The organism is Microcoleus sp. D3_18_C2, from assembly GCF_036702395.1.
GTDB lineage: Bacteria > Cyanobacteriota > Cyanobacteriia > Cyanobacteriales > Microcoleaceae > Microcoleus.
In genome coordinates this window covers 112,953-170,623 of record NZ_JAUBTG010000005.1, presented here as the reverse complement: position 1 = coordinate 170,623, position 57,671 = coordinate 112,953, and the positions used below count along the sequence as shown (strand labels likewise).

Here is a 57,671-nt window from a genome sequence, read left to right as displayed (position 1 = left end):
GACGATCGAAAAAAACTTTTGACAAAGGGGTTGACAGACAGGGGAAAACTTGATAAGGTAATTAAGTCGAGCGAAAGAGATGCAGCGCATCAAGCTTAGCATTAAGCTAAACGCAGACACAGGATTAAAAGTTTTCAAAGCTTTCCTGGTGCTTATGATGTAATGGAACCACTCCGATCCATCCCGAACTCGGTTGTTAAACGTTGCTATGGCGAAGATACTCGGCGGGTCACTGCCCGGTAAAATAGCTCAGTGCCAGGTTAATAATAAATTAAAGCTCTTTTCCCGCAACAACGGAAAAGGGCTTTAGTTTTTTGGTGAGTTATTAGGCATCTACACAAAAGCTGGTCTTGGGCCCTTTGTAGAAATCTCAATATTCTGGGTCAGCAGCAGATTTGTGGTCGATCGAGCTTGATGCGAGTTTTGAAAACTTTTTTACGAATAGGGTGGTGGCGTCTTTGCGGCTTTTGAGGCAAATTGCGACAGAAGCCGAGAGGGGCGATCGAACAATTAACAGTTAAGCAGGTTGTGGCGTGGTTTGAGAAGGACGGCAAGATTCCCAGAGAACAGGGAACCGAGGCGGCTTTTTTGGATTTGTGATCTGCCTGACGCGCGGAGACCACAGAAACCGGGTTTTTTACCGAATCTGTGGGATCTAAAGCGTCTTCTCGTGAAAAACCCGGTTTCTAGACTCCCATGCGTCCAGGGCGATCGAAAAAAAGTTTTGACTTTGGGGTTGACAGACCGGGGAAAACTTGATACAGTAATTAAGTCGAGCGAAAGAGATGCAGCGCATCAAGCTTAATGCAGACACAGGATTAAAAGTTTTCAAAGCTTTCCTGGTGCTTATGATGTAATGGAACCACTCCGATCCATCCCGAACTCGGTTGTTAAACGTTGCTATGGCGAAGATACTCGGCGGGTCACTGCCCGGTAAAATAGCTCAGTGCCAGGTTAATAATAAATTAAAGCTCTTTTCCCGCAACAACGGAAAAGGGCTTTAGTTTTTTGGTGAGTTATTAGTCATTCTCTTTATGGCTTGGCGGTTGAAACCGCTACTAAACAAACGAAGTCGGCCGACGCGGACTGAATAATAAGAGGTAAAAATTTATGAAGATTAGTTATGATTCCGAAATTGATGCTCTCTATATTAGACTTGTAGAAGGTAAGCATCAGTGTCGCACTTTAGAGTTAACTGACGAAATTGCTTTAAATATTGGGGAAAATGAGTTATTGGTAGGGATAGAAGTTTTAGATGCTACACAGGTTTTAGGTAGTGGAAATGTACCTAATGTAGTGCTAGAAAATATAGCTTTTACTGTAGCTTAAATAGGGAAATCAATCGCTACCTGTGTAAATATAAGTAAGGATGAGTGGAAAAATGATCCGTACTTTGGATGCAAAATCTTATACAGATTTACTTGTTCGCTATCAACCAAAACCGATCGCAAATGAGGCAGAAAACGAGGCCGCGATCGCTCTCGCTTGCGAACTGGAACACCGCCCTATGCGATCGCTGGAGTCAGAGCTATTTCTGGAGCTTTTGATAACGCTGATTGAAAAATTTGAATCTGAAAATTATCCGATTCCTGCAGGAAATGCTGCTTCAATGTTGCAACATTTAATGGATGCGAGAAATTTGGACAAATCAGATTTGATTCCTGTTTTGGGAACGGAAACAGAGGTTGAGCAAGTTTTTGTTAGTGGAAGGGCGATCGAAATAGATGAAGCCACGAAGTTAGCCGATTTTTTCCAAGTGGATATTAGTTTGTTTCTTTAAGGGCGATCGGCTACTTATTGAGTAGGAGTTGCTGATATTCACTCTCAGGCTCATTAGTCATTAGTTTTAAGCGATCGCCCTTAATTTTAGCAGTCAATAGTGGGCGATCGCCTTCCGCCTTCCTCATAGCCCGAATCGCGGGCAAAAGTTGCTGCCTAAACTGTGCTATATTTTTGACCAATTTCTCGAAGCAATTTAGTGAAATTGTCCTTGTCAGATTCATTTAGAAACCTATCTACTACCTCTTTTAACCTAGACAAGTCGTTGGTATAGTTCTTCTCAGATAGCTGTGACACTAATTGCGACGAGAAAAATTTTACTAAATCAGGTTCATTAGATAAGACATCTACAACATCTTTCAACTTAGACAAGTTCTGACTGTACTTCTCCTCTGATAAAATAGCTACTGCATATTTTAATTGTGGTAACTTGTTTTTATACTTCTCATTAGAAACCAGATCCGATAAGTTTTTGTCACTCCCCACTAGAGTTACTAACTCTTGCAACTTAGATAAATTGGTAGAGTATTTCTCGTCTGACAAAATATCTACTACCTTTTTCAACTTAGACAACTCCTGTTTCTGCTTCGCGTCAGATAGCAGTGAAGTTAATTTGCTTTCCGTCTTGACAAATTTTGCTAAATTTTCATAGTTAATGGCATGAGCTTCTGAAAGAATTATTTTCCAAGCGATTTTTGCATTTGTAAATACAACCCCCTCTTTTGCATCCTTAAAAAAACTGTTGTCTATCAAAGCGATTACTTTTTCTCCAGAGTCAAGAGATAGCCATGAAGATAGCGCGCTTGACAGTTTTTCTACTGGAATATTAGGAGCAAAAAATCCATCTTTAATGCCATTTGTTAGACTTACATTCTTTTGTAAAAATTCTCCCCAATAACCGGGAATTATATCTTCAGTATAGGTGTAAGTCCGAGTTTCTAATTGATGCAGATGCAGCTCCGATAAATCGCGAGTCTTTCCAGATTGGAGCACTGACCAAATCATAAATGCTGTACCCGATGCAACAAAAGCAGAACCGCCCGTGATTAAACCGAGTCCCCCAAGAGCCGAAATAGTGGCAGTAATAGCAGCAGCACCAGACAATGTACCGGCTACTCCCAAAGCACTCGCAGCAGTCCAAGCAGCTAAAACAGTTGCAGCACCGGCGATTGTTCCTGTACCAATTGCAATTCCCAGATTTTTTTGGTCTTCGCTATCGATTTCTGAACCTAACGCAATAGACAGTATTCCTGCGGCTCCTATTAGCGCGGCTCCTCCTGTTACTACTGCTAAACCACCCAGCATTCCTAAACCACCAGATGCGACGGAACCAAAACCTAAAACAGCTAAAGTCGCGTTGGTTGCAGCCCCTCCTGATAAACTACTAATAGTGACACCTGTTGCTGTTTCTACTCCAAGTAGACTTAGTATTTTCGTAGCTAGTGGAACAATTGCTGCTCCTGCTTTTTTAGCAGCATTTTTAGGATCTTTAGCATCATCGATCAGTTCTTTGAATTCTACAAAAGCTTGGACAAAATCATCAATTATTTTACCAGAATCAACTTGATTATCTAAATTCTGTGTCCTTGCTATTGAGTAAACAACTTTAGCATTTTCGGGAATTTCAGCATTACTGATGAATGAGTCTAGGGATTTTAAAGCTGCGGCATCTTCTACTCTTTTTCCAGCACGTACCTGCTGATAAGTTGACAGGTAATTTTTCGGTTGAGCGGGAGTTAATTTTTCGTTTTCCTCGATCAGTTTGACAAGAATGAAGTCCACTGTTAAGGCTGTTGAATTGGTACTGGCTAAAAAGTGTTTCTGCTTGATTTCTAAAGGCAGTGCCGACGCGGCAACAATTAAGTCAATATCTGTGAGCGCCTTAAAGTCAGGAACCGGTTCGCTGGCACGGACGGAGGCAAAAGTCCCTCTAATTAGTTTCTTTTCTGCCTCAGTTAGTTTAGATTGACTTAATGCCATTTCAATGGCTTGTTCAGTTCCGAGTAAGCGCGAATTGTTACTGGCGATTTGGTAACGCTCTTTAATTTTGTTGTCTAGCTTTGAGGAGGATATCACATAATCAAGAAAATCCAAGGCAATCACATCGTCAATATACTCACCATCCTCGATTTGCTCATAAACAAATTTGCATTTAGCTTTGCTTGCTTCTTCGATAAATTGGGTATTTTTGTCAATTTCTTGATAAACTTGATCGGCTATTCTAAGTTGTCTATCGTATAAGGTATGCAAAACTACAGTAATATCTTTACCGTCTTGACCGCGCCCTTTGATGGTAATCTGTTGGCTATCTTGGGTTTTCGAGGGAATTGCTACCTGACAAGGTTCTCCAGATCGCAAAGTAAATGTTTCTTTTCCTCCGTTGCGTGCTGTTGTATAAGGAACAAAAATATGATAGTTCTCCAAGGTAGAGAAATTTTTGCCTAATCCCTCGCTATCAGCCATAGCGCTAGCTGGATCAAGCAAGTCTTTTGTCAATAAACCCAAAGTACCTAAAGCAACATAACTAAGAAAAGAGCGACGGTTGAGAGGAGAAATATTTAGGTGAGTCATAACTGAGTATTTGTAGCTTGAATGTAGTTTTTAGGCGAAATAATCAAATCCGAACTCTAATTTATCAAGTTCGTTACTTCCAAATTTACTAGCAAACTTACCCTTAGCCCTAGTGGCCCACCCCAAAGCCTCTGCTTGCTCATAAATCAGATGAGCTTGTTTCTTTGGCGCTAATTTTCCTTGCGACAAAGCAAACTCACTCTATTAAATCACCGACACCCAACTTTGTCAACAGGTGATTGACTACAAAACTGCGCCTGTTTAGCAAACTGTAATTAAGCCAACAAGGACATCCGCGTGGCCAGATTATTTTGCAACTTGCCTAAAATTACCCGATCGACTATTCTTCCTAGTAGATATCATCTTGATATAACAACCGACAAAAACATGACAGCAATATTGCCACCTTGGATAGTTTTAGACTCCCTATTGCATAACTGGCTACTAGAAGATATCGGTAGGGGCGATCGCACAACATCGGCCTTATTTCCCGCAAACAGCATCCAGGGTACTGCTAAATGGATTGTCAAAGAAGCTGGAGTCATTGCGGGATTGCCGATCGCACATCGCACATTTAAACTTTTAGACAGCAGCCTCAGTTTCATCCCCCAAGTACCAGAAGGGAAACTGTGCGAAAAAGGAGAAGTAATTGCCGAGATTTCCGGCAATTTCGATGCGCTGCTAACCGGAGAAAGAGTAGCATTAAACTTGGCAATGCGTTTAAGTGGCATCGCTACTTTAACTCAGAAATATGTTGACAAAATTGCCGATTTGTCCGTGCAATTAGTGGATACCCGCAAGACGACGCCGGGATTGAGATTGTTGGAAAAATACGCGACTCAAGTCGGTGGTGCTAGCAATCACCGGATGGGCTTAGATGACGCGGTGATGATTAAAGACAATCACATTGCGGCGGCTGGGGGAATTGCAGAGGCGATCGCCCTAATTCGCAATTCTATCCCCTATCCGCTGACGATCGAAGTCGAAACCGAAACTCTCGCCGAAGTAGAGACAGCTTTGCAGCACAAAGCTGATATTATCATGTTAGATAATATGTCCTTTGATTTGATGCGGCAGGCTGTGGCCATTATTCGCGAAAAGAGCGATCGGGTAAAAATTGAAGCTTCCGGCAATGTTACCTTAGAAACAATTAGAAGTGTAGCGGAAACCGGAGTTGACTATATTTCTACCAGTGCTCCGATTACGCGATCGACTTGGCTGGATTTGAGCATGAAAATTAATAGTAATACCCGCAGTCCGGCAGAGGTTTAAACCCCTGCCTCAAAGCTGAAGTCCTCTAAAAGAGGACTAAGAGACATCTCCAAAAAAGAACTTGAAACCCAAGTCAAGCCTAAGCTAAAATCTAATTTCGGGAGAAGTCTAATGAATTATTCAGTCCTCTTTTAGAGGACTTTCGCTATGAGCCAGGGGTTTAAACCCCTGGCGGTATTTGGGGCCCGATCGATATTTCGGCTGAAGTTGATACGAATGGGCAAGGCCGTGTCCGACATTGCTGAGAGTCAACTGTTAACTATTGGTTAGTTATTACCAATAACCAATAACCAATAACCACTAAGGATCGCGAATTAAATAACTTACAATTTTAATTGTTATTGTGGGATGGGCGTCCCGCCCATCCCACAAACTTGTGGAAGTTATTTAATTCTCATTCCTAACTACTAACAAATTACTACTTCGAGATAAAATGAACCCAAAAATGCCCGTCAGGTATACAGAGGCTGCGGATTAAGCGGTAAGTATAGTGCAAGTAAGCACCGCTGACACTTGTATCGTAGCCAGTTCGGAACCACTCGCCATAGGGATCGTGAACGAAGAATCCCTCGCTGTCGTAGCCTGCGACAACTATAATGTGACCGAAAGACGTGAAGTATCCGTGGATGACAGCGGGATTTCCGCTGGCTAGCCAATCTTGAACGTCATCAATAGTTGCATTCTCGGTAAAGAAATCTTGAGCGCCGTAATCTCTAACAATTTTTGCTAAATCGTAGGGATCCCAACGACTGTAACCTTTGGCGATCGCATATTCGTAAAGTTCGTCTTCATATTGCCCGGTTTGTTTGCGCCGTGGCACCTTCAAAAAGTCCAGACACATCGCTAATGAAGTTACATTGCAAGAACCTGTAGGATTATTCAAGTTATCCATTTGCGATAGATAAGGAATGCCAAGCCTGACAGTTGGGGGATTAGGTTTCGGAAAAAGTAGAATGCTGTCTTGAGTAATTTGAGCGTGCCCTCCGAAAACATACCAAACCCCTGAACCTTTGAAAGACTCGTTGCGGAGAGCAACTCTGATGTGACAGCGAGCCGGAGCAAAAGCCAGGATCTCCAACTCTTTTCCGGCTGGTATTACTTGTTTTTCTGAGTCCTGAAGTTGAGAAGACGCGACCGGTTTTGATTTAAAAATGGTGTCTCTGAGCGTTTTCAGGATCAGGGGCTGTGTGGGAATGTCCTCTGGTTTGGTTTCGATCAGCTTTTTGGCTGTGACTGCTCCCAAAAAACCCGCTTCGCCGCACTTCATCAGAGTTTGAAATCGGTGGAGGGTGGCGGTAGAGAGAGGGCCAAAAATTCCGTCTACGGGAGGTTTCAGTAAACCTAGGTCAATGAGGCGACTTTGAATTTGGCCACTGAGTTCGTCGTCTGCAGCGATTGCTTTGGCATCGTACCTAATGTTTGAGTTGAGAAAGTTTTGTAATTTCATGCTTGCGTGCCCTGTCAGTCGATTTTAGATTTTAGATTTTAGATTTTAGATTTGACAATTACGACCGCAGATAAATCAGGTGGCCCCAGACTAAATTGCTTGATTGTCAATAATTCCCTGTTTATCGTCTCATAAAATTACGGTGATTTTACCGATCGATCGATTTTAGATTTTAGATTTTAGAATTACGATCGCCGATAAATCCGGTTTCCCTAGACTAAATTGCTTGATTGTCAATAATTCCCTGTTTATCGTCTCATAAAATTACGGTAATTTTGTCGCTCAATCGATTTTAAATTTTAGATTTTAAATTTTAGATTTTAGAATTACGATCGCCAATAAACCCGGTTTTCCTAGACTAAATTGCTGGCTCGTCAATAATTCCCAGTTTATCGTCTCATAAAATTACGGTAATTTTGCCGATCGCCCGTACCTTAAAGGCTTCATACTAATTATTGGATACAAAACCTTCAAGGCGAGAGCCGATCGAATTTCACGCACTATTGACTAAAAATCCCTCGTGCGCGTTGACATTGTTTCTGCCGAATTCCGAATGCTGTTGGATGACTCAAAAGCAGAAGGATAGCAGAATTGCCCTGTTGAGGCGAAGTCCGATTTATGCTTCGTCCGGGCGAATTACCACAACACCCATTGCGTCGGGAGACAGATATTTGACAGCGGCTTCTCGGAGATCCTCGGCAGTCTGAGCTTGGATGCAGGCGGCATAGTTGAGGGCGGGAGCGATATCTCCTACCATCGACTGATAGTAACCGTACAAACTTGCTCGATCGCTCGGAGTTTCGTTACCAAAGATAAACCGATTGGCTACTTGGGTGCGAATGCGGGAAATTTCGGCATCTGTCACCAGTTCGGTTTGGAGAGTGCGGATGTGTTGGACGATCGCAGCTTCCACTGCTGCCAAGTTTTCTGTCGGTAGTTGAGCGGAAATTGAGAATACACCGCCGAGTCGCTGAGTCATGTTGCTGACCGAAATTGACGAAACTAGCCCTTTTTCTTCGCGCAAATCCTGAACCAAGCGAGTTGTGCGGCCGTGTCCCAAAATTGTCGCCAAAACGTCGAGGGCATAAGTTTCGGACATTTCCATGAAACCTGGCACTCGCCACATCACGATCAGTCGGGCTTGCTGAAGGGAAGAGTCTACAAATTCGCGGCGGACTGTTTCTGTAAATGGCGATTCTTGACCGTAGTTCAGGATTTGGGCTTCGGGGTGAAAGTTGCCCACAGCAGGCACATTTATTTTGTTGTGTTGTGCTGTACTTTTTGCTGCAAAACTGTCTGCGACAATTTCTATTAGTTGCTCGACTGGCAAATTGCCGACAGCTACGGCTGTCATGGCCCCTGGGTGATATCTGCTGCTGTGGAAATCCCGCATTTGTTGCGCTGTCAACTGTTCGATTACCGCAGTCGGGCCGAGTACCGGTCGCTTGTAGGGCAGGACTTCAAACGCTAATTCCATTGATCGCTGATAGGTGCGGCGGCGGGGATTGTCTTCCGATCGTCTAATTTCTTCTAAGACTACCAGCCGTTCGCGATCGAAGGCGTCGTCGGGAATGCTGGCGTTGAGCAACACATCGACTTGCAGAGGAGCTAGTTCGGCAAAATCTTTAGGAGCTGTGGTGATGTAATAGTTAGTGTAATCTTGGCTGGTGGCAGCATTGGTGACAGCGCCGCGTTGCTCGATCGCGCGCTCAAATTCGCCACTGGGAATGCTGGGAGTTCCCTTAAAAATCATGTGTTCTAAAAAGTGAGCCATGCCGTTAATGTCGTCTGGTTCGACGGCTGAGCCTAAATTGAGCCACACGCTGAGGTTAACAGCATCGACCGGCAAGTGTTCGGCTATAACGGTGAGGCCGTTGGGGAAATGGCGGATTGTTGGGGCGTTGAGGGGCGATCGAGCGGAGGTTTTGAGTAGGGTGGATGTCATTGTGCTTTTAAATTTATCTTGTTCTTTATATCTTAAAGGGTCATCCGATTTTAGATTTTAGATTTTAGATTTTAGATTGATCCCACGGCTGATGGTTGCTGGGGATGTTGTCGGGGGCGATTCCCTACCCTTCGGGAACGCTTCGCGAACGGGATAGCTTCGCTTCACGCGAAATGCGAGAGCGCTGAGGGCGTGAGGGTTATGAGAAATCTGTGCGATCGACAAAACAAAAGTTGATTTGTTAAAAGTTGCAAGTTATAGTCTAGTTTGAATTTAGCCTTTAATCCCTTCTTTTCGCATTCAATTTTCGGAGTTGCAAATGCAATTTGAGTTTCTGATTCCAAAACGCCCTGTATCTTTGCAAACGAGGCAGAGAAGCAAGCTACAGGATTGGCAAGCATTTGTGCGTACAGAAGCGTCAAAAACTTGGGTAGTAACTCCTTATTCAGGAAATGTTCATTTAGCTTTAGTGTACCTTTATGATGCTGACCCAGTTGACACTGACAATATCATAAAGCCCATACAGGATGCACTAATTGGGTTAGTTTATGAGGATGATTCACTTGTCACAGATGTGGAGTCCCATCGTCGCTCGCTTAGTGACACGTTTGACGTTGCTTTATGTCCGTCATTGTTGGTCCGTGGCATAATATCTGGCAGCGACTGCGTTTACGTTAGAATAAATTCAGCAAAAGCATTAGAGAGTTATCTATGACCGCTACTAAATTGATACACGACAAATCAGTGTCTAAAATTGCCGAAAAATACCGACAAGAAGGCTATACAGTATTGGTTGACCCTGAACCCGAAGAGATCCCTTTCGATTTAGGGACATATCGTCCAAATTTGATTGTAAAAAAGAACGAAACCGAAGGTTACATAATCGAATTCAAACGTTCTGCCAGACAAACATCCATAGACAGGTTGAAAGAAATTGCTGAAATAGTTTCTGAAAATACAGGCTGGCGTTTCTTATTAATTACTGAAGATGCTTTACTGAAAGACGCAGACAATGAAGTAAATCTATTATCTTGGGAACAGATTTTTAGTAGAATAACACAAAGTGAACGTCTGATCTCATTAGAAGAAAATGAAGGCGCGTTTTTATCACTTTGGGGAATACTTGAAGCACTTTTGCGTAGACGAGCTGAGGAGGTTACTATTCCAATTGAAAGATTTCCCACTGTATCTCTCATCAAACATATGTATTCGCAAGGAGAACTTTCAATAGAAGAGTACGATCGATCAATGCTACTTTTAAGCGTAAGAAACCGATTTATTCATGGATTTGAAGCACCAGAAGTCAATGAGTCTGTATCTGAATTGCTCGCCCTCGTCAATGAATTAATAAGTTTATGGGCACCACAGGCATCTCAGTCCTGAAAGGTTTGGCAATAAGTCCTGAGTTTTTTTTGTGACAGCATTCGATGGAAAATCTAAAATTGCATAAAAACTTAATATTTCCACAGCCGGCTTTTCAACGATTTTGGCGATCGACTTCGGGGAAAATCGGCTTAATTTTGACTGTAGCGCTGACGATCGCGGCACTGTTGGCCCCCCTACTTTCCCCTTACGATCCGGCGGTCGATCGAGATTATTTGTCGCGCTTAGTGGCTCCTAGCGCTAAACATTGGTTTGGCACCGACAGTTTGGGGCGAGATTTGTTGGTGCGGGTGTGGCACGGATTGGGGATATCTTTACTCGTCAGCCTGGTTTCTGTGGGTGCGGGTTTAATTGTGGGAGCGCTTTTGGGGCTGGTGGCCGGGTATTTTCGGGGGTTGCTGGAAATGGCGATCGGCACTTTGGCGGATATTTTGTTAGCTTTTCCTTCGATTTTACTGGCGATCGGCGTTGTTACCGTCACCGGGCCGAGCCTGCAAAGCGTAATTATCGCCGTCAGCCTCGTGCAAATTCCAATTTACATCCGCTTAACTCGCAGTATGGTGCTGTCTCTGCGGGAACAAGAATTTGTTTTGGCTGTCAAAGCCTTGGGCGCCAGCGACTTGCGGATTATTTTTCGCCACATTTTGCCGGGAAGTCTCGCGCCTCTAGTTGTACAAGCAACTCTTTCGACTGGTACGGCGACACTAGAATCTGCCGGTTTAGGTTTTTTGGGTTTGGGCGCACAGCCGCCGGTTCCTGAGTTGGGGACAATGCTTTCTGATGCTTTTAAGGGCGGATACGCTCTTTCTTCTCCTTGGACGATCGTGTTTCCAGGTTTGCTGATTACCTTGACTGTTCTTGGTTTCAACCTTTTGGGAGATGGCCTGCGAGACGTTTTAGACCCCAGAGGGAATTAGAGGGGAAGTGGGGAATTTATACTTCTGCCTTTTACCTTCTGCCTTCTGCCCTCTGCGCCCTCTGCGCCCTCTGCGGTTCATCCCCTCTTCCTTCCTCCTCCCTCTAAAATCTAAAATCTCAAATCTAAAATCGACCGACTTGACTGCTGTCACGATCTACGCGAAACTTTACATACAACTGATGTATTGCTTCTACATATTAATAACTTCTGTTAAGTTGTGACTCAAAACCTATCAATTAGTCAAAATTGATATAGCGCTTTGTCAGTCAGCCAACTCTCAAGAAGCTACTTCAGGAGGCATCGTCCCTGGCTTGCTGGTGTCGGTGTCTGTTCTCAATATTCCTATTCAGTCAGCCCGCATTATGGAAACACTAGAGTTTGTGATCTATCCAGATGGCCGCGTACAGGAAACAGTCACCGGCATTGTCGGTGCTTCCTGTGCTGAGGTAACGGCTGCAATTGAAGCTCAGCTCGGCGTGGTGCTTCACCAAGAGTCAACATCTGAATATTTCACGCAAGCGCTGCATCAGTCAGCCGAAGCGACGGCCCAAGTGGCTTTTAGCGATTGGTAATTTTTTTTGTTGAGTTCACTTAAATTTTTTTGGAATCACCATGTCACACTTTAGCCAAATTAAGACCCAGATCCGCAATTTGAATTCTTTGGAAGCTGCTTTAACTGACTTGGGTATTGACTGGAAGTCTGGCCCGACTGAGGTGCGTGGCTATCGCGGCCTAACCAGCACCGCTGAGGTCGTGATTGAGCAAACAAACGGCTACGACGTAGGTTTTAGCTGGAACGGGACTGAGTATGAATTGGTGGCTGACTTGCAGTTTTGGCAGCAAGCTTGGTCTGTAGACCGTTTTCTCAATAAGGTGACTCAGCGCTACGCTTACCATACTGTGGTGAATGAAAGCGCTAAGCAGGGTTTCCAAATTTCTGAGCAAAAGCAAAATCAAGACGGTTCGCTCCGCTTGGTGGTGCAACGCTGGTGCGCTTAATAATTTTTCGAGATTTTTGCAATCTTGTTTCATCAAAGTCCGCCTGCGCGGACTTATTTACTATTGTGGGGGTCTAAATGTCTGAGCTTTCTGGACTCGGAATAGATACAGCAATCGATCGCTCTGGTTTAGAGCCGGAGTTGGGGGGTTTTTTGCGGGATGCGCCCGATCGCTCTGGTTTGGAACCGGAGTTGGGCGGGGTGTTGCGCCAAAAAGGTGTCTATGTTGATGAGATTACCTGCATTGGCTGCAAGCACTGCGCTCATGTTGCTCGCAATACTTTTTATATTGAACCGGATTACGGTCGATCGCGCGTAGTTCGACAAGACGGGGATTCTGAAGAGTTGATTGCTGAGGCGATGGACACTTGTCCGGTGAATTGCATTCACTGGGTTGATTACACCGAACTCAAGAATCTGGAAGAAGAACGCAAGGATCAGGTGATTCCTGTCGTTGGCTTTCCGGTGGATATGGCGACAGTTAAGGCTGGTATTCGCCAGCGACAAAAGAATAAGTTGGGCGATCGTAAGTTCAAAGGTAGCCATTGAAATCCCCAATTCACATCCGCAGCTTGAAACCTGTGGCTCAAACAACAAAAACAGCCCGCGCGGGCTGTTTTTTGTATACATTGTATAGTCAAATTTATTTGAGAGGATGGTGCTCAGCGAGAATTTTCTCAACTCTAGCTTCGTCGATTCTGGCAGTTAATGTTGATGCCTCGTTGTTATCCCGAATGGTTTTTGCTAAAGTAAAAGACGAGCCGATTGAAAAAGTTAAACCCATACCCATAAAAGCTTTCTGCCAGGGGTCTACCTGTAAATAAATGATACCTACAGTAGTTGCGGAAATGGCAACAATAAAAGAAACCCAGCACTGAAGTATCCAAGCATTAGTATCTTTTTGGCGTAGGATTTGTTTCTGCATAGTGCCTCTAGGTCAAATATATCTTTTGGTTGATTAACTTAAAGCATAGAAAGCGTGAGTGAAGCGGTCAGGAGAGCAGGGGACAGTTTCGATAAGTGAACAGTGCGATCGGGCTTTTTACTAAAAATTAAAACGCTGTAGATAGGGTTTGAGCCTCAAGGAAGACTCGCAGCGAGTGGACAGTTTTAAAACAGGACTAAGGAAAGCTTGTTTTTTCTCAAAATAGCGTAATGCACCCAGTACGCACAGGAGACGACCTGTGTAGTAAGCTTCTCCTAGTCTCGTGTTGCGCGGACGAAAGTTTGTCTAGGATCGGTTTCAACCGCCGACTTATCTTAAGCTGTTGTGCATTTAATTTGAAATGTTTATTGAAACTATTGTGGGGTGGGCTTCTAGCCCGCCCGGAATATTCCATTTAAACGCACAACAGCTTTTCTACTTATCTTACTTATCTACTTATTTTTCTGCTGAGTCTTCGCTTGTTCGATCGCAATTTCCCTGACTGCTTGGAAAGAACTCAAATTCGATGCACCTTCAATTGCCTTCACCGCCAAATCTTGAACCTGTTTCAAAGCAGAATCCAGTTGTTTCGACAAGCTAGCAAGGCGCGCATCTTGATTTTGAATTGTCTGCAACATCCCTTGAATTTGCAGTTCATAATTTTGCTTTTGCCCTTCGATATCTTTAGCAGACAAATCCGCCTTAACTTTAGCTTGGTAATTACCAATATTGCGGCCGTTATCTTTCCCGTTCTTGATATTAGCTTCCAATTCTTTCGGGAAAGCTTCTACCTTAGCTTTCACCTCAGCATAAAGTTTTTCCCGTTCCGAAATAGATTTTTCGCGTTCCGCCCACTGTTTCTCCTGTTCTTGCTGAAACTCTTCGATTTCTTGATACAGCCTTTTCTGGCGCTGTTCGTATTCTTCGATGTCCAGATTTCGCTGAAGATTCAAATCATAATCATACAACTCTTCATCCCGATCGCGAGCTTTTTGATGATTCTCATTGCGTTCTTTAACGGCCAACTTTTGCAGTTCCTGCTCTTTTTCCCAAGCTTGCCGGCGTTCCAACAATTCCTGTTCAACAGTTTCGCGCTGTTCACTGAGTTCGCCAGCAAAAGTTTTCGCGCTTTCTTCGTACTGTTGAATTAAATTGTCCAGCGTATCTTCTGCAACATCTTCTAAACTGTGCAACTCTTGCAGTTGTTGAATTTCCTCGCCCACAGTGCGCCGCAATTCCCCCAGTTTAGACGCTTCTGTTGTCAGTTTTTCCGACAGTTCGCTGACAGCGGCACCGAAGCCAAATTGCAGTAAGATTAAATTGTCGATCGTCCCCTGCATTTTTTGTTTGCTTTCAGTGAAACCCATTGCTTTTCTTGCTGCCGCTATTGCTAGTTCTTTGACTGCGATTTCTGATTGAGAAATATTGGCAGATTTATCGTTATTAAGCTGCTTCAGTTGCGAATCAAGTGCATTTTTTTCCTGTTCCAACTGTTTATAAGCTTCTAATATTTCAGCCTTCGTATTTTTGTCATTCATTCTCGCCATCGCTTTCATCTCCTAACTTTGTTAGTCCGCATCGGCGGACTTTGTTTGACTCTTGAGCGGTTTCAACCGCCGATTATTATCAAAAATTGAGCTACAAACCTTAAGCTTTGGTAGCAAAAGCTTTCATTGCCAAATCTTGCGCTTGCTTCATCGTGGCTTGCAGTTGGGCGGAAATTTCGGCAATTTGTTCGGTTTGTCGCCCAATTGTCTGCTGTAGAGATTGGACTTTCAATTCATATCCTTGCTTAGTGCTTTCCCATTCTTTATCCACTAAATCTGCCTTGACTTTAGCTTCGCGGGAAACTTCTTGAATTGCTTCTTCTTTGGCTTTGACATAAGCCTGTTTGAGTTCTTCCTCAAATCCGGCGGCTTTTCTTTGATTCTCTTCAAACTCCGCTTGATTGTCGCTGAGGACTTTTTCCCGTTCCACCCAATTTTTCTCTTTTTCGCGAGTAGATTCTTGCAAGTCCCGTTCTAGTTTGCGCTTCGTTTCTTCGTATTCGTCGGTTTCTATTTTGCGAGTGCGCTGTAATTCGTATTGATAATCGGCTGTTTCTTCTTGGCGCTTTTTAGTTAGGAGTGCAGTTTCTTCTTGAACTGCTGCATCAAATTCTTGCTGTTCTTTTTCCCAAACTTTGCGTTTTTGGGTCGTGTCTTTTTCGATAATTTCGCGTTGGTTAGCAGCGTTTTGTTCGAGCAGGGTCAATTTTTCTCGGTGCTCTTGAGTTAAAATGTGGAGGGCGTCTGCTACAACTCGGATTTGCTGCAACTCTTGCAATTGTTGGGCTTCGATTTCGATCGCGCGTTTTAATTCGTCTAATTTGGAAGATTCCGCCTTTAGTTTTTCGGAAAGTCCGCTGATGATGCTGCCGAAATCTAATTGCAAGTCGGCCAAGCCTTTGACGATGCTGTCAATTGTGTAGGTGGAAGCGACTTCGAGGAGTTGTTTGTTTTTGGCTTTTTCGGCTGACTGTTCTTTGGTTTCGACTTTGGATTCGATCTTTTTTTTGTCTGCTAAAATCTGCTGAAAGTTTTGCAAAATTTGGGCTTTGCTATCCTTGGCAGTTGCTATTGTCATAATGTTTGCTTCTCCTGATTCTAATTTTTCGAGATTTTTTAGTGAAACGTTTTCAGTTATTCAAAGTTGCGGAGTTGGCTGAGAATAGCTTGGTATTTTCTGGCTGCGTCGGGTTTTTCTTCGGGATTGGCGCTGGCTAGAGTTCTGAGAATTTTCCAGCAGCGATCGCACCGATTTCCTTCCCAGCAGGCGCACTCATCAATTATACTCAAAAGTGCGCCTTTTAGCAATTGATTTTCCGCTAACAAAGCTCGGTAATTCCGCTGGACTGATTCGGCTACTAAAGTCATGTGCTGGAAGTCTTGGGTGAGACTTTCAATGTCGTTAACTGCGTCTGTCCGAATTTGGTCTAGCAGCTCAAGATTCTCTCTCAAACGGCTTTCTTGCAGGTTTGGTTTGGTTTTTAGCTTGGTTAATTTCTTCATTTCAGTCTGTTGTAACAGTTATGGTAAAGGCGCGATTTAATCGCGCCTTTACAACAAAATTAGAACAAGTCAGCCGTTAATTGCTCTTCGGCTGGCGGTAGCGAAATACCGCCGTTGGAATTCAAAGCCATAGCATCGCTTTCACCGCCAGCGTGAGCGGCCATCAAGCAGGCAACTTGCTGCGCCGGCAGGTTATCTAAACACACCATAGCCCTTGTTCCTTCTAAGTCAATCATCCGCGATTGATTGCTAGAATCGGACAAAACTGCTGCGGCTTGGTCGATAACGGCCCAATCTTTCCGCTCGTTCCAAGACCATTTCAAGCTGTAGTAGTTTATCGGTTTTACTACTCCGCTGTCGTCTGGTTTCTGACCGGAGTGCTTGACAAATTCGGGAACAAAAATCCCGGTTGCTGGTTCTACGCCGCGAGATTGAACTGATGCTACTAAGCGGTTAAAATCGTTCAAGCTGCGGTTTTTGATGTATGTCACCATGACTACTCCTTGCGGCAATTCGCCACTTTCTGCGACAAACCACAGTTGACCCCACAATGTGTGCGAAGTTTGACCTAAACTGCCGAAGAATTTGGAGAATTTGAGGATTGTCATGGAACACTTGGAACCGTAGTCTGTATCGCCGATCGCCCACTGGCCACTTTGGCAATTGTTACGTACTGCGATCGGGATTTCTGGTACTAGCAAAGCATTGCTCGGTTTGGCACCAAATACTGAAAATGTAGGTCTTTCTTGTGTTTTAGTAGTCATTGTTCGTTTTTCCTTAGTTCTTTATTGCTTTACCGGGAATTGGTAATTGGTAATCAGTTAAATCTCGTACATTGCTGGTGGCCGAACTTCGATTACCTAATCAGATGTGTTGTCGCTTTTGGTTCTGGATAGGTATACTCAAGCATCGCCTCTTGTTGAGCTTTAATAATCCGCAGCGCGGCGAGCAAATGCTCTAACGTTTCTAAGTGCGCTGGGGTGAAGTGGATGCTGAAGCCTTCGCCATCCCGCGCGTAGCCGGGACAAACCAGTGAGGCTGAGCTTTGTTCTTCGTGGGTGGCGATGTATAGCCAGTCATCGTCTTCGAGCTTGTAATGCGTGTCTGTCCAGGTTCTCAGCATTTGCGATCTGCTCCTCCTTATTTGCTGCGTACAAGCGTTTTGACGCCCAGCGCTTCTCACTCCTCTGAAGTTGACGACGCTATATGTAGCGTGTGAGCTAGGCTAATTTGCACCCTTAACCCTACCAGTCCGGGTTAATTGGTTGATTAAACCGTCAACTAACCTCATGGTAGCGCGGGTTGATTTTCCCGTCAAGTATTTTGTTGAACTTTTCATCAAAACAGGCTAGAATGCTTGTCAGGAGGCAAAAAACCGTGGAACAAACATTTGGAAGACTGATCCGTCAAGCTCGCAAGGACAAAGCTTACTCACAACGTGAGCTAGCAGCTATGCTAAGTGTGGACTTTACTTATTTGTCGAAGTTGGAGAACGATCGAGCGGATTATGCGCCAAAAGAGGAGGTAATCCGAGCATTAGCGCGGAATCTAGACATAAACGAAGAGGAATTGATTTTCTTGGCGGGGAGGCTGCCGCAGCAGTACGAAGCGCTGCTGAAGCAGAATCCGAAGGAAATGCAGGCTCTTTTCCGCCGGATGCAAGAAAATCCCGATTGGCTCAAACAGTCTTTTGAAGCGTAAGAGAGGCCCCTCATAGTGAGTATTTTTAAGCCGTATTGCTTCTATCCCAAAGAAACGATCGAGCGTTTGGCAAATGACATCTTAATGCAGATGCAGAAAACGCAAAATTTTGCTCCGAGATGGCCTTTTGATGCGACAACGGTTGCTGATTTTCTGGATTTGGGCGTAGTTTGGGAGTGCATTGAGCCGGATGAAGAAGGTGCGATCGCGGCGAGGATTTTGCCGCAGCAGCGGTTAATCGAAATCAACGAACAGATTCTCGAAAAACCGCCGGGCTTCATCGAATCGACGATCGCCCACGAAATCGGCCACTGGGTGCTACACGTCAATCAAGACGAAGCAGACGGCACTGTGGAACAGTTGGAATTAAACTTAGGCAATGAAGGAAAAACGGCGTCTGATTTCGAGGAACCGTTTGTTTGTCGGGGTGCGAGTGCTGATAATAAGGTTTTGTCGATCGAATGGCAAGCGCAATATTTTGCAAGCTGTTTGTTGATGCCTCGGTGTATTTTGGAGGAAAAAAGACAGGGACGCGATTTAACAAAGTGGTCGCATTTATACAAAATGAGAGATGAATTGGGAGTGAGCATTTCCAATTTGACAAACCGCTTGCAAGAATTCGATTGGATTTACATTCCCAAGGGAACTCGCGAGATTTATGCCGGGAAAGATGCGGCAAACGGACAGCAGCGGTTGTTTGGATAGAAGTGCGATATAATTTGAGGTTTGAGATTTGGAAGCGATTCTCAAATCTCAAATCTTTAGAATTAATTTCTAATTAAGTTACATTTTATGCTAACCAATATTGAAATCCTGCTGGCAGCTTGTGAGGAATTAAATATCCCTTACGAAATCCTGCATCCTTCCCAAAACTTAATTAGACTCAAACAGGGCAGCGAAGAATATTATTTTGTCAATTACATGACGCCATTTAACAGCGCGTCAGTAGCAGAGATTTTTAAAGATAAAGAATATACTTATCAACTATTAAACGGCAAAATAAATACTCCCAGAACTCTCGGTTTTGTCTCGCCTCACTGCGAGGAGAAGTATAAAAAGTATTTGAGCTTCCCAGATATTGAATCAATTGTTTTAGAAGTAAACAAAAAAATCGCTTTCCCGGTGATTCTCAAAAGAAATCGCGGTGCTGGTGGCAACAATGTTTTTTTGTGTGAAACTACAGAGCAAATTAAAGCAGCCCTAGAGATTATATTTAATGTCAACAGCAAAGATTATGACCACGTGGCCATAGCTCAAGAATATATCGAAATTGCCCACGAATATCGGGCTGTATTCTGCAAAGAAAAGCTAGTTTTGCTGTACGAGAAAGACAAATCTCAGGCTAAATTTGCGGGCAATTTAAGCCCGCTGCACTGGGAAGGTGCAAAAGCTAAACATATAATTAACCCCAATCTCATTTCTGAGATTGAAGATTTTGTTAAACCTGTTTTTGCAGAAATTGCGATTAATTATGCTGGGTTTGACATCGCGCTAGATACAAAAGGAGCATATTGGTTGATTGAAATTAACTCAAGGCCCAATTACGATATATTTGTGAGAGATAACGATCGCCAAATTGCTGTAAAGATGTTTAAAGATATCTTAGAAAATTGGAAAAGCCGAGAAACTGGGTTGTTCACCGATATTCACGGCTCAAATCCCATATTTTCCTAAAAAACCCGGTTTCTGCGATCGGGGGTGTGCAAGTCCCGATTAAGAAACATCGGCTTCGGCTGCAATTTTAACCCCTCCCTTCAGCGCAAACACGGCGGTGATGATGCCAACAACCGCAAGAATTGCCGTAATGTAAAAAGCGTTGGTATAGCTGCCAAAAGTATCGCGAATTTTCCCCGCAGCAATTGTACCGAAAAACGCTCCAACTCCGTAGGCTGTATACACAATGCCGTAGTTTTTCGCGTAGTCTGTGGGGTCGAATAAAGTTAAAGTTGCCGTGGGCGCGATCGCCAGCCATCCTCCTAACGACAGCCAGAACAAACAAAACGCAATGATATAAGTTGCGACTTGTCCAACGCCTGCCTGAGTCATCATAATCGATGCGATTAAGATGAGAATGTAGTTGGCTATCGCGGCATATTTTGGCTTAAATCGATCGGTTATCCAACCAAACATCGGACGCCCCATACCGTTAAATATGGCAAACAGAGAAACCGTTGCCGCAGCCGTTCCCGCGTCTAATTTAATAATTTCCTGCGCCACGGAAGAAGAAATTCCGATCGCGCCCAATCCCACCAGCGTGCCAATGGTGTAGCACACCCACAGCCCGTAAAATGCGGGAGATTTCATCATCGGTGCGCTCTGGCTATTTACCGCTGTTCGCGATCGGGCGGCCGCAAATCCCGCAGGCGTCCATCCAGTTGGCGGCATTTTCAAAACGGTCGAAATTGCCAAAATAATGACGGTAAAAGCGATGCCTAAAATCAGAAATGTTTGCGCTATTTGATAGGTATCGATTAAATATTTGGCAATCGGTGCGGTAATTAAAGGCGACAAACCAAACCCAATTACTGTTAGCCCAACTGCCAATCCTTTTTTATCGGGAAACCACTTGGCTGCTACTGCTAGCGGTACGCCGTAAGCAATTCCCACCCCGGCACCGGCGATAACTCCATAGGTGAGTACCAGGACAGTAATATTAGGTGCAAATGCCGATAAAATATAGCCGATTCCCGTCACGACGCCGCCGACTGCGGTCACGGTGCGAGAACCGTAGCGATCGATAAAAAAGCCGGTAATTGGCATCAGTACGGCAAAAACTACTAACAATACGGTAAACGGCAATAAACTATCCGTTGCACCGATATCGAGCTGCTTTTCTAGCGGCTTTCTAAAGATACTCCAAGAATAAACTGTACCCAGACAAAGCAAGACCGTGATTCCCAGCGGAACGAACAACCAGCGGCCTTTTTCTGCTGGCATTCCGAAAACTTTTGTTTCGTTCATGTTTTTAATTTTTATCGAGGATGCCTTAATAGGTAATGGCTGTGCATTCCCCGATAAATTGTAAATTTACTATAAGTTTGTTACCGATGCAATAGTTGTGTTTAAAAAATATTAAACTTAACTAAAATCTGCGCGCAACTTGGAAATTTTTGTGAGATATCGCAACGATCACCCGATGGCTAAAAAGATGTTTCAAGACATCTTAGAAAGTTGGAAATAATGCGCTAAACTTAATTGGAGAAATGGGCTAGCGAATTAAATATGTAGGGTGCGCTTCGGCGCACCGCAACTAAATAATGTAGCGCACGGAGCACCGCAACTAAATAATGTAGGGTGCGCGCCCCGCACCCCTTACCGCTTACATTCTTTCCAATACCTTAATCCCCAACAACTCCAAACCCAACTTCAAAGTTCTTGCAGTCAAATCGCACAAAATCAACCGCGAAGTCCGCAACGGTTCCTCAGCTTTCAAAACCGGACACTGTTCAAAAAATTGATTAAACTTTTGGCTCAATTCAAACAAATACTGACAAATTCGATTCGGCAACAAATCGCCTCCCACAGCATTCACAACTTCATTCAACTGCAATAAATGCTTTGCCAATACCAACTCGGCATCTGATTGTAAAATCACTTTCGCACCAGCATCTAAGTTATCAAAATTAATCTCACCTTTGCGGCGAATTCCCTGCACGCGCACATAAGCATACAGCATATAAGGAGCGGTATTTCCTTGCAATGCGAGCATTTTGTCGTAACTGAAAATATAGTTGCTGGCGCGATTTTGACTTAAATCGGCATACTTAACGGCACTCAAACCAACTGTTCGAGATACGTTAGCAATAAATTCCTCAGTTTCTTGTCTTTCTTCGACTTTTAATCTCTCTTCTAAATCTTGGCGCGTGCGGACGATCGCCTCATCTAACAAATCCTGCAACCGCACTGTTTCCCCAGAACGAGTTTTGAGTTTTTTGCCGTCTTCTCCCAATACCAAACCGAAGGGAATGTGGACAATTTCGACATCTTCAGGAATCCAACCGGCTTTTCTCGCTACTGCAAATACTTGGGCAAAATGGTTTGCTTGTCCTGAATCTGTGACGTAAATTAAGCGCTTTGCATTGTCTTTTTGGATGCGGTAGCGAACTGCTGCTAAATCTGTTGTGGCGTAATTGTAGCCGCCGTCTGTTTTTTGGACAATTAGCGGCAGTGGTTCACCTTCTTTGTTGGTGAAACCGTCTACAAAAACGCATTTCGCGCCGTCACTTTCTACTACCAAACCTAGATTGGTTAAATCTTCGACTACTCCGGGTAATAGAGGATTGTAAAACGATTCGCCGCGTTCGGTTAATTTGATATCGAGCAAGTCGTATATTACTTGGAATTCGCGGCGGGATTGATCGCACAGCAATTTCCAAGCGCGGCGGGTGTCTTCGGCGCCTGCTTGCAGTTTTACTACTTCTTGGCGGGCGGTTTCTTTGAAGGTTTCGTCTGTGTCAAAGCGCTGTTTTGCTTGGCGGTAAAATGCGACTAAATCTCCTAAGTCTAGGGCGTCAGCGGTTGTGAGGGCTTCGGGGTGAACTTCGCGCAAGTATGCGATCAGCATTCCGAATTGGGTGCCCCAGTCGCCGATGTGGTTGATTCTGATTACGTCGTGGCCTTGAAATTCGAGGATGCGGGCGATCGCATCTCCGATGATTGTCGATCGCAAGTGTCCGACGTGCATTTCTTTGGCTATATTCGGACTGGAAAAGTCGATCGCAATTGTCTGAGGCGTTTTCGCCGGTTCAATCCCCAAACGCGAGTCGCCGGCGATCTCACTAATTTGCGCTTCCAAATAAGCGGGTTTGAGCTTCAAATTGATAAAACCGGGCCCGGCGATTTCTGGGGTTTCGCAGATGTCGGTAATATTTAGGTTTTCGATGATTGTCGAGGCGAGATCCCGCGGGGGCTTTCCTAACTTTTTCCCCAAACTCATCGCCGCGTTGCACTGAAAGTCGCCAAAGTTGGGATTGCTGGCGGCGGCTAGCATCGGATCTGCACCTGCATAACTTTCGCCGAATGCAGCGGTGAATGCTTTTTCAAATCTTGCTTTTAACTGTTGGGCGATCGAGTTCATCTTGAATATTTTGATTGGATGTTTATTTTAAACTCTAGATTAAGCACTTTTTGCCAATAATACTCTTACTACTTAGGTAATTTCCCTCTGGTTCTCTCCCTCTGGCCCTCTCGGCCTCTCCCCACCTAGTAGGAAATTTTGTACTTAGCTTTGAGCTGCTGATGCAATCAAAATCACTGGCCGTGATAGCACAGAGTACATTTTATCACAGTTGCGATCGCTACACAAATTAAAAAATGTCACATCAAGTCCATGATCTCGATCGCTAGATAATTTTGTTAAATCGCTTACATTAAGGTATGTTAAAATTTTTTCAATGCTCCCAAAAATCCTACGAAAGGAAGTAGTTATGTTACCTCAACCTATTTTTGGCGATCGCTCTCTGACAATCGCCTTTTATCAAGCAGTAATCGCTCGATTCTACGACGGTTTCAGTCTCTCCACCCAAGCACTATTACGAGAGTGTACCCTTGGCTTCGCTCCTTGTCCCGATGGAGTCAAAACCTTTTTCATCATCGCGCCAAGTCTCGATGCAGCAGAGCAACTAATGGAAAAAATCGACAGTATTTTGGAGCGAGTTGCCGAACTCATGGCTGGAGTCGGACAAGTTGCTCTGTGCATAGTTCCCCCCGGCAGCGAAGCAGAGCAACCGGTAGATATGCAAGACTTAGAAAAAGTTCCCCCAGATTGTCTGGCTTGCAAATTCTTTACAATTATATGGGCCGATGCTGCAGCCGATCGGTAAAATTGACAGTTAGCAACCACCTACTCAACAGGGTTCGGCCCAAGCTGTGCCTGTGTCGGCGCGGGGTAGATTGTCTGTTAGTTACACTCCCTGGAATTATCGGGCAAAGCGTGCAGGTAATTTAGAGCGTTTGCAAGGTTGCAGTCGCAATCTTTGGCAAGTGTTAAACCAGACAAAATATATATCAAAGACCCGCTTGTCAGTCGCTCAGATTTTTACCTGCCGGCTCAAACAGCCGTGCATCTACTTTTTACATTCCCCATAAAGGCCACCAAAAAGCCGCATCAACTCTCCTGGGTGTCTCGCTTCAAAAGACAGCAGCAGGAATTAGGCGGTATCGCTAGAAAATAGATTTTTGCGAAATATCTGCTGATGTTCAGAATAAGCAGAAATATTCTCAAAAATAGATAATAGTTCCGCAGGTTGACCGAAAGCATCCCGGATACAAGCCCCCGGATTCATCCGTCCCGAAATAAAAAACCTGTATCCGATAAAGAAGTCCCCGAATTTATCCCTGGGGTCAATGCTTCAATTCTTTAATCTAAAATCTAAAATCTAAAATCTAAAATCGATTGACCTCATAAACCAGGTTTTTACATCCGCGCTTCATATTCGCGGTTCGCGGGGAAATTGACAAAAAATAGGCTATTTGTGGGAGAGTCAATCAATTTTAGATTTTAGATTTTAGATTTTAGGTTGACTTGCGCGAGATAAATGCGGGGGACGCAAGGATTTTTGATTTTAGATTTTGGATTGATTCCACGGATAAATCACGTGGCGGGTACCACATGAAGAAATTCCTGGTAACAAGCTAGAAACAGAGCACAGATTTACTCAAAAAAAGATTAGTTTTCCAGCCACACCCCTGGCAGTGCAGAGCGATCGCACCACAGGCTCATAGAATTTGTTAAAAATTTCAGTTGAAAATTTGAATTATTAAATTTTATGCCTAACATTGGCGATAAAATCTAAGATTGAAATTCTCAAATCTGAAATCAAGACATCATGGTAAAACTGACACCCAATCCCAGCTTTAGTTTAACAATTCGGGTTGCTCTGCCGAACCAGCCGGGAATGCTCGCAAGAGTCACCAGCGCGATCGCATCTGTCGGCGGCAACTTCGGCCAAATCGACTTGATCGAGCAAACCCGCGCCACTACCGTTCGCGATATCACCGTCGATGCTTACAGCCTCGAGCATAACGAAGAAATAGTGCAAGCAGTGAAAGCACTGCCAGATATCAGAGTGATCGACGTGTACGATCGCACTTTCAACTTGCACCGCGGCGGAAAAATCAGCGTAGTTAGCAAAATTTCCCTCAAACGCCAGTCGGATTTAGCTATGGCATACACTCCAGGAGTGGGCCGCATCTGCACGGCGATCGCCAATGACCCGCAACAAGTTTATAACCTCACAATCAAACAAAATACTGTTGCCATTGTTACCGACGGTAGCGCAGTTTTGGGACTGGGAAACCTCGGCCCTGCCGCCGCACTGCCAGTTATGGAAGGCAAAGCCATGCTATTTAAAGAATTTGCAGGTATTGACGCCTTTCCTATCTGTTTGAATACCCAAGATACTGAGGAAATTATTCGCACAGTGCAGAATATCGCCCCGGTTTTTGGCGGCGTTAATCTCGAAGATATTTCTTCTCCCCGCTGCTTTGAAATCGAAGCAAGATTGCGGGAAACCTTAGATATTCCGATTTTTCACGACGACCAGCACGGCACTGCGATTGTTAGTTTGGCAGCATTAATTAATGCCTTGAAAATCGTCAAAAAAACCATCTCAGAAGTGTGTATCGTGATAAACGGAGCCGGTGCGGCCGGAGTCGCGATCGCCCGGTTGTTGCGTAAAGCAGGTGCCCAAAACATCATCATGTGCGACTCCAAAGGCGTCCTCTCCGAAGACCGCACGGATATGAACCCAGAAAAACTAGAATTTGCCGTGGCTTCGAGCGGTACTTTGGAAGATGCGATCGCCGGTGCCGATGTATTTTTAGGCGTCAGCGCCCCCGGCGTAGTCACCCGATCTATGGTGCGTTCGATGGCCGAAAATCCCATTGTTTTTGCAATGGCAAATCCCATTCCCGAAATTCAGCCAGAATTAATTATGGAAGATGCGGCGATCGTAGCAACCGGACGCAGCGATTACCCGAATCAAATTAACAATGTTTTGGCATTTCCGGGGATATTTCGAGGCGCTTTGGACTGCAAAGCGACCACGATTACGCCCACTATGTACTTGGAAGCAGCTTATGCGATCGCCTCTTTAGTCAGTCCTTCTCAGCTTGACAAAGAGCACATTATACCCTCGGTTTTTGACGAAAGAGTTGCCATTGCTGTCGCCGGTGCAGTACAGTTGGCCGCTCGATCCGAAGGTATTGCCCGCGATTAATTGAAGGAAGTTCGGCAACGGATTCGCTCGACGGATGTCACGGATGTCACGGATGTAATGGATGTCCGTCGGAAGAGGGAAGAAGGAAGAAGGTTGGAGGGAAGATACCATGTATAAATAAATGGTCTTTGTACCAGTTTTGTACTTCTTCTTTTGTGATTTTTCGGGTTTCTTCTCATTCCCTCTTTCCTCCTCCCCGGTGATTATTACTCACTTTTGTTTCCCCATCTTGTCTTTTTCCTCAACATCCATCCGTTAAATCCCGATCGCGCGATCGTTGCCGAACTTCCCTCGAACCTCGAACCTCCAATCTCTTCCTTCTTCCCTCCAAGCTCAGCATCTATCCGTTACATTTGTTAAATCCCGTAGAGGGATCGTTGCCGAACTTCCTTCTTCCCTCTTTTTTAATTAAGGATAAAACTCACAGCAATAAACAAGATAATAAAGATATAATTAAATAAACCAAGTCCAGCTAGGTCAGATGCAAAGCCAGTTAGGAAAAGCCAAGCGCAATCGCTCCCGTTGCCAATTGTTAGAACTGTGCCCGATAGGGCTGGCATTGTGCCGGACGGACGGGACTTTTCTCGACGTAAATCCAGCTTTTGCAAGTATTATCGGCCGCACAGTTGCAGAAACTCTCCACCTCAACTATTGGGAAATTCAGCAAACACAGTGCGCGCGCCCAGAAAAATATCTAGAATGTCAAGCAAAAAATAGCCACACGCACCTGTGCGAAGCAGCATACAAACATAAAAACCAGCATCTCGTACCCGTGCGAGTTTCTGAGCGGGCAATTGAAACAGGGGGAGAGTGCGCGATTTGGCTAAGTGTTGAAGAAATCTTTAATAATCGGGATCAAAATAGCGCTCCGCTGGAATCAGCGCCCCCGCACAGCAATTCACATCTAGAAAAATTGCTGACAAAGCAGACTGCCGAACTGGAAAAAACTCAGAAACTACTCGAAGAAAAAATCGCCGAACTGGAGCAAACTCAAGAAAAATTGCGTCTCCAAAGTCAAATTATCGACCAAATTCACGAGGCGGTAATTTCTACAGATATGGACGGCTCGATCACCATGTGGAATCAAGCCTGCCAAAAGTTATACGGCTATGAAGCAACTGAGGCTATCGGACAGCACATTTCTCTAATTTACCCGCCAGAAGAACACGAATTTTTGTTACAGCAAGTCATCAAACCGCTACAAGAAAAAGGCGAGCATGAAATAGAAGTTATAACACGCCGTAAATCTGGAGAAAAATTTTACTCGCACCTGATGCTCTCGCTATTGAAAGACAAAATGGGAGAAGTTGTGGGGATGATGGGATCTTTAACCGATCTCAGCGTTTGCAAAGCTTTAGAACAAGAATTAGCACAAAGACAAGGACTATTTGATGCGTTTTTAAAGGAGGCTCCGGCGGGACTTTGTATTTTGGACTCGCAGTTGCGCTACGTGCAAATTAATCAATTTTTAGCAGAAATAAATTGCCTGAGTCCAGCAGCTCACATCGGCAAGACTGTACGCGAAATATTGCCAAATATCGCTCCCATAATAGAGCCTTTGTACGAAAAAATTTTGAGGACAAAACAACCATTAATTAACATAGAGATGAGTGGTGACAACCCCAGAAAGCCTGGGTTTGTCCGACACCTAACAGGCTCTTATTTTCCCTTGCTAGACAAAGATGGCGAGGCGATCGGCATCGGTGCAGTTGTAGTTGACATTAGCGATCGCAAACAAGCAGAAGCTGCGCTGCAAAAAAGCGAACAGCTTTACCGCACTATGGCAAGCAACATTCCTAATGGTGCGGTGATGTTGTTCGATCCAGAAATGCGCTACACGCTGGTAGAAGGTACAGAATTAGCCGCCGTGGGACTTGCAAAAGAATTGATGGAAGGCAAGACAATCTGGGAAGTATTCGAGCCAGATTTTTGCGCTGCTGTCGAGCCAAATTATCGGGCGGCACTGGCAGGAGAAACAGTTGTTACAGAATTTATTTACAGCGATCGCGTCTACGTCGGTTATACTTTGCCAGTCAGAAACGAACGGCAAGAAATTATCGGCGGATTGCTAATGACTCAAAATATTACGGCTCGCCAGTTAGCAGAAGAAGCGCTCAGAGAAAGCGAGGAAAAATACAGGTGCATTGTCGAGACAGCAGACGAAGGAATTTGGATGATAGATACGGAGGGTAAAACTACTTTTGTTAACCAAAAAATGGCTAATATGCTCGGCTGCACTCCAGAGGAAATGATCGGAAAGTCGCTATTTGCTTTCATGGATGCAGAAGGCATCGCGATCGCACAAATCAGCCTCGAACGCCGCCGTGAAGGAATTCGCGAACAGCTCGATTTTAAGTTCCGTAGCCGAGACGGCAGGGACTTGTGGGCGATGGTTTCTACTAATTCCTTGGTAGATAAACAGGGACGCTATATGGGCGCTTTGGCAATGGTTGCCGACATTACCGATCGCAAGCAAACAGAAGCCGCATTGCAGCAGTCGGAAGCCAAATTTCGATCGCTCTACGAATTAACCAGTTTGCCTGTTTTTATGTTATGTGACAATGCCATCACCGATGCCAACACAGCCACCCTAAAACTATTTGGCTGCACTACCCCGCAAGAGTTGTACGGCCAAAACCCTGGCACACTCTCGCCTCCTTTTCAACCCAACGGCAGAGATTCTTTGAGCTTGGCCCACGAAATGATCGCGATCGCCTTTGAGCGGGGAAAGCACCGTTTTGATTGGGTTCACCAGCGCTTAGACGGTACTGATTTTCCCGCAGAAGTGGTGCTGACAGTCATCGAGGTGGGAAATGAAAAAATTATCCAAGTAGTGATCCAAGATTTAACCGATCGCAAACTTGCAGAAGAAACTTTAGTGCGATCGGAACAAGCCCTCAGACAGCAAGCTCAGCGAGAATTACTGCTCAATCAAATTGCCAACCAAATCCGCACTTCTTTAGATTTAGACACAATTGTAGCAACCGCAGTTGAAGAAATTCGCAATCTGATGCACCTAGATTGGTGCATCTTCACTTGGTATCGCCCCAACACCAATCCTCCGGTTTGGGAAGTAACTTACGAAGCGAAGAATGCAGATTTGCCAAGTATGCTTGGCACTTATCCTGTAGAGGACAAATCTAGTCTCGCAGTGCGACAGATTTTGCGGCGAGAAATTCTGCGAATTGATGATGTCAGCACTTTTGAAGATGTAGAATTGCGCGAAGTTTTCCAGGCTTCAAATTTTAACTCTGTGCTGTCGCTGCCAATTCATACTGCAGCAGGCGATATTGGGGTGATTACCTGCTATCAGGCTATCTCCATGCGAAATTGGAGCGAATCGGAAGTCGAACTGATGCAAGCGGTAGTCGCTCAAATTGCGATCGCGATCGACCACGCTGAACTTTACACCCAAACCCGCCAAGCTGCCCGACTAGCTCAAGCTCAAACTCAACAGCTAGAAGAAACTTTGCGCGAACTCCAACGCACCCAAACTCAATTAATTCAAAGTGAAAAAATGTCGAGTTTGGGACAGTTAGTAGCAGGTGTCGCCCACGAAATTAACAACCCGGTTAATTTTATCTATGGCAATCTCAGCTACACCAGCGAATATACTCAAAACTTGCTAAAAATGCTGCGACTTTACCAGAAAGAATACCCGCAGCCTAGCGCAAGAATTGTAGATGCAAGGGATGACTTAGAAATTGATTATCTCATTGAAGATTTACCTAAAATTTTAGCATCTATGAAAGTCGGAGCCGATCGCATCCGCGACATAGTTTTGAGCCTGCGAACTTTTTCAAGACTTGACGAAGCCGAAAAGAAACAAGTTGACATTCACGAAGGCATTGAAAGCACACTGCTGATTTTGCAAAACCGCCTGAAACATAAAGCCGATTACCCGACAATTAATGTGATTAAAGAATACGGTAATTTGCCTTTAGTTGAATGTTATCCCGGTCAGTTAAATCAAGTATTTATGAATTTGTTGAGCAATGCGCTAGACGCATTGGAAATGGAGATGAAGAAATCCGATCGCACCGACAAAAATCTCGCAATTACGATTCGCACCCAAGTAACCGACAATAACAGCGTTGCCATCTGGATAGCTGACAGCGGCCCTGGGATGAGCGAAGATGTGCAAAAGCGCTTGTTTGACCCGTTTTTCACTACTAAACCCATTGGCAAAGGAACTGGCTTAGGATTGGCTATTTCGCACTCTATTATAGTAGAAAAACACGGCGGCAAGCTTTCTTGCAATTCTGTAGTGGGAGAAGGTTCCGAATTTGCGATCGAGATTCCTCTGCAGCAAAAAATAAATTAAAACCCAATGCAAAATTCCCAGAAACCGGGTTTCTTCCGAGATATTTTGCCACCCAACCGACATTTTCTCAGAAACCCGGTTTCTTAGACTTTGCTTCTAACCTAGATATTTTACGTAAACCCGATCGCACCTTGGCGTCTCCACACCAGTTGTCGGTAGATATCCACTATTTTCGTACATTTTTACAGCTTCTTTGAGAATGCTAGCAGTTTCTATCCAGATTTCATCAAAGCCGCGAGCGATAATTTTACTTTCCAATTCTTGCAGTAAAAATTTACCCAAACCCTGTCCTCTTGCTGCTGGCAAAATATACATTTTGCGAATTTCCACAGCATTATTTCCGCGCTCAATCGGATAGTAAGCCGCCGTACCGACTATTTTATCCTGCCGCTCAACTACCCAAAATTCGCCACCTTGATTATGATAATGTAGTTCTACATCATAGACATCTCGATCTGCCCCGTGAGGTTCGCATTTTAAACCGTACTCTGCTAAAACATCCCTAATTAAATAGAACGCCTCAGCGCGATCGCGGGTTTCCCATGAACGAATTAAAAAATCCAGATGTTGGGTTTTCATTGGTTATTGCAACGTATATTTATTTTTTGACTTTAGCAACTGTAAACTTACTCATTTTTTGTGTTTTACAGTTTTTAAATGCACCTAGCTTTTAACTGTGAATTCTCGGTTCGGGATGAAGACTTGCGAGCAACTCGCTCTCTACTAATGATAATTCCTCCAACCTCTGCATCACAATATCCCGATCGAAATAAGTTGTTGCTAAAATCCAATATACCCCGTAATGGCGCGCCTCCGAAGCCATCAAACTGCGGTAAAACTTAGCTAATTGGGCGTCGGGACAGCGATCGCCCAGCAGCCCCAACCGTTCGTGACTGCGCGCTTCTATCAAACCAGAAACCAACAAAGAATCCAAAAGTCTCTCCGGTTCCTGCTTGCGAATTTGGGCGGACAAACCGGCACCATAGGGAGGTGCAGCCAAAGGGCCCAAAGCAATGCTGCGCTGTTCTAACCGCTGGTTGACTTGCTCGAAATGCTCTAATTCTTCGCGGGCGATCCCCGTTAGCATCCTCACCAATTTTTCCTTTGCTGGGTAGCGAAACATTAAATTTAACGCTACTCCCGCCGCTTTCCGCTCGCAGTGAGAATGGTCTAATAAGATTGTATCCAAATGGGCGATCGCCTGTTCCACCCAAGCTTCCGAAGTCGGCTGTTTTAAAAACTTAATAGTTGGCAGTGTTGAAGTCATACCATTTTAGATTTCAGATTTTAGACTTTAGATTAGTCATTTTAGGGTGCGTCAGGTTAGGATCGCGAATTAAATAACTTATAATTTTAATTGTTATTGTGGGATGGGCGTCCCGCCCGTCCACTCATGACGGGCTTTCAGGCCCATCCCACAAACTTGTGGAAGTTATTTAATTCTCATTCCTTATGATGTTTTCTCACATTGCGGATTGTTTGGCCTGACGCACCTTATCCTATAATTAGCGCGTTATCCTATTTTACATAATTTTTCCAAGACCGCATACATATCACCCGCAAACTTTTTCGGATTCCACAGCGGCGACAAATTGGCTGGATCTTTAGATTTCACCAACTGTGATTTAATGGCATTTCTCAATTCACGCTCTTTACCCAATTTTACACCAACTTCCACATATTCCGACAAAGACAAAGCCACACCTGTTTCAATTCCCAAAGTCTGCAAAAACGAATAACCCATTCTCGACAAAAATTGCTCTCCTGTGCGAGTCACCACCGGCAAATTAGACCACAAAGCCTCTAAAGTTTGAGTTCCTCCGTTGTAAGGATAAGAATCTAACAACACATCTGCCAGCAAATAGATAATTCTGTGTTCTTCCTCAGTAGCAAACCTCGGCAAAAACTTAATTCGGTGCTTGCTCACTTTCTCAGCTTCGCAAGCTTGGTGATATGCAGCCTCAAACACCGCAGCATCGCCTAAAGCTTTGTGAATTAAGATACTGTTCGGCACTTCTTTGAGAATGGCAATTTGTGCTTTTACCAACTCGCGATTAAATTTTCTGCCGGGAGCCACGCACAGGTAAACTATCTGATCCAAACCGATCCGATGCGATCTTCTCAATGCAACGGGATCGACTCCATATCTCTGAAAACCCGACACCGCTACAAAGGAATCAGGCATCCTAATTAGCTGCTCGTCATAATATTTTTCCCTGTCTGCAGGGTGCGAGTGCCTGTCTGTAAGAAAGTAATTTTCCGGCGATATGTAAGGGGCGTCAAATCCCAGCCAAGAAACACAAACTGGTGCGGGTTTTTGGTAGAGAATATCAGCGTGAACTGGTACGCTGAGAGAATCTAAATCAACTAAAACGTCCAATTCATCTTGCTGAATTTGGTCGATAATTTCGGCAGAGTTTGCAATTCCGTTCGGGTAGGTTGTGGGAAAAGTCAGTTTGCCAAAACTTTCAAATTGCTGAGTTCGATCGTCAGGAATAATTCTTTCGGAAGCGTACAAATACACATTCGGCGTGATATCGGACAATTCGCGAATGATGTCAGCGCTGCACCAACCTACAGAATGGCGGCTAAAGTGATTGGACAAAAAGCCGATTTTTAACTGGCTGGATGGAACCGTTGGTTTGAAACTGTAATTTGCGGGTTGAGAAAAATTAGGTTTAATACATTGGTCGATATACTTTTGAGCAATTAATCTGTAAAGTTTTGAGTTGGCCGCCAAGTCATCTCGCAAATAGGGCGTGCTGAATAACAAGTTTGCATAAAGCGATTTAATTTCCACCGGGCTAGCGGTTTCTAAGTTTTGCTGCAAGTACGACTCTAGCTCTAAAAATCGATCGCCCGCAATTTGATTTAATCCCGACACTTGATAGGTGCTGATGAAGTAAATCGCGGTCATAATTGGATCTGTTTCGGCACACATTTGGCTGTAGTGGTGCACGGCTTGCCGCGCGGCAGCTAAATCGCTAGTATCTCTGAGGATGCCGCACAAATGTTGGTGGGCAGAAATAAAATCCGGTTTAATTTCTAGGGCTTTTTGAAGGTTGGGTATTGCCTCTTTAAATTTGCCCTGGTGGCGCAAAACTTGGCCAATTTGACAGTATGCTTCGGCTAAATCGGGTTTAAATGCGATCGCCTGCTTCCATGCAGCCACCGCCTCATCTAATTTCCCTTGCCGCGCTAATGTATCTCCTAAATTTAAGTGAAAATCTACCTGAGCAAGGTGGGGATTGAGTTCGAGAGCTTTTTGCTCGTAGGCTACCGCTGCATCCTGCTGCCCCTGCTGCTTCAGTGCCCCTGCCAAATTCCAGTAAGCAGCAGCCAAATTCGGTTTAAGTTCGATCGCCTTTTCATAATTGACAACCGCCTCCACCAAATGTCCTTGTTTGTAGAGCATACTGCCCAAATTAGCATAAGCCTCAGCAAAATCGGGATTCAGAGCGATCGCCTCGGAATAAAACCGCATCGCTTCCTCAATTTGGCCGCTTGCTTGCTGCACATTGCCCATTGTCACGTAAGCCGCCGCCCAATCCGGTTGCAATTCCAGAGCACGGCGACAAGCAGCGACGGCTGCTGCTAAATTGCCTTGAGAGTAATAGGTTTCAGCAGCGACTGTCAGGGATGCAGCATCTTCAAATTGGGGTGTTTCGGATTGGTTGCTAAAATCGGAATTCATTTGGCGGCCTATCTGTGCTATCAAGTTAAAGGTTGAATCTATATTATTTTGCAGAGTAGCAGTTTTAGCGGAACTACGGGCGATCGTCACAGAGAATTTATGAGCGACAAGCAAGCGACACAGCGCCAACATAACATCAAGTGGAAACCAAACCTCCTGCTGGGGATACTCTTGTTAACCTTAGCAATCCCCTTACCCTTTGCCCAAAAGACTTTCGCCCAGCAGCAGCAGACAGCCAGCTTTCGGCAGAAATTATTTCAAACTGCTCTTTATTTCACCCTATATTTTGAGGGCGGATTCAGCAATCACCCAGCCGATAAGGGCGGCAGAACTTATCGGGGCGTCTTGCAAACGGAATACAACGCCTACCGCTACAGTCGTGGGCTTCCGCCCCTCGACGTGACGCAGATGTCGGAAGCAGAGCTCCTAGAAATTTATAAATATTACTGGGATTCGAGCCTATCGGGCACGATGCAGCCGGCTTTGGCGATCGTCATGTTTGACACTGCCGTTAATTTCGGTATTAATAACTCTATTACCTTTCTTCAGCAAGCATTAGGATTGCCGCAAACGGGAGTTTTTGATGCCCGCACCAAGGAAGCGCTAAAAGGAGCGAATAATAGAAATACCGCGTTGCAAATGATTAACGAACGAATTATTTACCGCTACAAACGGGTACAAGAAGACCCGACTCAAATGGCTTTTTTCCGGGGTTGGCTGAGTCGCGATTACAGTTTGTGGGGTTATGTGAACAAGATTAAGAATTAACAGTTAACAGTTAAGCTGTGGAGCGTTTAAAATAGTATTGTATGGTGCAGGAGGGCCTCCGCGTTTCCCTTGCCGGTGGAAGCGATCGAGCCGACGCACCCTACAGGTTTCGTTAGTGGTTTAAATGCTCCACAGGTTAGTCCCTCTCTGCTGGGACGAAAGTTTATGTAGTAGCGGTTTTCAACCGCCGAGTCTTATCTGTTATGCCGATCGCATTTCCCACAGCCACAGCAGCCGATTGACAATGCTAGCGATCTTGTTGCAGAGTGATTCATCCGCTACCATTATCCCTCGATGTACTGAGTAAAAACACTCCGTCTTGCCGATGAATCGGGCGCCAATTTCCGAAATCGAAGGGACAACGAACCAGGAACAAGGAATTTTTTATTAAAATTTACACATACAAAAATTAGTCAATTCTCCCAAATGCCTTCTACATAAGAGCCTTCCACCTTCATTTGACGCTCTATCTAAAGTTAGGTAAAATAATTCATATTTTATGCATAGCAGCTTTGAGCAAATCTTCAGCAGCTTTGTATCTAAGGCAACAATATCACTAGAGTGTTTATTGTTACCTTTGATACGTAAAAACCAAATAATTAGAGGGAGCGAGAAATTGGAAGTTTTTGAACGATCGCAACAACGGCAAACGCCCTCAACCCGAATGGCTGCAGTCGAGTCTTTTTGCAAAAAAGCGAGTATTGCAGTAATGGCGATCGGCTGTACAGTCATTTTGGGTTGGATATTCGATGTGCAACTCTTAAAAAGCATTCTGCCCGGACTCGTTACCATGAAAGCCAATACTGCGGTATGCTTTATTTTGGGCGGGTTTTCTCTATTCATCCAACAGACTAGGCGCACCAAATTAACAGCAAGAAAGCCTCAAAAAAATTATAAGAAATTGATTTTATTATCCTCATTTTTAATTATATTAATTAGCCTATTAACCCTACTTCAATATAGCTTTAATTTAGACTTAGGCATGGACCAACTGCTATTTAAAGAAAGTTACACATTGACAATTACCGGAACACCAGGACGCATGGCACCGAATACTGCTGGTGCTTTTTTATTGCTGGGAACAGCGCTGCTGCTGCTGTCAGAACGTCGGCCTAAATACCTGCGGATTCAAATCTTAAGCTGTTGTGCATTTTTAATTGCATTTACGGGTTTGATAGGCTATTTCTACGACAAAGCTTTATTTTACCAAATTGGCAATAATACAGGGATGGCTTTGCACACATCCGCAGCATTTATGTTGCTGAGCTGCGGCATTTTATTTGCCAGTCCCGATCGAGGATTGATAGCAGTAATGACGAGCGATCGCGCGGGCGGCATCATGGCGCGGCGCTTGTTGCCACGGGCAATCATTATCCCACCTTTAGTGGGTTATTTCATCCTATTGGGAGATCGGTTACAAGCCTACACGCCGGAGGTAGGGATATCGCTGTTAAGCGTATTGAACGTGATTATTTTTACAGTTCTGATTTGGCAGAATGCCAAAACTCTCTGCAGCGCAGACCGGAAACGCTATCGAGCGGAACTGGGACTGAGAAAAGCTAAATTAGACTTAGAAAATCAAGTTGAGAAACGGACTATCCAACTGCAAATAACCAACGAGCAATTGCAACAGCAAATTTTCGACTCTCAAACAACAAAGCAGGCGCTTCAAAAAAACTACAATCTGTTGATGACAGTAATCAACAGTACGCCCGCAGCCCTATTTGTCAAAGATATTCAGGGCCGCTATCTAATGCTTAATGCTGCGGGAGCCAGTATAATTGGCAAGTCGGTAGACGACATTATCGGCAGAGATGACAGCGAGTTGTTTCCGCCGGAAATTGCGGAAAATATTATAAAAACCGATCGCCCAATTATGGCAGCGGGAACAACGGAAGCGATCGAAGAAGAGCTGCCCGTCAAAGGAAATTTGAGGATATTTCTTTCTACAAAAAGTGCTTACCGGGACGGCTTAGGAAAGATCAGCGGCATAGTTAGCATCGCGCGGGATATTACTGAGAGCAAACAAGCCGAAATCGCTAACAGAAGTTTAGCAGCAATTCTGGAAGCAACCCCGGATTTTGTAGGTATCTACAACCTCGAAGGACGCGCCATTTACATTAACAAAGCCGGCAGAAAAATGGTGGGTATCGGCGAAAACGAAGATATATCCAAGCGAAAAGTTGCAGAATTCACGGCAGCCTCAGCCCGCAGCAATTTGAAACAAGCGATCGCCACCGCTGTTTCCGAGGGCTTTTGGAGTGGAGAAACAGCCTTCGTGTCAGCATCGGGACTCGAACTTCCCGTCAGCCAAGTCCTCATCTCCCACTCCGCACCGGGCGGCAAACTCGCATACATTTCGACGATCGCCCGCGACATCAGCGATCGCAAACAAGCTGAACAAGCGCTGCAACTGTCTCAAGCTCGTTTCGCCGGCATTTTAGAAATTGCCGAGGACGCGATTATTTCTGTGGATGCTGACCAAAAAATTATCCTGTTCAACCAAGGTGCAGAACGGATTTTTGGGTGGACTGCTGCTGAGGCGGTCGGGCAATCCTTGAGCCTGCTGTTGCCCGAAGCTTTTGCCACCCCTCACAGTCACCTCGTCAGCAATTTCGGCGGAGGCGTTAAACAAGCCCGAACAATGGGCCACCGCAAAGAAATTTTCGCCCGCCGCCAAGACGGTACGGAATTTCCCGCCGAAGCTTCTATTTCCAAACTCGAAGTGGCAGGCGAAATCATATTCACAACTATTTTGCGCGACGTGACAGCCAGCCGCCAAGCCGAAGAAGCTGTGCGTCTGAGCGAGGAAAGATATCGATCCCTGGCCATGGCTACCGCACAGATGGTTTGGACGACAAACGCTAGCGGAATCTTCGACAAGCCTCAGCCTGATTGGATAGCTTATACGGGCTTGAGTTCTGAAGACAAGGACTACTGGATAAAATCAGTGCACCCAGAAGATCGCGATCGCACAATACAAGCTTGGAAGCGCGCCATAGAAACAAAAAGTCTCTACGAAGTCGAGCACCGCTTGCGAGCTGCAGACGGCAGCTACAGACACTTCTGGGTGCGGGCCGTCCCCCTTTTGGCAGCCGACGGCAGCGTTCGCGAGTGGGTGGGAACTCACACCGATATTAGCGATCGAGTCCAAGTTTTGGAAGCACTCAAGCAGTCGGAGGGACAGTATCGAGTGCAAGCAGCCGAGCTCGAAAAAGCTGTCCACGAGTTGCACCAAGCTCAAACTCAACTAATCCAAACCGAAAAAATCTCTTCTCTCGGCCAGCTAGTCGCCGGCGTCGCCCACGAAATTAACAATCCGATTAACTTCATCTACGGCAACATTACCCACGCCAGCCAATACGCCACAGACTTACTCAGTTTGCTCCATCTTTACCAGGAGAAATACCCAAATCCCGTCCCAGAAATTGTAGAAGCAGCCGAAGATATTGAAGTTGATTACTTAATGGAAGACTTTACGAAGATTTTGGAATCAATGAAAGTTGGAGCCGATCGCATCCGCGACTTAGTTGTATCCTTACGCAACTTTTCCCGACTCGACGAATCGCAGATGAAGCGAGTAGATATTCACGAAGGAATCGAAAGCACTTTGCTAATTTTGCAGCACCGGATCAAAGCTAATGTACTTCGTCCCGCTATTGAGATTATCAAAGAATACAGCAATTTTCCAAAAGTAGAGTGCTATGTAGGTCAGCTCAATCAAGTATTTATGAATCTTTTAGTAAATGCGATCGACGCCCTCGAAGAGTACAACAGCACTCATTCTTCAAAAGAAATATATGCTCGCCACAACCGAATTCGGATTAGCACAAGTGCGAATTCCGAGACAGTAACAATTCGGATTGCCGACAACGGGATGGGAATCAATCAAGAAGTTATTGGGAAGTTGTTCGACCCATTTTTTACTACTAAACCCGTTGGCAAAGGCACAGGCTTGGGACTGTCAATCAGCTATCAGATTATAGTTGAAAAACACCGAGGCAAATTGCGGTGTATTTCCACGCCTGGGGAAGGTGCAGAGTTTGTCATCGAGATTCCCATTTGCCAGGAAGTATCAGCGCTGGCTACCGAAAACACAAAGGAAATGGTCAATCTATTTTAGATTTTAGATTTTAGATTTTAGATTTTAGCATTGACTTGCGCGAGATAAATTCGAGGGGCAAGTTTCTCGGATACAGGTTTTTTATTTCTGGACGGATGAATCACGTGGCGGGTATCCTGGATGCTTTCGGTCATTAGTCATTAGTCATGAGTCATTAGTCATTAGTTTCAGGGCTGATCCATCGGGGGGGCTAGAAACCCGGTTTCTACGAGTTTTGCGTTGAGTGACGAGAAATATAGGAAGAAACCGGGTTTCTGAGGTAGCGAGTGCATCCTGGGCTTGCATTTGGATATCGTAGTCTGAAAACCTGGATTTTCACGAATGCCGGTACTCTCCCTTTCTCGATCGCCCTAAAGCGAAATAATTCTTTACAATAAAAAAGTAACAATCCAATTAACTTTGACAAATTCCCTTGAAAATGCCTGTAAACCAACTTTCTCCAACCACAGCCTCCACGCAAACACCGACACTCGACTTTGACATAGCCATCGTCGGAGGGGGCATAGTCGGGGCAACCTTAGCCAGCGCCTTAAAAGATTCTGGATTGAAAATAGCAATAATTGAAACCCAACTCCCCGCCGCCGCAGCAGCCAAAAAACAAGCCTATGCAATCACCCTGCTATCAGGAATGATCTTAGAAGGTATCGGCGTGTGGCAGCAAATCTTGCCGCAAATCACCACCTTCGAGCAAATTAGCCTCTGCGACGGCGACTATCCCGGTGTGGTCGAATTCCACCGCCCGGATTTGGGAAATACTGGCAAATTGCCCGTACCAAAAGCAGCATTAGGTTACGTTGGCGAGCACGGAGTCATGCTGTCAGCTTTGCAAGAATCTTTGGCAAAAAACCCGAATTTTAGTTGGGTTTGTCCGGCGGAAGTAGTCGAGGTAAAATATTTAACCGATTGCGCCGAAATAGAAGTCAAACAAAACGGCGAAACTCGGACAATTCGCACCAAATTATTAGTCGCCGCCGACGGTTCGCGATCGCGCATCCGCACCGAAGCCAACATCAGCACTCGCGGGTGGAAATACTGGCAATCCTGCGTTGCTATCACTATTAAAGCAGAAAAACCGCACAATGATATCGCTTTTGAGCGCTTTTGGCCGAGCGGCCCGATGGGAGTTTTACCATTACCGGGGAACCGCTGTCAAGTAGTTTGGACAGCACCTCACGCGGAAGCTAAAGCTTTGCAACAAATGGATGAAAAAGAGTTTTTGACTTTGTTGGAACAGCGCACGGGCGGGCTGTTGGGGCGTTTGGAATTGGAAAGCGATCGCTTTTTGTTTCCCGTGCAGTTAATGCAGAGCGATCGCTACGTTTTGCCCAGATTAGCACTAATTGGCGACGCCGCCCACTGCTGCCATCCCGTCGGCGGCCAGGGATTGAATATGGGCATTCGAGACGCTGGGGCGATCGGCCAAATCTTGCAGCAAGCGCACCAAAAAGGCGAAGACATCGGCGACTTGCGAGTATTGAAACGGTATCACAACTGGAGGAAAAAAGAGAATTTAATCGTGTTAGGATTTACCGATTTTCTAGACAGATTATTTTCCAATACTTGGCTACCAATTGTAGCATTTCGCCGCTTTGGATTGTGGTGTTTGCGGACAATTCCCCCAGTGAGGTTTTTAGCCTTGCGCTTGATGACAGGCTTGATGGGCCGGCCACCGGAATTAGCGAAAAATTAGGACTTACGCACGGGTGGTCAGAAACCGGGTTTTTGCGAGAATACTTCGTTAAAACCCATATAAACTGCCAAAAACCCGGTTTCTTTAGTATTTATGCGTAATTCCTATAGAAGTACAGTTTAACTATTAGCAAAATTCCCCGATGTCTAATCTGGAGAGTGTGAAATATTAAACCCGCTCAAAACGCGCCCCAATAAATGGAAGACTCGCCCTTGGAATTTGTCGCCGCTTTACTAATATTAGATTCTTGATTTTCAGGCTCGGTAGCGGTGACAAGCGATGGTAAAGACCTAATTCGCAACTCGTTTAGCAAACTGTGAATATTACATGGCTCCGCATCGATAATGCTGGCGAGGGGTAGCAAATTTTTAACGGCATATTCCCCAAGCCTAGCGTTAATACTTTCTGCTAAATACGATAGCATAATATATCTGCTAGCACTACTGATAATCTGAAAAATTTTATTGAATTCGTCAAAGTGTTGAGTACCCGGTATATCTGTGGCAATACAGGTTTCATCGCTCAAAAATAAATCTACATTAATTTGACTAGCCGCTGCAACTTGAGCTTTGGTCAACCAGATTAAATCTAAAATTGGTTCCGATTCGCACTCGTGAAAAATCAACCGCTTCAAACCCGATCGCAATTCTGCCGAATTTAAGGTATTTTGCCATTCTAGACACCAATCGCAGCTTTTGGTATTGCGGGCGACTTTTACTGTTTTCGGGCGTTCTCTAGCATCTTTCAACAAAGAAAGACAGCCAACCGATTTAGCAAATTTGACAGAAACTCTATCGTGCAGTATCCGGTTAGAGTCAATATAATCCTTGCGCCAATGCGCGTCAGGGATGAGAACTTTTTCCGCCAAACAAAGCGTGTTGTTAGCGGTAAGAATCGGTATATTGTTAACTGCGACTCCTTGTAATAACTGTTGAGATTCCAGGCGGTAGAGTACCTGAATCGCGCAGTTTTTATCCGCTTCATTTAAAGCATTATTGCCGTACTCTGCTGCTAGTTCTGCCAGGAAGTCTAAGTAGTCTTGTACAGTGGGCGAGATCCTTTGTCCTAATAACTGATAAACTTCGGAATGAGAATTAGAACTAGGTATTGTTGTGCGTCGATTTCCGAAAAAACCAACATCATCTAAAAAAGCGTGTTTGGGCTGCCAAAACTTACCCGTAGACTCATCCCACAGACATTGACGATGAGCAAAACGCTCTTGAATTTGCCGCTTTTGATCTGCCGAAATACCGCCTTTTACCAAAGTATCGTAAAAATACTTGTAAATCGCCTCGACTGATTGCAGTTGTGTATTTTGATTGTTGGATAATTTAATTTGAACTGTCATTTTCCCAAAGTTTTATGATAACATCAAAGTAGTCGATAACGGTATTTGGGTCTACAGGCTCAAAACCCAGTGCCTTTTTGATTTCTACCTTCAGTAAATCCCGCTGAGGACGTGCAAATATAAACTTTTGGCTGGCGACTAAAGGAGCATCTTGAATGAAACACAAGTCTTTAGCGCGGTACAATCTAGGTTCAGGTTTTGCAGCACCGAAATATTGGCTTAACTTTTGAGGATTTCCCTCGACAGGAAGCCAAGGTTTATCTACAAGTGCTTCTGGTAGTGTCTTGTTGCTGTTGGCAAGTCTGATATTTTTGATCGCATCCCAGTTGTCAACGATGTAGTTAAAAATAGCAATGCAGCTATCGGCTACAGCCTCTGCACCCGCTCGATTTGCCCTTTGAATGAGATTGTCAACGCAGGCTAAAATGTCATCAGCATCGGGATTTTGCCTCATTCCTAACTCTGAGAAAAATTTCAGCCAAATTTCAGAATTCTGCGAGTAAAATTCCATGTCTGGAATCACTGCTACATTCCCGATAATGTTTCGGACTACCTCACTAAAAGGATTATAAATCAATTGGGCAGCTCTCAATCTCCTGTCACTACAGCGTACCAGACGTGCCTTTTTAAGCTCTTCCTGGAATCCGAAAGCATTCTCTCCTGCATTTTCTAACTCTTTGCTAGCTTTAGTCAAGTTATCCCTAATCCAAGTTAGTGCGATTAACTGTTCTTCTGGGGAAAAGGAGGCATACTCTGGCAACAAACAGTCACGAATTAGTCGGGCGCGGTTGAGTATTGGTACTTGCAAAAGTTGGAAAAGTGGCAGCCATTCTCGTTTTTGTCCTAAGCGTAAAAGGCGCAAACTACCTGCAATTTCTGGCGGTTCATATCCGTCGCCCGGAAGGTAGACATTTTCACTGTAGAGGTCAACTATTTCGCCGGAAGTTGTTGGATAAATTGGCAGTTGGCGCAGCTTCTTTTTCCGGTTTTCATCGTAATTTATTTGCTCTCGACTTGCCAGGAAATTCAGCAGATATGTATAATGCTTTTCGTTGTAAGGTGGCAAACCTCGATCGCACCGCGAATATACTATGTCTAGGATATCCGGGCCCGTGATACAATAGACTAACTGATTTTTGTGGCGATCGGCAAATTGTGCGATCGCACCCTCAAGTTTTGCCGGTGCTTTGACAAGTGTTGCCCCAAAATATTCTACCGCCGCAATTGTTTCCGCCTCAATTCGATCCCCGCGCAACAAAGGAGTGTCAGCAATTTTCGCTTTGTAAAGCTTGCCATTACTTCCCGGAACCAGTGGCACTTTTGTCAAGGCATCGACTGTTTCTTGCGACAGATGTCTCGGATTTATCTTGTAAAAATAATCATAAACTAGAGTCAACCATTCTGCATTAGGAGGATGCGTTGCATCGGGATTCCAATCAATTTCTGACGCAGTTGAATCCACCAACTTAACCAATTGCTTGGCTACTTCCGCAGCAGTCATGGCTGAGATGCCCTTTAGATTGTATGCAGGCAATAATTTAGTTAAATCTTGGTGGAGAAACCATTCGGGATAACTGACAAATATTTCCCTCTGCGCCTCATCTGCAATGTAGATAGTGCCGATCGCATTATACCCAAATACCTGCAAAGTATTGTCAGCCAGAATAGCAAGTGGCAAACCGCGCAAATCTTGACAATTGTCGCTGAGACAATATCGCAGCATATTCCCAATCCACTGCCGATTTCGCAGGCTTGCTTTCGGTGCATCCGACAGCGCAATCCCTAGGGATTTATTTTCGATTAAATGCTTTCGCAAGTTGGCAGCAGTGAAGGTTGGTAAAGGCAAACCTGCATCTTTAAAAGCTGTTAAAATCGAATCGGGCAATGGCGGATTTGGAAGATCGATATTATCGGCACACAGCGGTGCTAATAACTCGTCCCAACACTTTTTAGATGGTAAATTTTTGACTGTCGGAGGTGTCACCCATCTTGTCTGTGACATTACTGCTCCGGTAATTTTACCCTCATATACAATTTGTTTGACAGCCGATCGCACAACTGGTTTGTGGTACAATAACTGCATCACAAATCCCTGCAATTCTTCCAGAGCTTTGCTGGCAGTAATTTTGCTAATCGGCCAAATTTGGTAAAATTTATCTGATTCAAATACTCCGATATCTTGCACTAAATCGACAATTAAGTTAGCACAAGCATGAGACAAAACGTGGCGCGCTAGTAGCCCATTCCAAATAGCTCTAGGCTTATCTTTTCCCGTTTGTCCGCTGTCGCTACTGAGATTATCCCGCGAACTATTTAAGTTGAAAAAACCGTTGATGTGAACCTGCCAACCAGTTTCGAGAGGAAGCGGCAAAAAACAGTAAACTTTGCCCGAAACAGGCGCCAGATTTCCCTCTGTACTGGCAGCATTAATTCTAGCAGCCGCACCGGCCCAAGGCACGACTTTTTCTTGGCTTTGGTGCATTGCTTCTATGACTTTTGCCAATTCGCCGCCTTCGTCTGTGCGAATTAAACTGACTATTCTCCAAGTTGACTTGATAGTACGATCGCAACTAATCGTTTCTATCTCGTGGCGGTAAGAAACTGAGACTAAACCGTCATGATTGCGGTGGCACAATTCCAGCAACTTGTCGGGGTTATCGGGAATTGCATCAAGGATTTTTTGTCGCGCCGAGCGGACTTCTTGCGGATTTTTGGTAACAATCGCTAGAATTTCTTGCCTAGTTCCTTGACTGTTTGCAGGAATTTCGTATACTCTAATTTCCTGAACAGATTTCAAAAATAGCAAAAGTTCTTCACCCGACTGTCTCAGTTCGTCTAGGAGTTCCTTGACGTTTGATTCAGTAAAAGCTTGTTTGCGAATCTCGCTATTTTTTGCGCTTTCCGTTGTTCGCAGAGGCAGCCGAAATAGAGTACCTTGAAAGTTTGTATCTCCAACGGGCAATCCTCCCGCTGCATAGACTTGCATAAAATCGGGATATTTTTGGTACCATTTAGCCTCTGCCAAATTCCACTCGCGCCCAGGTTCTTGCCGAGAAGTGCCGGGAATAGCTGCACCGTGAGGGTCAAAAAAAATGATGCGATCGCGCGACACGAAACTGGGAAAATCTGTAACGTGATAAATTGCATTAAACCCAACACCAAACCTACCCGTTTTCTGCAAGTCTCGCGCTTTTTCGCTTTGTCCCAAGCTGCGAATGCTGTCAAAATCTTTGTCTGCAAACACGCTATCGTTGTAGACTAACATCGCCGGCCCCATTAGCAGTACCATGCGATCGTCCGGCAATGATTTGACGTGATGGTTCCGCCAATCAAGGGTTATTTCTACCCGCGCTGCTTTCGCATCGTCAGCATTTTGAATTAATTCTTTGAGAATCCCCACACCTTCGGGATAATCTCGGATAATTCCCCTCAATCGGGCGATTAAAGGTTCTGATTGATAGAAAGATTTTCCCTCAACTTCGCTGTTGCTGTAAGCCATAGATGTTCAGACGGCAGGAATTTTCATGCGAGCGCGGGTGTTCGCTCTCTACCCATACTATAACTGATAAATTAATTCATTCTTTAACAACTTCCATCAACTCCTCAATCAAAACATCGAGGGTGCGAGCTATCTTTTGAATGGATGTGATATCAACCGTTGCTAGTCCTTCCGATCGAGCATAGTGGCTGACTGTGCTGTACGGAACCTCCGATCGATCGGCAACATCCTTTAGCGTCCATCCTTTTTCGTCAGCCAACTCTCGGATTCGGAACCTAACTAACCCCATTCTACTTGACAAACGATAACTACAGCACTTTCCAGGTAAGTGAAGTACAGAGAAACCGGGTTTCTTGAATAAAACCGGTTTCTGGCGAGAAATCCAGAAGAAACCCGGTTTCTGGGGTGTACTTTATAAACCTGGAATCCGCTGTATCTATGTTTTTAATTCAAACACAATAGTCGATCGACAGTTAAACAGTATTTTGTAGGGTGCGGATCTGTCAGAAGTTCGATCGCACTTAAAGATATCTGATGAATCCGCACCCTACCGTACTCGCCCACAAATCAAAGAAACCGGGTTTTTCACCAAATCTTCGCCTGTAACCAAATATTCTCGCAAAAACCCGGTTTCTGCCCACCCACCCATCAAAAATAAAACAACTGCCGACAGCCAAAACCGTCAACAGTTGTTTTATATATTCAATGCGGATGGCGAGACTCGAACTCGCAAGGACATATTGCCACACGCACCTCAAGCGTGCGCGTATACCAATTCCGCCACATCCGCTCTTTCTGGCAATCTCCGGGATTTTTGCGTTACCAGTTAAAGATTCACAGGTTGAGGTTCCTGACATTTAACTCGTAACTTGCCCTTTGACACCGCCGATTTACAATCATAGCACCACTACCAGCAAAATGTAAAATAAATTTTTGTGAACAATTTCTGGAAAACGATTATCCAGAACATACCGAAAGGCATTATTGTACAGAATATTGAGTGAATTAAGCAGCGAAGATGGGGTTCTCGAAAATTTTAATCGCTAATCGGGGAGAAATAGCTCTCCGCATATTGCGGACCTGCGAGGAAATGGGGATTGCCACGGTCGCCGTACACTCCACCGTAGATAAACACGCCCTGCACGTCCAGTTGGCAGACGAAGCCGTTTGCATCGGCCCCCCCACCAGCAGCAAAAGCTATTTAAACATCCCCAACATCATCGCGGCAGCCCTGACACGCAACGCCGCAGCCATTCACCCCGGTTACGGCTTCCTCGCCGAAAACGCCCGATTTGCCGAAATCTGCGCTGACCATCAAATTACCTTCATCGGGCCGTCTCCGGCAGCAATGCGGGCGATGGGCGATAAATCCACCGCCAAAGAAACTATGCAGCGGGTGAAAGTCCCCACAGTTCCCGGTAGCGACGGATTGCTGGCGGACGATCGCGAAGCTTTGTCGATCGCCCGCGACATCGGCTATCCTGTGATGATCAAAGCCACCGCCGGCGGTGGAGGCCGCGGCATGAGGCTAGTGAGAGAACCCTCGGAACTCCCCAAACTATTCTCAGCAGCCCAAGGCGAAGCCGACGCAGCCTTCGGCAACCCCGGACTTTACCTCGAAAAATTCATCGAAAAACCCCGGCACATCGAAATCCAAATCCTTGCCGACAACTACGGTAACGTCATCCACCTCGGTGAGAGAGATTGTTCGATTCAGCGCCGACACCAGAAACTCCTCGAAGAAGCCCCCAGCCCCGCCCTCAGCCAGAAACTGCGAGATCAAATGGGTCACGCCGCCATTGCCGCCGCCAAATCCATCAACTACACGGGTGCGGGCACTGTCGAATTTCTGCTTGACAAATCGGGCAAGTTCTACTTCATGGAAATGAACACCCGCATCCAAGTAGAACATCCCGTCACCGAGATGATTACAGGCCTCGACTTGATAGCCGAACAAATCCGCATCGCCCAAGGAGAAAAACTGCAAATCAAGCAAAACCAAGTCATTCTCAACGGCCACGCGATCGAGTGCCGCATCAACGCCGAAGATCCCGATCGCAATTTCCGACCCCACCCCGGCATAATCAGCGGTTATTTGCCTCCCGGTGGCCCCGGCGTGCGGATGGACTCTCACGTCTACACCGATTACGAAATACCCGCTTACTACGATTCTTTAATCGGTAAAGTAATTGTATGGGGGCGCGATCGACCGACAGCGATCCGCAGGATGAAACGGGCATTGCGGGAATGCGCCATCACCGGCGTCCCCACCACCCTGGGCTTTCACCAAAAAATCCTCGATTCCCCCGAGTTTCTCAGCGGCGAAGTTTACACGAATTTCGTCGAACAGTTCTTGAACCAAAATAGTCATTAGTCAATCGATTTTGGATTTTAGATTTTGGATTTTGGATTGAAAGATTGAAGAAAGCAACCCCACGGATCGATCCGGGGGTTTTTACCAAGCCTGCTTTCAGTCAACAGTCAACAGTCAACCCCCAACAGTCAACAGTCAACCGCCAACTTCTACATCATCATTGTCAGCAGCCCTTGCTGGCCGAGAATCATTTCTCGCAGCAAGCTACAGATACCCACCCAAATAATCGGCGTAATGTCCACCCCGCCGATCGGCGGTACAATCTTTCTAGTTATGGCTAAAAAAGGTTCCGTGGGCCAAGCAATCAGACTCAACGGCAATTTGCTCAGGTTCACCTCGGGATACCAAGTCAGAACGATCCGAAAAATAAACAGCAAAGTCATCACGACTAGGACAGAGCCCAGAATCCAACTTGCAACGGTAATACCAGTCATGGGTCTTATCTCGAAATCTTAAGTTTTGTTAAGTCTGCCATTCATAATTTTAACCGTTTCACAGGTGCGATCGAAAGTATAAAATTAATAAAAATCAAATTGTTGTAACAAAGGCTTGGAATCTATGACTCCTTCTCTCGCGAACTTTTTGTACAGCCTGCTGGTGGGCGTGGTGGTAGTAGTGCTTCCAGCAACGATCGCCCTGATCTTCATCAGCCAAAAAGACAAAATCAAGCGCACCTAAAAAGTCAGCGGGTTTCTAAGTCCGGCGCTGCAAGTCAATTTTCGGCTACACGTCGGGCATTTCCCCGATGCGAGAAACCTCGGCTGCCAGCAACTGTCAAGGCAAAACCTTCAGTTGACTGCCAAGCTGAGGTTTTTTCCCGTTAAACTCATTATTATACTGACTTCCCAAGCTGAAACCCTGACCGGACTCTGCCCCAGAAAGCACCGTCGGGCTGACAGACTTAATGATAGATGTAAAATCTAACTCGCTAACATAGGAAAGACATAGGAGATAGGCTAATGGTCAATTTAGGATTGAACTGGAGCAGCCTGTTAGGGATTATCCTAGCAGTAGCAGGGGCAGGACTGTATTTTCTGCGATCGTGGCGTCCCAAACTAGCCCGAGACCACGATATTTTTTTTGCAGCAGTCGGCTTGCTGTGCGGCGGTATTCTGTTATTTCAAGGATGGCGGCTTGACCCAATTCTGGCATTCGGTCAATTTCTGTTGACTGGTTCCGCCATATTTTTTGCAGCAGAAAGCATTAAGCTGCGAGGAGCGACCACAGCCCAAGCCAAAAGTCGCGCCCAATACGTAGATGAAGACCGACCGGTCAGCAACGCCTACGGTTACGACGGCTACGATGCCGACATGGAACAGCTAGAACCAGAGGAAGACTATCCGCAGCGTCCCCGGATCAGAGGCAGCCAAGACTACCGTTCTTCTCGGGAAGCCTACGACGACGAACCCCGCCGCCGCCCCTCGAATCGCAACGGCAGCGTTAACACCGGACGGCCCGACTCGCCCGATCGAGCCTCGCGCAAACGTCCCTCTCGCCCAGAAGCCCCGCCTGCCCAAGAGTCAGACAACTGGGACGTTTCAGACAACCCCGAAGAAAGACCGACCCGCAGCCGCAGCAGTCGCCCCCCTGCTTCGGAAAACCGCAGTTCCGATACGCCGCCGAGAACCAAAAAACCCCGTCCTACGGAATCATCCAGGTCTCGCCCCAGCAACCGCGACGTGGAAGCACCGCCGTCAGACTACGTGGAGTATCGACCTGTAGAATACCCGGAAGACCAACCGGATAATTCCCCCAGTTTCGACAAATAGGCAAACACTAAGTAGATGGGTGAAACTAAACTTTTCTCGTACCCGTCGGCAAAAAAATAAGTTGCGTTTATTGATGCCCATCTACTTATTCTTCAGATATTAAAGTGCTTCAAAAGACTGTAAATTGCGAGGGTGAAACCCCAAACCAACGGAGATATACACAAATAATATCAAATCCGTTAGCATCGGAATAGTAAATTAGAGTCAACAGTCAACATCATTCCGGTGTTACCGGAAATGATATAAAAGCTAATTTTTTTTCAAAACATATTTTAATATACCGAATCTGTGGAACTAATCGACAGCATCATAATCTAAATATAAAATCCCAAATATTAAATCAGCAAGATGCCATTACTCGAAATAGGAGATCCGGCTCCCTGGTTTTCCGTTCCTTCTACAAATAACCCCTTATTTCATTTCCCGACTGTTGGCGGCCGGCGAGTCGTGCTGTTTTTCTTTGCCAGCACAGCTTTTGAACAAATCCAAGTTATCCTCAAAAGCTTTCAAGAGCTTTCAGAGGAATTCCAAAGCTTGCAAGTACCGCGGTTTGGAGTGAGCGTTGACCCAGCAGACAAAGAACAAAACAGACCAACCACAATTGCTCCGTCATTCCTTTTTTTCTGGGACTTGGATAAAAAAGTCAGCCAGCAGTACGGTGTTTTCCGAGATGTCGAAGAAAATGGAGTTGCCGGAGTTCACTATGCACCACAAACTTTTGTACTCAACGAAAACCTTCAGGTAATTAATATTTTGCCGATGGGCGAACCGCACCAACACGCCCAGCAAGTATTAGATTTTCTCAAAACTTTGCCCCCAATTGAGGAAGCCCGAGCAGCCACTCGCCACGCCCCGGTGTTGGTAATTCCTAACGTTTTGGACAAAGCCTCTTGCCACAGTTTAATCGATATCTACAAAGCTCACGGTGGCAGTCCTTCCGGCTTTATGAGGCAAATAGGCGGGAAAACAGTTGGCCTGCACGACGACACTTTCAAGAAGCGCCGAGATTTCTTTATTGAAGACCCGAAGTTACAGCGACGATTGAGTGCGATTATTTGGCGCCGGGTGCGGCCGGAAGTAGAAAAAGCTTTTCAGTTTACAATCACTAGGTTTGAGCGCTATTTGGTGGGCTGTTACGATGCTGACAGCGGCGGTTATTTTCTGCCGCACCGCGACAACACTAGCAAAGCTACGGTGCACCGCAGGTTTGCGATGACGCTAAACTTGAATGTGGGAGAGTACACGGGGGGATTTTTACGGTTTCCCGAGTACGCGCCGCACGGTTATAAAGGGGATTGTGGCACGGCGATTATTTTTTCGTGTTCTTTGCTGCATGAAGCGACGCCGGTGATTAGCGGCCAGCGTTTTGCTTTGCTGTCTTTTTTCTACGGCAATCAGGATGCCGAGGTACGACAAGCTAATTTTAAGTATTTAGCTGCTGATTCAGATTCCCGAATTGGAGAACCGGCGTAAGGAATGTCACTACCGTGGTGCAAGTCCTAAAATAATTAGAGAAGGTAGTTAGCGGTTAGCCACAAAACCTAATTCCTAGCTACCGATCGCTAAATACTAAATCGATCGCCATGAATTTCAAACTTCTAAGTTTAGCAGTATCGGGAATTTTAACGGTTGGGGTTGCAGCCAGCGCCAGTGCGGTTGTTACCACATCCCCTGGGCGGCAATCAACAGATTTAACGGAATTTAACTCGGTGCATTCCCAGGGTGCGATCGCCCAAACTGTCGAAGAACAAACCAATATTCGGGTCTACGAAAAGGCTAGTCCGGCGGTTGTTACAGTCGATACAGATAAATCTAACGGCAGTGGCACAATTATCAGCCCCGACGGCATGGTGTTAACGAACGCCCACGTTGTTTCGGCAGGCGGTACCGTCAATATCATTTTGTCAGACGGCAGAAAACTTGTCGCCGATGTCATCGGATTCGGCGAAGACGGTCTAGACTTAGCCGTGCTGAAGATTCGCGGTCAAAACAATTTGCCCACTATTCCTTTAGCCCGTCCCGGTTCGGTGAAAGTCGGGCAACAAGCATTTGCGATCGGCAATCCCTTCGGTCAATTTCAAGGTACTTTTACAGTCGGAATCGTCAGCCGCATCGACCAGCAGCGGGGCTTAATTCAAACCGACGCCGCCATCAATCCCGGCAATTCAGGAGGCCCACTGCTCAACAGTTCAGGAGAATTAATCGGCGTCAATACTTCTATTTTTACTCGCGGTCGGGGCGGTGGCAGTATCGGTATCGGTTTTGCAATTTCCGCAGACAAATTACCCGCTTTCCTGACAGCGGTGCGAGAAGGGCGAGCTCCCCGCGCGGCTCAAGCCCGATCGCCCTTTGGTGGCAACCAATCACCTCAAAAAGTTACGTTAAACGGGCCCCCCGTCAGCGGCCTCCTCACCGACAAGTCTAGCGTTCTGCCCACCGACAACAGCTTTTTTGACCTCTACTCATTTGACGGAAAAGCGGGCCAGCAAATCACAATAGAAATGAAAAGTCAAGAGATTGACCCTTATTTAATTTTGCTCGGCCCCAACCAGCGCGAAATCGCGCAAGACGATGACGGGGCCGGGAATAAAAACGCCAGAATTACAGTCAGGCTGCCAGCAGACGGGACTTACACGTTAGTTGCAAATTCCTACCAAGCTAGGCAGTCAGGGGCTTATACGTTAGAGCTGAAAGCGAGTGCTCCTACCGCGCCTTCTCGGGCGATTTTGCAAGAAGAAGGTGCTTTAGTCGCAGGCGGCCCAGTATTGCCGTCTGACAACAGTCTGTATCGAGAGTATACTTTTGAAGGTCGATCGGGTCAGTCTGTCACCATTTCCCTCGAAAGTACAGATTTCGATCCCTATGTGGCGATCTTTGGCCCTAACGGCCGATTAGTGGCAGAAAATGACGATGGAAGCGATTCGACTAAAAATTCGTTTCTGACCGTTACGTTGCCCGCTACGGGTCGCTATCGCGTAATTGTCAATGCTTACGATGCTTCGGGCCGGGGTCGTTACACTCTAACTGTCCGGTGAAAATTGAAAATTCGGAACTGGGAATTGGGAATCGGGAATTGGGCAAACAGGGCATTGGTAATTGGTAGCATCTAAGGAATGAGAATTAAATAACTTACAATCTTTATTGTTCTTGTGGCATGGGCGTCCCGCCCGTGCATAAAGGACGGGCGGGACGCCCATCCCACTTTCAAGAGTGTAAATTATTTAATTTGCGATCCTAACAAATAACTAATGACTACTGACTAATGACTACTGACTTCTTCCTTCTTCCTCCGTTACAAATCGAGGTAATTCATGCGTCAAGTTAGATTTTGGGCGATCGCGCCAATTGCTCTGGTAGCTACTTTTTCTGGCAAGCCGGCTCTCTCCCTGTCACTTTCAAATTCAGGTGTTGCTAACAGCAGTTCCACCCTTATTTCAGCAGAATTTCCTCAAAACTTAACTGATGCGAAGACTGCTGACAAGGCGGTTTTAGCTCAAGCAAGCCCCAACCCGTCCCCATCGCCACAAAGTTCGCCAACTCAGACCCCAACTGTAGAACCTCCGCCGACTCCTGATGCGGGTGCATCTAAAGTCATTTTAGAGCAAAACGGAGAACTCAGCCCTGCTAAGTCTTCTGTACTTCCCTCAGACAGCAGTTTGTACGACGAGTATACCTTTGAAGGCACTCAGGGTCAGAAACTGGTTATTACCGTAGAAAGTACCGAGTTTGATACTTATCTCGCTATTTTCAACTCCCAGGGCGAGCTACTTGGAGAAAATGATGATGTCACGCAGCAAAATTCCAATTCTGAACTTACTGTTACCTTGTCTGCAAACGGTCGCTATCGCGTCATTGTCAATGCTTACGATCCGCCTCCAAAAGGTAGAGGCAAGTACAGTTTGACCGTCCGCGAAACAACTGGAAATTAGTTTGAACGAAACTTCGGAGTCAGGGCACGGCATTGCCGTGTCCCTATAATTCAAGGACGATCGCACTATAAGCAACTACTATTCACTTTGGTAAATTCATAGGTTTTTATGCCACTATAAATGTTAGAGTCTGGCACTTATAATTTTCTAATATCATGTCCTATCGATTAACCATAATATCCCGGTCGGGGCGGGTTTTTGAGATTGTCAATTATTGACAGGTATTGTTCTGAACCCGCCCCTACAAAAATCGCGGTCGCTCGACCGGACATGATATAGTCCAATACGGTTCAGTTAAGCTCGATCCCCCCTAGCCCCCCTTAAAAAAGGGGGGACAAGAAATTACTCTTGCGTCCCCCTTCTTAAGGGGGATTTAGGGGGATCTCGCCCGGAATAAATAGTTTTAACTGAACCGTATTGTGATATAGTCTGTATTTTAAATAACTATTAAAAATCAAAAGGAAGCTGAAATATAGATAATTTTTCAGCTTCCATTTTGAATTGATTTTGATTAATTTAACGCAGACCCAGCCAGGTGAAAAAATCCTGGCGGGTGAAGAATTCTAGCAGCAAAAGTCCCACGAACCCCACCATCGCAAATCGTCCGTTGATTTGTTCGGCGTAGGCATTCCACCCAAAGGCTGGTTCTGGTTTTGGGGTATTTGGGGTTGTCGGTTTTGGGGATGGAGGAGTTTTAGCAGTCATTTAAAAGTTTTAAGTTTCGAGTTGTGAGTGATGATTTTGGGGAAGCTTTGCGATCGCACAACTTGTAATTTACCAGGAAAAGGACAGCCGATCGCTAATCTGCTGACTTTTCTAAACTTTGAACCGATTCGATCAGATTTCGCACGGTTTCGGTACCTTCTGAAGGCTCAAAAAACAGCGGGAACTTGCCGCGAGCGATCATTCTCAAACCCAACGGGCCCAGACTCAGCAAACCTTTAACATCGCGGAAGTAGTTTCCTACTACTTCGATGCCAAATTTGCGCTCGTCTATCCAGCCACCTTCTTTGACGAGATCGATTAAGACTTTGCGGTGGCGGATCGATCGACTGGCTTGGTCGTCTTTGCGATCGAGAATCTCTTGTTTAATCTTACCAATTTGATCCATCGGCGCAACTTCCATCGGACAAACCGAGTTGCAGTAGTAACAGCGCGTGCATCCCCAGACACCTGCGGTGCCTTCGTTGTATTTTTCCAGTCGATTTTCGGTTTCGCTGTCGCGGGAGTCGGCGATCGTGCGGTAAGCTTTGGCGAGGGCGTGGGGGCCGACAAATTCCGGGTTGACTTCGCGGGCGTTGCACTCAGAATAGCACGCACCGCAGAGGATGCAGTTGCCTGTTTGGTCGAGTTTCGATCGCTCTTCTGGAGTTTGCAGAAATTCGCGTTCTGGAATTGCTCGCGAGGCGGTGCTGATATATGGTTCAACTGCTTCTAGGTTGTCCCAAAAACTGGTCATGTCAACAACCAAATCTTTAATAATCGGCATATTTCCCATTGGGGCGACGGTGATTTCTGGGATGAAATCGGTAGGCATTTCTGCTGAGCTGGAATCAGCTATTTTTTGCAGTCTTGCGAGTTCGCTGGCCACATTTTCTTTGCACGCTAATGCCGATCGACCGTTAATTCGCATAGAACAACTGCCGCAAATTGTATTGCGGCAATTTTTGCGAAAAGCTAAAGTGCCGTCGTGTTCCCACTTAATACTGTTGAGGCAGTCAAGGATGGTATTGCTCTCTTCCACATCTAGGGTGTAAGTGTGAACCCGGGGAGCCTCGTTTTGATTTTGGCGCACTACATTAAAGCGGACTTTCATATTTTGATTAAGGAATTTAGTGTTTATTTTAAGCTGAATTTTTGCACTCTCTAGAAAGCTCTTATTTTTTTAACAACTCTCTAAAGTCAGAGATTTTTATTTTTTTTTTATTGTTTGATAAACATCAATAATTCTCAAGTTATAAATCCTAAATTGCCAATTTTTTAAGCGGATTTGTGAGCTATTAATTGGAGATGAAAGTAATTAATCGCTACAATTCGCTAGTCGGAGGTGCGTGATGTCCAGCTTGTTTGTATTAACTTTTATGTTTTCCACACCTGCTTTTTGTCTGGGTCTGCTAAATCCTCAATGGGTGGGACTGGGAACTCGCAAGCGATCGGCTGCCTTGTACGGCGGGTTGATGGCAGTTTCGTTCGTTTTGCTTGGGGTTACAGCACCTAAGACGCCACAACCAGTTTCATCGGGGCTGCTGGCCTCAACTGAATGGCCAGAATTTAAGGTCAGCGCACCTTTGCGCTGAACGTAGCTGGGTATGCCTCTCACTTTTTTGGTAGCATTACAAGAAATTTTACCAGGAATTACGCCCGGTTGGGCCTACAAACTTAGTTTTTTAACTACCAGCCGGGAAGTCCCGGGCGTATATTCAGAGGGGACGCATCTGAGCGCTACGCCCCGTACCCCGAATGAATTACGCCCGCGTGATGAAAGGCTCGTCGGGTGTAGGTACGGAAACCGACAATTAGACATTGCGAGTACCTTTAACTTTGATGTACTTTCTAACTATTAAATCGAAAAAATGGTACATTAAAGTAGGTGGAAAAAAAGAAGTTTCCCATGCAACTAACATACAAATACCGCCTCAAACCCACACAAACCCAATTAGCAAAAATTGTGGCTCATCTAGAACTCGGTCGTCGGCAGTACAACTACCGACGGGCGTCAAAGATTCAGATGGTGGTCAGCCACGAGAACGCCCGTCAACGCCTGTCCCTTGATTGTTTCGATAGTCCCTATTGAGGAGATTTATCAAAACATTCCTTTGACGAGAGTGCAGACTAGGGATGGTAGAAAAAAGGATGAATTAGGTAATCCTTTGACTAAAAAGGGTGACATTTTCTCGAACATTGAAGGCGGTTATGTGCAGTGGCAAACCATACAGCTTGCCGACCTGAAAAACACTAAAAAACTATTTCCTGATTATAAATTGTTGGATGCACAGGTTTTACAAGATGTCCTCAACAAGGTGGAAACTTCCTTTTCAAATTTCACCACGCCGGATAAAAATGGCAATCGTAGGGGCCAACCCAAGTTCAAAGGGTTTCACTACTACAAATCTTTCACTTATCCTCAGTTGGACAATTTAAATATTGTCAAGGACGAGCAAAATAGGATTTGTATTAACCTCGCAAAAATAGGTAAGCGTGCCTATGGTCTTTCACCGCCCCATACCAACGGGTTTCAAAGTTAAGACGGGTAGTGTTATCTCAGAAGCGGATGGGTGGTATATTTCCCTGACGCTAGAAGATAAGACGGTTCCTGTAACGCTTGCAGAAATTCAACCGACTGATGAAAACACTGTTGGTATAGATTTAGGAATAACTAATTACGTCGCTCTTTCTAATGGCGAAAGAGTTGAGAATCCTAGATTTTTGAGGAAGTCGGCCCCGAAGCTGGCAAGACTTCAAGCGAAGCTAGCTAACCGAGTTAAGGGTTCTAAGCCTTGGAAAGTTATCAAGGACAGGATTTCTAGACTTCATCAGTTCGTAGCCAGAGCTAGATTGGATTTTCAGTTTAAAACGGCACATGAGCTGTTCGGGAAATGTGAAGTTTTAGCTGTTGAAGACTTGAGTGTCAAAAATCTGACTAGACGCGCTAAGCCCAAGACCGATATTGAGGATGGTAATTTGGTTTATTTGCCCAACGGTCAATCAGCTAAGAGTGGCTTGAATAAATCCCTGCTTGATGCTGCTCATGGGCAATTCGCTAGCGTCCTAAAATATGTCGCATGGAAATTGGGTAAAAGCGTTTTGTTTGTTGATCCGAAGGGAACTTCTCAAAATTGCTGGAACTGCCTAAATAAAGTTCCGAAATAATTATCGGAGCGGTGGCATTCTTGTCTGTGTGGAGAATCTTTGGATCGAGATGAAAACTCAGCTAAACTTATTAG

The 57,671-nt window shown here is 45.3% G+C and carries 50 protein-coding genes, 1 tRNA gene and 2 rRNA genes; 32 read left to right on the top strand and 21 right to left on the bottom strand.

From position 1 onward, the window contains the following. Positions 1–144 precede the first annotated feature (144 nt). From rrf (QUA88_RS05795) to QUA88_RS05775, 5 genes are all read left to right on the top strand, one after another. A 5S ribosomal RNA gene (gene rrf, locus QUA88_RS05795) occupies positions 145–261 on the top strand. Positions 262–477: 216 nt separating this feature from the next. Then, positions 478–600: a hypothetical protein gene (locus QUA88_RS05790; protein ID WP_333270744.1), complete on the top strand. Its 123-nt coding sequence runs from the start codon at positions 478–480 to the stop codon at positions 598–600. Positions 601–838: 238 nt separating this feature from the next. Then, positions 839–955, top strand: a 5S ribosomal RNA gene (rrf, locus tag QUA88_RS05785). 155 nt (positions 956–1,110) lie between these two features. Continuing rightward, positions 1,111–1,329, top strand: a complete 219-nt coding sequence (locus tag QUA88_RS05780; RefSeq protein ID WP_333207739.1) for a DUF2283 domain-containing protein — start codon at positions 1,111–1,113, stop codon at positions 1,327–1,329. Between the two features lie 52 nt (positions 1,330–1,381). Beyond that, positions 1,382–1,780: a transcriptional regulator gene (locus QUA88_RS05775; protein ID WP_333231599.1), complete on the top strand. Its 399-nt coding sequence runs from the start codon at positions 1,382–1,384 to the stop codon at positions 1,778–1,780. 155 nt (positions 1,781–1,935) lie between these two features. Here the strand turns inward: QUA88_RS05775 and QUA88_RS05770 are convergent, their stop codons facing one another. Continuing rightward, positions 1,936–4,350: a hypothetical protein gene (locus QUA88_RS05770; RefSeq protein ID WP_333270739.1), complete on the bottom strand. Its 2,415-nt coding sequence runs from the start codon at positions 4,348–4,350 to the stop codon at positions 1,936–1,938. A gap of 387 nt (positions 4,351–4,737) precedes the next feature. Here QUA88_RS05770 and nadC point away from each other — a divergent pair, with 387 nt between their 5' ends. Continuing rightward, complete coding sequence (nadC, locus tag QUA88_RS05765) at positions 4,738–5,622, top strand: carboxylating nicotinate-nucleotide diphosphorylase (protein WP_333231603.1); 885 nt, start codon at positions 4,738–4,740, stop codon at positions 5,620–5,622. A gap of 147 nt (positions 5,623–5,769) precedes the next feature. Then, positions 5,770–5,892, top strand: coding sequence for a hypothetical protein (locus QUA88_RS05760; RefSeq protein WP_333270735.1), 123 nt, complete (start codon positions 5,770–5,772; stop codon positions 5,890–5,892). A gap of 148 nt (positions 5,893–6,040) precedes the next feature. Here QUA88_RS05760 and QUA88_RS05755 read toward each other — a convergent pair whose 3' ends face one another. Both QUA88_RS05755 and QUA88_RS05750 read right to left on the bottom strand, forming a co-directional pair. Beyond that, complete coding sequence (locus QUA88_RS05755) at positions 6,041–7,069, bottom strand: C39 family peptidase (RefSeq protein ID WP_333051967.1); 1,029 nt, start codon at positions 7,067–7,069, stop codon at positions 6,041–6,043. 616 nt (positions 7,070–7,685) lie between these two features. Beyond that, on the bottom strand, positions 7,686–9,014 hold the full coding sequence (locus QUA88_RS05750; RefSeq protein ID WP_333270732.1) for a pitrilysin family protein: 1,329 nt from the start codon (positions 9,012–9,014) through the stop codon (positions 7,686–7,688). A gap of 319 nt (positions 9,015–9,333) precedes the next feature. On the opposite strand from QUA88_RS05750, the gene QUA88_RS05745 reads away from it, so the two are divergent. The 6 genes from QUA88_RS05745 to QUA88_RS05720 all read left to right on the top strand — a co-directional run bounded on the left by QUA88_RS05745 (position 9,334) and on the right by QUA88_RS05720 (position 12,863). After that, complete coding sequence (locus QUA88_RS05745; protein ID WP_333270729.1) at positions 9,334–9,729, top strand: RusA family crossover junction endodeoxyribonuclease; 396 nt, start codon at positions 9,334–9,336, stop codon at positions 9,727–9,729. Beyond that, positions 9,726–10,397 carry a hypothetical protein gene (locus QUA88_RS05740; RefSeq protein ID WP_333270726.1) on the top strand — a complete coding sequence of 224 codons (672 nt, stop codon included), beginning with the start codon at positions 9,726–9,728 and terminating at the stop codon, positions 10,395–10,397. The genes QUA88_RS05745 and QUA88_RS05740 overlap by 4 nt, the downstream gene beginning before the upstream one ends. A 44-nt stretch (positions 10,398–10,441) precedes the next feature. Beyond that, positions 10,442–11,314 (top strand): ABC transporter permease, encoded by an 873-nt coding sequence (locus QUA88_RS05735; protein ID WP_333051956.1) that lies wholly within the window; start codon positions 10,442–10,444, stop codon positions 11,312–11,314. Positions 11,315–11,678: 364 nt separating this feature from the next. Beyond that, positions 11,679–11,888, top strand: a complete 210-nt coding sequence (locus QUA88_RS05730; RefSeq protein WP_015176940.1) for a DUF2997 domain-containing protein — start codon at positions 11,679–11,681, stop codon at positions 11,886–11,888. 40 nt (positions 11,889–11,928) lie between these two features. Then, positions 11,929–12,315, top strand: a complete 387-nt coding sequence (locus QUA88_RS05725) for a DUF1257 domain-containing protein (protein WP_333051955.1) — start codon at positions 11,929–11,931, stop codon at positions 12,313–12,315. Positions 12,316–12,392: 77 nt separating this feature from the next. Further along, on the top strand, positions 12,393–12,863 hold the full coding sequence (locus QUA88_RS05720; protein WP_333051953.1) for a ferredoxin: 471 nt from the start codon (positions 12,393–12,395) through the stop codon (positions 12,861–12,863). A 94-nt stretch (positions 12,864–12,957) separates the two neighbouring features. Here the strand turns inward: QUA88_RS05720 and QUA88_RS05715 are convergent, their stop codons facing one another. The 6 genes from QUA88_RS05715 to QUA88_RS05690 all read right to left on the bottom strand — a co-directional run bounded on the left by QUA88_RS05715 (position 12,958) and on the right by QUA88_RS05690 (position 17,412). Next, the gene (locus QUA88_RS05715) at positions 12,958–13,239 is read right to left on the bottom strand and encodes a YiaA/YiaB family inner membrane protein (protein WP_333051951.1); all 282 of its coding nucleotides are present in this window, start codon (positions 13,237–13,239) and stop codon (positions 12,958–12,960) included. A gap of 452 nt (positions 13,240–13,691) precedes the next feature. Then, on the bottom strand, positions 13,692–14,786 hold the full coding sequence (locus QUA88_RS05710) for a hypothetical protein (RefSeq protein ID WP_333270723.1): 1,095 nt from the start codon (positions 14,784–14,786) through the stop codon (positions 13,692–13,694). Between the two features lie 100 nt (positions 14,787–14,886). Beyond that, positions 14,887–15,864: a hypothetical protein gene (locus tag QUA88_RS05705; protein ID WP_333270722.1), complete on the bottom strand. Its 978-nt coding sequence runs from the start codon at positions 15,862–15,864 to the stop codon at positions 14,887–14,889. Positions 15,865–15,920: 56 nt separating this feature from the next. Continuing rightward, positions 15,921–16,289: a hypothetical protein gene (locus QUA88_RS05700; protein WP_333207727.1), complete on the bottom strand. Its 369-nt coding sequence runs from the start codon at positions 16,287–16,289 to the stop codon at positions 15,921–15,923. A 59-nt stretch (positions 16,290–16,348) separates the two neighbouring features. After that, a complete protein-coding gene (locus QUA88_RS05695; RefSeq protein ID WP_333207726.1) occupies positions 16,349–17,053 on the bottom strand; it encodes a hypothetical protein in 705 nt (234 codons plus the stop codon). 92 nt (positions 17,054–17,145) lie between these two features. Then, a complete protein-coding gene (locus QUA88_RS05690; RefSeq protein WP_006634886.1) occupies positions 17,146–17,412 on the bottom strand; it encodes a hypothetical protein in 267 nt (88 codons plus the stop codon). Positions 17,413–17,666: 254 nt separating this feature from the next. Here QUA88_RS05690 and QUA88_RS05685 point away from each other — a divergent pair, with 254 nt between their 5' ends. From QUA88_RS05685 to QUA88_RS05675, 3 genes are all read left to right on the top strand, one after another. Continuing rightward, a complete protein-coding gene (locus QUA88_RS05685; RefSeq protein WP_006634885.1) occupies positions 17,667–17,990 on the top strand; it encodes a helix-turn-helix domain-containing protein in 324 nt (107 codons plus the stop codon). A 15-nt stretch (positions 17,991–18,005) separates the two neighbouring features. Next, on the top strand, positions 18,006–18,695 hold the full coding sequence (locus tag QUA88_RS05680) for an ImmA/IrrE family metallo-endopeptidase (protein WP_333051939.1): 690 nt from the start codon (positions 18,006–18,008) through the stop codon (positions 18,693–18,695). Between the two features lie 87 nt (positions 18,696–18,782). Next, on the top strand, positions 18,783–19,664 hold the full coding sequence (locus QUA88_RS05675; protein WP_333270718.1) for a YheC/YheD family protein: 882 nt from the start codon (positions 18,783–18,785) through the stop codon (positions 19,662–19,664). 39 nt (positions 19,665–19,703) lie between these two features. On the opposite strand, the gene QUA88_RS05670 is transcribed toward QUA88_RS05675, so the two are convergent. Both QUA88_RS05670 and argS read right to left on the bottom strand, forming a co-directional pair. Beyond that, positions 19,704–20,951, bottom strand: coding sequence for an L-lactate MFS transporter (locus tag QUA88_RS05670; RefSeq protein WP_333051935.1), 1,248 nt, complete (start codon positions 20,949–20,951; stop codon positions 19,704–19,706). Between the two features lie 358 nt (positions 20,952–21,309). Beyond that, complete coding sequence (gene argS, locus QUA88_RS05665; protein ID WP_333270715.1) at positions 21,310–23,067, bottom strand: arginine--tRNA ligase; 1,758 nt, start codon at positions 23,065–23,067, stop codon at positions 21,310–21,312. Between the two features lie 349 nt (positions 23,068–23,416). Between argS and QUA88_RS05660 the strand changes: the two genes are divergently transcribed. The 3 genes from QUA88_RS05660 (at position 23,417) to QUA88_RS05650 (ending at position 30,533) form a co-directional block, all read left to right on the top strand. Next, positions 23,417–23,812, top strand: a complete 396-nt coding sequence (locus tag QUA88_RS05660) for a hypothetical protein (protein ID WP_333051930.1) — start codon at positions 23,417–23,419, stop codon at positions 23,810–23,812. Positions 23,813–24,817: 1,005 nt separating this feature from the next. Continuing rightward, a complete protein-coding gene (locus QUA88_RS05655; protein ID WP_333051927.1) occupies positions 24,818–26,209 on the top strand; it encodes a malic enzyme-like NAD(P)-binding protein in 1,392 nt (463 codons plus the stop codon). Between the two features lie 481 nt (positions 26,210–26,690). Then, the gene (locus QUA88_RS05650) at positions 26,691–30,533 is read left to right on the top strand and encodes a PAS domain S-box protein (RefSeq protein WP_333270713.1); all 3,843 of its coding nucleotides are present in this window, start codon (positions 26,691–26,693) and stop codon (positions 30,531–30,533) included. Between the two features lie 96 nt (positions 30,534–30,629). Here QUA88_RS05650 and QUA88_RS05645 read toward each other — a convergent pair whose 3' ends face one another. The 3 genes from QUA88_RS05645 to QUA88_RS05635 form a co-directional block, all read right to left on the bottom strand. Then, entirely contained in the window at positions 30,630–31,112 is a 483-nt protein-coding gene (locus tag QUA88_RS05645; protein ID WP_333051923.1) for a GNAT family N-acetyltransferase, read from the bottom strand. A 91-nt stretch (positions 31,113–31,203) separates the two neighbouring features. Next, a complete protein-coding gene (locus QUA88_RS05640) occupies positions 31,204–31,800 on the bottom strand; it encodes a tRNA isopentenyl-2-thiomethyl-A-37 hydroxylase MiaE (RefSeq protein WP_333051921.1) in 597 nt (198 codons plus the stop codon). A 246-nt stretch (positions 31,801–32,046) separates the two neighbouring features. Next, on the bottom strand, positions 32,047–34,227 hold the full coding sequence (locus QUA88_RS05635) for a tetratricopeptide repeat protein (RefSeq protein WP_333270709.1): 2,181 nt from the start codon (positions 34,225–34,227) through the stop codon (positions 32,047–32,049). A gap of 99 nt (positions 34,228–34,326) precedes the next feature. Between QUA88_RS05635 and QUA88_RS05630 the strand changes: the two genes are divergently transcribed. The 3 genes from QUA88_RS05630 (at position 34,327) to QUA88_RS05620 (ending at position 40,808) form a co-directional block, all read left to right on the top strand. Further along, a complete protein-coding gene (locus tag QUA88_RS05630) occupies positions 34,327–34,995 on the top strand; it encodes a glycoside hydrolase family 108 protein (protein WP_006634869.1) in 669 nt (222 codons plus the stop codon). 616 nt (positions 34,996–35,611) lie between these two features. Next, positions 35,612–39,118: a PAS domain S-box protein gene (locus QUA88_RS05625; protein WP_333051913.1), complete on the top strand. Its 3,507-nt coding sequence runs from the start codon at positions 35,612–35,614 to the stop codon at positions 39,116–39,118. Between the two features lie 418 nt (positions 39,119–39,536). Continuing rightward, a complete protein-coding gene (locus QUA88_RS05620; RefSeq protein WP_333270705.1) occupies positions 39,537–40,808 on the top strand; it encodes an FAD-dependent hydroxylase in 1,272 nt (423 codons plus the stop codon). 178 nt (positions 40,809–40,986) lie between these two features. Here QUA88_RS05620 and QUA88_RS05615 read toward each other — a convergent pair whose 3' ends face one another. The 4 genes from QUA88_RS05615 to QUA88_RS05600 form a co-directional block, all read right to left on the bottom strand. Further along, entirely contained in the window at positions 40,987–42,156 is a 1,170-nt protein-coding gene (locus tag QUA88_RS05615) for a hypothetical protein (protein ID WP_333051908.1), read from the bottom strand. Next, positions 42,140–45,655 carry a sacsin N-terminal ATP-binding-like domain-containing protein gene (locus QUA88_RS05610; RefSeq protein WP_333051906.1) on the bottom strand — a complete coding sequence of 1,172 codons (3,516 nt, stop codon included), beginning with the start codon at positions 45,653–45,655 and terminating at the stop codon, positions 42,140–42,142. Before QUA88_RS05610 ends, QUA88_RS05615 begins: the two co-directional genes overlap by 17 nt. A gap of 76 nt (positions 45,656–45,731) precedes the next feature. Then, on the bottom strand, positions 45,732–45,944 hold the full coding sequence (locus QUA88_RS05605) for a helix-turn-helix transcriptional regulator (RefSeq protein WP_333051904.1): 213 nt from the start codon (positions 45,942–45,944) through the stop codon (positions 45,732–45,734). 417 nt (positions 45,945–46,361) lie between these two features. Beyond that, positions 46,362–46,445 (bottom strand) — tRNA-Leu (locus QUA88_RS05600). A 228-nt stretch (positions 46,446–46,673) separates the two neighbouring features. Between QUA88_RS05600 and accC the strand changes: the two genes are divergently transcribed. Further along, positions 46,674–48,029 (top strand): acetyl-CoA carboxylase biotin carboxylase subunit, encoded by a 1,356-nt coding sequence (accC, locus tag QUA88_RS05595; protein ID WP_333051901.1) that lies wholly within the window; start codon positions 46,674–46,676, stop codon positions 48,027–48,029. Between the two features lie 149 nt (positions 48,030–48,178). Here accC and QUA88_RS05590 read toward each other — a convergent pair whose 3' ends face one another. Beyond that, a complete protein-coding gene (locus QUA88_RS05590) occupies positions 48,179–48,463 on the bottom strand; it encodes a YggT family protein (protein WP_333051898.1) in 285 nt (94 codons plus the stop codon). A 124-nt stretch (positions 48,464–48,587) separates the two neighbouring features. Here QUA88_RS05590 and psbX point away from each other — a divergent pair, with 124 nt between their 5' ends. The 5 genes from psbX to QUA88_RS05565 all read left to right on the top strand — a co-directional run bounded on the left by psbX (position 48,588) and on the right by QUA88_RS05565 (position 53,727). Beyond that, complete coding sequence (gene psbX / locus QUA88_RS05585) at positions 48,588–48,707, top strand: photosystem II reaction center X protein (RefSeq protein ID WP_333051895.1); 120 nt, start codon at positions 48,588–48,590, stop codon at positions 48,705–48,707. Between the two features lie 281 nt (positions 48,708–48,988). Next, complete coding sequence (locus QUA88_RS05580; RefSeq protein ID WP_333051893.1) at positions 48,989–49,798, top strand: Ycf66 family protein; 810 nt, start codon at positions 48,989–48,991, stop codon at positions 49,796–49,798. Positions 49,799–50,146: 348 nt separating this feature from the next. Continuing rightward, on the top strand, positions 50,147–51,271 hold the full coding sequence (locus QUA88_RS05575; RefSeq protein WP_333270701.1) for a redoxin domain-containing protein: 1,125 nt from the start codon (positions 50,147–50,149) through the stop codon (positions 51,269–51,271). Between the two features lie 110 nt (positions 51,272–51,381). Beyond that, on the top strand, positions 51,382–52,833 hold the full coding sequence (locus QUA88_RS05570) for a trypsin-like peptidase domain-containing protein (protein ID WP_333051888.1): 1,452 nt from the start codon (positions 51,382–51,384) through the stop codon (positions 52,831–52,833). Between the two features lie 276 nt (positions 52,834–53,109). Beyond that, entirely contained in the window at positions 53,110–53,727 is a 618-nt protein-coding gene (locus QUA88_RS05565; protein WP_333051885.1) for a pre-peptidase C-terminal domain-containing protein, read from the top strand. A gap of 516 nt (positions 53,728–54,243) precedes the next feature. Here QUA88_RS05565 and QUA88_RS05560 read toward each other — a convergent pair. Both QUA88_RS05560 and QUA88_RS05555 read right to left on the bottom strand, forming a co-directional pair. Further along, positions 54,244–54,432: a chlorophyll a/b-binding protein gene (locus QUA88_RS05560; RefSeq protein WP_333051883.1), complete on the bottom strand. Its 189-nt coding sequence runs from the start codon at positions 54,430–54,432 to the stop codon at positions 54,244–54,246. A gap of 94 nt (positions 54,433–54,526) precedes the next feature. Next, positions 54,527–55,543 (bottom strand): succinate dehydrogenase/fumarate reductase iron-sulfur subunit, encoded by a 1,017-nt coding sequence (locus tag QUA88_RS05555; protein ID WP_333270697.1) that lies wholly within the window; start codon positions 55,541–55,543, stop codon positions 54,527–54,529. A 238-nt stretch (positions 55,544–55,781) separates the two neighbouring features. On the opposite strand from QUA88_RS05555, the gene QUA88_RS05550 reads away from it, so the two are divergent. The 4 genes from QUA88_RS05550 to QUA88_RS05535 all read left to right on the top strand — a co-directional run bounded on the left by QUA88_RS05550 (position 55,782) and on the right by QUA88_RS05535 (position 57,597). Continuing rightward, the gene (locus tag QUA88_RS05550) at positions 55,782–56,024 is read left to right on the top strand and encodes a hypothetical protein (RefSeq protein ID WP_333051877.1); all 243 of its coding nucleotides are present in this window, start codon (positions 55,782–55,784) and stop codon (positions 56,022–56,024) included. Positions 56,025–56,338: 314 nt separating this feature from the next. After that, a complete protein-coding gene (locus tag QUA88_RS05545; RefSeq protein ID WP_333051874.1) occupies positions 56,339–56,521 on the top strand; it encodes a helix-turn-helix domain-containing protein in 183 nt (60 codons plus the stop codon). A 22-nt stretch (positions 56,522–56,543) separates the two neighbouring features. Continuing rightward, on the top strand, positions 56,544–56,972 hold the full coding sequence (locus QUA88_RS05540) for a hypothetical protein (RefSeq protein WP_333270695.1): 429 nt from the start codon (positions 56,544–56,546) through the stop codon (positions 56,970–56,972). Continuing rightward, positions 56,932–57,597 (top strand): transposase, encoded by a 666-nt coding sequence (locus tag QUA88_RS05535; protein WP_333270693.1) that lies wholly within the window; start codon positions 56,932–56,934, stop codon positions 57,595–57,597. Before QUA88_RS05540 ends, QUA88_RS05535 begins: the two co-directional genes overlap by 41 nt. Positions 57,598–57,671 lie beyond the last annotated feature (74 nt).

Coding starts and splice junctions, on each gene's coding strand:
- QUA88_RS05780 (WP_333207739.1), top strand. CDS start 1,111: ATGAAGATTAGTTATGATTCCGAAATTGATGCTCTCTATATTAGACTT.
- QUA88_RS05775 (WP_333231599.1), top strand. CDS start 1,382: ATGATCCGTACTTTGGATGCAAAATCTTATACAGATTTACTTGTTCGC.
- QUA88_RS05770 (WP_333270739.1), bottom strand. CDS start 4,350: ATGACTCACCTAAATATTTCTCCTCTCAACCGTCGCTCTTTTCTTAGT.
- nadC (WP_333231603.1), top strand. CDS start 4,738: ATGACAGCAATATTGCCACCTTGGATAGTTTTAGACTCCCTATTGCAT.
- QUA88_RS05760 (WP_333270735.1), top strand. CDS start 5,770: ATGAGCCAGGGGTTTAAACCCCTGGCGGTATTTGGGGCCCGATCGATA.
- QUA88_RS05755 (WP_333051967.1), bottom strand. CDS start 7,069: ATGAAATTACAAAACTTTCTCAACTCAAACATTAGGTACGATGCCAAA.
- QUA88_RS05750 (WP_333270732.1), bottom strand. CDS start 9,014: ATGACATCCACCCTACTCAAAACCTCCGCTCGATCGCCCCTCAACGCC.
- QUA88_RS05745 (WP_333270729.1), top strand. CDS start 9,334: ATGCAATTTGAGTTTCTGATTCCAAAACGCCCTGTATCTTTGCAAACG.
- QUA88_RS05740 (WP_333270726.1), top strand. CDS start 9,726: ATGACCGCTACTAAATTGATACACGACAAATCAGTGTCTAAAATTGCC.
- QUA88_RS05735 (WP_333051956.1), top strand. CDS start 10,442: ATGGAAAATCTAAAATTGCATAAAAACTTAATATTTCCACAGCCGGCT.
- QUA88_RS05730 (WP_015176940.1), top strand. CDS start 11,679: ATGGAAACACTAGAGTTTGTGATCTATCCAGATGGCCGCGTACAGGAA.
- QUA88_RS05725 (WP_333051955.1), top strand. CDS start 11,929: ATGTCACACTTTAGCCAAATTAAGACCCAGATCCGCAATTTGAATTCT.
- QUA88_RS05720 (WP_333051953.1), top strand. CDS start 12,393: ATGTCTGAGCTTTCTGGACTCGGAATAGATACAGCAATCGATCGCTCT.
- QUA88_RS05715 (WP_333051951.1), bottom strand. CDS start 13,239: ATGCAGAAACAAATCCTACGCCAAAAAGATACTAATGCTTGGATACTT.
- QUA88_RS05710 (WP_333270723.1), bottom strand. CDS start 14,786: ATGGCGAGAATGAATGACAAAAATACGAAGGCTGAAATATTAGAAGCT.
- QUA88_RS05705 (WP_333270722.1), bottom strand. CDS start 15,864: ATGACAATAGCAACTGCCAAGGATAGCAAAGCCCAAATTTTGCAAAAC.
- QUA88_RS05700 (WP_333207727.1), bottom strand. CDS start 16,289: ATGAAGAAATTAACCAAGCTAAAAACCAAACCAAACCTGCAAGAAAGC.
- QUA88_RS05695 (WP_333207726.1), bottom strand. CDS start 17,053: ATGACTACTAAAACACAAGAAAGACCTACATTTTCAGTATTTGGTGCC.
- QUA88_RS05690 (WP_006634886.1), bottom strand. CDS start 17,412: ATGCTGAGAACCTGGACAGACACGCATTACAAGCTCGAAGACGATGAC.
- QUA88_RS05675 (WP_333270718.1), top strand. CDS start 18,783: ATGCTAACCAATATTGAAATCCTGCTGGCAGCTTGTGAGGAATTAAAT.
- QUA88_RS05670 (WP_333051935.1), bottom strand. CDS start 20,951: ATGAACGAAACAAAAGTTTTCGGAATGCCAGCAGAAAAAGGCCGCTGG.
- argS (WP_333270715.1), bottom strand. CDS start 23,067: ATGAACTCGATCGCCCAACAGTTAAAAGCAAGATTTGAAAAAGCATTC.
- QUA88_RS05660 (WP_333051930.1), top strand. CDS start 23,417: ATGTTACCTCAACCTATTTTTGGCGATCGCTCTCTGACAATCGCCTTT.
- QUA88_RS05655 (WP_333051927.1), top strand. CDS start 24,818: ATGGTAAAACTGACACCCAATCCCAGCTTTAGTTTAACAATTCGGGTT.
- QUA88_RS05650 (WP_333270713.1), top strand. CDS start 26,691: ATGCAAAGCCAGTTAGGAAAAGCCAAGCGCAATCGCTCCCGTTGCCAA.
- QUA88_RS05645 (WP_333051923.1), bottom strand. CDS start 31,112: ATGAAAACCCAACATCTGGATTTTTTAATTCGTTCATGGGAAACCCGC.
- QUA88_RS05640 (WP_333051921.1), bottom strand. CDS start 31,800: ATGACTTCAACACTGCCAACTATTAAGTTTTTAAAACAGCCGACTTCG.
- QUA88_RS05635 (WP_333270709.1), bottom strand. CDS start 34,227: ATGAATTCCGATTTTAGCAACCAATCCGAAACACCCCAATTTGAAGAT.
- QUA88_RS05630 (WP_006634869.1), top strand. CDS start 34,327: ATGAGCGACAAGCAAGCGACACAGCGCCAACATAACATCAAGTGGAAA.
- QUA88_RS05620 (WP_333270705.1), top strand. CDS start 39,537: ATGCCTGTAAACCAACTTTCTCCAACCACAGCCTCCACGCAAACACCG.
- QUA88_RS05615 (WP_333051908.1), bottom strand. CDS start 42,156: ATGACAGTTCAAATTAAATTATCCAACAATCAAAATACACAACTGCAA.
- QUA88_RS05610 (WP_333051906.1), bottom strand. CDS start 45,655: ATGGCTTACAGCAACAGCGAAGTTGAGGGAAAATCTTTCTATCAATCA.
- QUA88_RS05605 (WP_333051904.1), bottom strand. CDS start 45,944: ATGGGGTTAGTTAGGTTCCGAATCCGAGAGTTGGCTGACGAAAAAGGA.
- accC (WP_333051901.1), top strand. CDS start 46,674: ATGGGGTTCTCGAAAATTTTAATCGCTAATCGGGGAGAAATAGCTCTC.
- QUA88_RS05590 (WP_333051898.1), bottom strand. CDS start 48,463: ATGACTGGTATTACCGTTGCAAGTTGGATTCTGGGCTCTGTCCTAGTC.
- psbX (WP_333051895.1), top strand. CDS start 48,588: ATGACTCCTTCTCTCGCGAACTTTTTGTACAGCCTGCTGGTGGGCGTG.
- QUA88_RS05580 (WP_333051893.1), top strand. CDS start 48,989: ATGGTCAATTTAGGATTGAACTGGAGCAGCCTGTTAGGGATTATCCTA.
- QUA88_RS05575 (WP_333270701.1), top strand. CDS start 50,147: ATGCCATTACTCGAAATAGGAGATCCGGCTCCCTGGTTTTCCGTTCCT.
- QUA88_RS05570 (WP_333051888.1), top strand. CDS start 51,382: ATGAATTTCAAACTTCTAAGTTTAGCAGTATCGGGAATTTTAACGGTT.
- QUA88_RS05565 (WP_333051885.1), top strand. CDS start 53,110: ATGCGTCAAGTTAGATTTTGGGCGATCGCGCCAATTGCTCTGGTAGCT.
- QUA88_RS05560 (WP_333051883.1), bottom strand. CDS start 54,432: ATGACTGCTAAAACTCCTCCATCCCCAAAACCGACAACCCCAAATACC.
- QUA88_RS05555 (WP_333270697.1), bottom strand. CDS start 55,543: ATGAAAGTCCGCTTTAATGTAGTGCGCCAAAATCAAAACGAGGCTCCC.
- QUA88_RS05550 (WP_333051877.1), top strand. CDS start 55,782: ATGTCCAGCTTGTTTGTATTAACTTTTATGTTTTCCACACCTGCTTTT.
- QUA88_RS05545 (WP_333051874.1), top strand. CDS start 56,339: ATGCAACTAACATACAAATACCGCCTCAAACCCACACAAACCCAATTA.
- QUA88_RS05535 (WP_333270693.1), top strand. CDS start 56,932: ATGGTCTTTCACCGCCCCATACCAACGGGTTTCAAAGTTAAGACGGGT.